This is a genomic window from Achromobacter sp. FW305-C-13, assembly GCF_058783475.1.
Genome location: NZ_JBYSYN010000002.1, coordinates 929709 through 987379, shown reverse-complemented (window position 1 = coordinate 987379; position 57671 = coordinate 929709). Strand labels below are relative to the sequence as shown.

The 57671-nt window shown below is 62.2% G+C and carries 50 protein-coding genes, 1 pseudogene and 1 other annotated feature (2 of these 52 cut by a window edge); of the genes and pseudogenes, 17 read left to right on the top strand and 34 right to left on the bottom strand.

The features are described 5' to 3' along the window. On the bottom strand, nt 1-451 hold the 5' end (the start) of the coding sequence (locus AC3WMU_RS15950) for a pyridoxal phosphate-dependent aminotransferase (protein ID WP_006227678.1). It extends 854 nt beyond the left edge of the window; 451 of the gene's 1305 nt are visible here — the first part of the coding sequence; the start codon lies at nt 449-451; the stop codon falls past the left edge of the window. A gap of 424 nt (nt 452-875) precedes the next feature. Between AC3WMU_RS15950 and AC3WMU_RS15945 the strand changes: the two genes are divergently transcribed. Next, nucleotides 876-1547, top strand: a complete 672-nt coding sequence (locus tag AC3WMU_RS15945) for a hypothetical protein (RefSeq protein WP_100220470.1) — start codon at nt 876-878, stop codon at nt 1545-1547. 4 nt (nt 1548-1551) lie between these two features. Continuing rightward, nucleotides 1552-2802, top strand: a complete 1251-nt coding sequence (locus AC3WMU_RS15940; protein ID WP_006227676.1) for a hypothetical protein — start codon at nt 1552-1554, stop codon at nt 2800-2802. Between the two features lie 12 nt (nt 2803-2814). Here the strand turns inward: AC3WMU_RS15940 and AC3WMU_RS15935 are convergent, their stop codons facing one another. After that, nucleotides 2815-3630, bottom strand: a complete 816-nt coding sequence (locus tag AC3WMU_RS15935) for an SDR family oxidoreductase (RefSeq protein ID WP_006227675.1) — start codon at nt 3628-3630, stop codon at nt 2815-2817. 74 nt (nt 3631-3704) lie between these two features. Between AC3WMU_RS15935 and AC3WMU_RS15930 the strand changes: the two genes are divergently transcribed. Next, entirely contained in the window at nt 3705-4655 is a 951-nt protein-coding gene (locus AC3WMU_RS15930; protein ID WP_492282642.1) for an AraC family transcriptional regulator, read from the top strand. On the opposite strand, the gene AC3WMU_RS15925 is transcribed toward AC3WMU_RS15930, so the two are convergent. Genes AC3WMU_RS15925 through AC3WMU_RS15905 form a run of 5 tightly spaced genes read right to left on the bottom strand, consistent with a single transcriptional unit; the run spans nt 4585 to nt 9378 of the window. Then, complete coding sequence (locus AC3WMU_RS15925; RefSeq protein ID WP_006227673.1) at nt 4585-5724, bottom strand: SDR family oxidoreductase; 1140 nt, start codon at nt 5722-5724, stop codon at nt 4585-4587. The genes AC3WMU_RS15930 and AC3WMU_RS15925 overlap by 71 nt on opposite strands. A gap of 7 nt (nt 5725-5731) precedes the next feature. Beyond that, nucleotides 5732-6703, bottom strand: a complete 972-nt coding sequence (locus AC3WMU_RS15920) for a Bug family tripartite tricarboxylate transporter substrate binding protein (protein ID WP_454677797.1) — start codon at nt 6701-6703, stop codon at nt 5732-5734. Between the two features lie 58 nt (nt 6704-6761). Then, the gene (locus tag AC3WMU_RS15915; protein WP_088589355.1) at nt 6762-7679 is read right to left on the bottom strand and encodes an SMP-30/gluconolactonase/LRE family protein; all 918 of its coding nucleotides are present in this window, start codon (nt 7677-7679) and stop codon (nt 6762-6764) included. 11 nt (nt 7680-7690) lie between these two features. After that, a complete protein-coding gene (locus tag AC3WMU_RS15910) occupies nt 7691-8017 on the bottom strand; it encodes an AtuA-related protein (RefSeq protein WP_006227670.1) in 327 nt (108 codons plus the stop codon). Between the two features lie 2 nt (nt 8018-8019). Next, entirely contained in the window at nt 8020-9378 is a 1359-nt protein-coding gene (locus AC3WMU_RS15905) for an acyclic terpene utilization AtuA family protein (RefSeq protein WP_006227669.1), read from the bottom strand. 108 nt (nt 9379-9486) lie between these two features. Here AC3WMU_RS15905 and AC3WMU_RS15900 point away from each other — a divergent pair, with 108 nt between their 5' ends. After that, a complete protein-coding gene (locus tag AC3WMU_RS15900) occupies nt 9487-10380 on the top strand; it encodes a LysR family transcriptional regulator (protein WP_492282641.1) in 894 nt (297 codons plus the stop codon). A 62-nt stretch (nt 10381-10442) separates the two neighbouring features. Here AC3WMU_RS15900 and AC3WMU_RS15895 read toward each other — a convergent pair whose 3' ends face one another. Further along, entirely contained in the window at nt 10443-11330 is an 888-nt protein-coding gene (locus AC3WMU_RS15895; protein WP_492282640.1) for a LysR family transcriptional regulator, read from the bottom strand. Nucleotides 11331-11604: 274 nt separating this feature from the next. Between AC3WMU_RS15895 and AC3WMU_RS15890 the strand changes: the two genes are divergently transcribed. Continuing rightward, entirely contained in the window at nt 11605-12258 is a 654-nt protein-coding gene (locus tag AC3WMU_RS15890; protein WP_280029759.1) for a hydrolase, read from the top strand. A gap of 85 nt (nt 12259-12343) precedes the next feature. On the opposite strand, the gene AC3WMU_RS15885 is transcribed toward AC3WMU_RS15890, so the two are convergent. Continuing rightward, on the bottom strand, nt 12344-13684 hold the full coding sequence (locus AC3WMU_RS15885; protein ID WP_280029707.1) for a carotenoid oxygenase family protein: 1341 nt from the start codon (nt 13682-13684) through the stop codon (nt 12344-12346). Nucleotides 13685-13890: 206 nt separating this feature from the next. Here AC3WMU_RS15885 and AC3WMU_RS15880 point away from each other — a divergent pair, with 206 nt between their 5' ends. Together AC3WMU_RS15880 and AC3WMU_RS15875 are read left to right on the top strand one after the other, a co-directional pair. Beyond that, entirely contained in the window at nt 13891-14337 is a 447-nt protein-coding gene (locus AC3WMU_RS15880; RefSeq protein ID WP_035214183.1) for a hypothetical protein, read from the top strand. Nucleotides 14338-14442: 105 nt separating this feature from the next. Then, nucleotides 14443-15042, top strand: coding sequence for a DUF8467 domain-containing protein (locus tag AC3WMU_RS15875; protein WP_006227663.1), 600 nt, complete (start codon nt 14443-14445; stop codon nt 15040-15042). Nucleotides 15043-15071: 29 nt separating this feature from the next. Here AC3WMU_RS15875 and argE read toward each other — a convergent pair whose 3' ends face one another. From argE to AC3WMU_RS15855, 4 genes are all read right to left on the bottom strand, one after another. After that, on the bottom strand, nt 15072-16247 hold the full coding sequence (gene argE / locus AC3WMU_RS15870) for an acetylornithine deacetylase (protein ID WP_035214182.1): 1176 nt from the start codon (nt 16245-16247) through the stop codon (nt 15072-15074). A gap of 47 nt (nt 16248-16294) precedes the next feature. Next, nucleotides 16295-17260 (bottom strand): LysR substrate-binding domain-containing protein, encoded by a 966-nt coding sequence (locus AC3WMU_RS15865; RefSeq protein ID WP_006227661.1) that lies wholly within the window; start codon nt 17258-17260, stop codon nt 16295-16297. Nucleotides 17261-17434: 174 nt separating this feature from the next. Next, entirely contained in the window at nt 17435-18106 is a 672-nt protein-coding gene (locus AC3WMU_RS15860) for a DUF1028 domain-containing protein (RefSeq protein WP_006227660.1), read from the bottom strand. A 20-nt stretch (nt 18107-18126) separates the two neighbouring features. Beyond that, complete coding sequence (locus AC3WMU_RS15855; RefSeq protein ID WP_006227659.1) at nt 18127-18540, bottom strand: RidA family protein; 414 nt, start codon at nt 18538-18540, stop codon at nt 18127-18129. A gap of 317 nt (nt 18541-18857) precedes the next feature. On the opposite strand from AC3WMU_RS15855, the gene AC3WMU_RS15850 reads away from it, so the two are divergent. The 8 genes from AC3WMU_RS15850 to AC3WMU_RS15815 all read left to right on the top strand — a co-directional run bounded on the left by AC3WMU_RS15850 (nt 18858) and on the right by AC3WMU_RS15815 (nt 25637). Further along, nucleotides 18858-19655 carry a maleate cis-trans isomerase family protein gene (locus tag AC3WMU_RS15850; protein WP_006227658.1) on the top strand — a complete coding sequence of 266 codons (798 nt, stop codon included), beginning with the start codon at nt 18858-18860 and terminating at the stop codon, nt 19653-19655. A gap of 43 nt (nt 19656-19698) precedes the next feature. Further along, entirely contained in the window at nt 19699-20490 is a 792-nt protein-coding gene (locus AC3WMU_RS15845; RefSeq protein WP_006227657.1) for a transporter substrate-binding domain-containing protein, read from the top strand. Between the two features lie 124 nt (nt 20491-20614). After that, nucleotides 20615-21328, top strand: a complete 714-nt coding sequence (locus AC3WMU_RS15840) for an ABC transporter permease (RefSeq protein ID WP_006227656.1) — start codon at nt 20615-20617, stop codon at nt 21326-21328. Next, a complete protein-coding gene (locus AC3WMU_RS15835) occupies nt 21318-22007 on the top strand; it encodes an ABC transporter permease (protein ID WP_492282639.1) in 690 nt (229 codons plus the stop codon). The genes AC3WMU_RS15840 and AC3WMU_RS15835 overlap by 11 nt, the downstream gene beginning before the upstream one ends. A 37-nt stretch (nt 22008-22044) precedes the next feature. Further along, on the top strand, nt 22045-22830 hold the full coding sequence (locus tag AC3WMU_RS15830; protein WP_006227654.1) for an amino acid ABC transporter ATP-binding protein: 786 nt from the start codon (nt 22045-22047) through the stop codon (nt 22828-22830). 25 nt (nt 22831-22855) lie between these two features. Continuing rightward, nucleotides 22856-23881 (top strand): ABC transporter substrate-binding protein, encoded by a 1026-nt coding sequence (locus AC3WMU_RS15825; RefSeq protein ID WP_006227653.1) that lies wholly within the window; start codon nt 22856-22858, stop codon nt 23879-23881. A gap of 78 nt (nt 23882-23959) precedes the next feature. Further along, a complete protein-coding gene (locus AC3WMU_RS15820; protein WP_006227652.1) occupies nt 23960-24814 on the top strand; it encodes an ABC transporter permease in 855 nt (284 codons plus the stop codon). Between the two features lies 1 nt (nt 24815). Beyond that, complete coding sequence (locus AC3WMU_RS15815; protein ID WP_006227651.1) at nt 24816-25637, top strand: ABC transporter permease; 822 nt, start codon at nt 24816-24818, stop codon at nt 25635-25637. Nucleotides 25638-25938: 301 nt separating this feature from the next. On the opposite strand, the gene AC3WMU_RS15810 is transcribed toward AC3WMU_RS15815, so the two are convergent. The 5 genes from AC3WMU_RS15810 to AC3WMU_RS15790 all read right to left on the bottom strand — a co-directional run bounded on the left by AC3WMU_RS15810 (nt 25939) and on the right by AC3WMU_RS15790 (nt 30225). Next, complete coding sequence (locus AC3WMU_RS15810; protein ID WP_052017952.1) at nt 25939-26898, bottom strand: 2-hydroxyacid dehydrogenase; 960 nt, start codon at nt 26896-26898, stop codon at nt 25939-25941. Nucleotides 26899-26910: 12 nt separating this feature from the next. After that, on the bottom strand, nt 26911-27381 hold the full coding sequence (locus AC3WMU_RS15805; protein WP_035214171.1) for a type II 3-dehydroquinate dehydratase: 471 nt from the start codon (nt 27379-27381) through the stop codon (nt 26911-26913). A 10-nt stretch (nt 27382-27391) separates the two neighbouring features. Beyond that, a complete protein-coding gene (locus AC3WMU_RS15800) occupies nt 27392-28006 on the bottom strand; it encodes a glutathione S-transferase (protein WP_006227648.1) in 615 nt (204 codons plus the stop codon). 15 nt (nt 28007-28021) lie between these two features. Next, nucleotides 28022-29020, bottom strand: a complete 999-nt coding sequence (locus AC3WMU_RS15795) for an NAD(P)H-quinone oxidoreductase (protein WP_006227647.1) — start codon at nt 29018-29020, stop codon at nt 28022-28024. A gap of 83 nt (nt 29021-29103) precedes the next feature. After that, entirely contained in the window at nt 29104-30225 is a 1122-nt protein-coding gene (locus AC3WMU_RS15790) for an ABC transporter ATP-binding protein (protein WP_006227646.1), read from the bottom strand. A 359-nt stretch (nt 30226-30584) separates the two neighbouring features. Between AC3WMU_RS15790 and AC3WMU_RS15785 the strand changes: the two genes are divergently transcribed. Further along, a complete protein-coding gene (locus tag AC3WMU_RS15785; RefSeq protein ID WP_006227645.1) occupies nt 30585-31835 on the top strand; it encodes a flavin-containing monooxygenase in 1251 nt (416 codons plus the stop codon). A 238-nt stretch (nt 31836-32073) separates the two neighbouring features. Here AC3WMU_RS15785 and AC3WMU_RS15780 read toward each other — a convergent pair whose 3' ends face one another. The 16 genes from AC3WMU_RS15780 to AC3WMU_RS15705 all read right to left on the bottom strand — a co-directional run bounded on the left by AC3WMU_RS15780 (nt 32074) and on the right by AC3WMU_RS15705 (nt 56388). Then, nucleotides 32074-32352 carry a hypothetical protein gene (locus AC3WMU_RS15780; RefSeq protein ID WP_492282638.1) on the bottom strand — a complete coding sequence of 93 codons (279 nt, stop codon included), beginning with the start codon at nt 32350-32352 and terminating at the stop codon, nt 32074-32076. A 109-nt stretch (nt 32353-32461) separates the two neighbouring features. Then, entirely contained in the window at nt 32462-32584 is a 123-nt protein-coding gene (locus tag AC3WMU_RS15775; RefSeq protein ID WP_488703626.1) for a hypothetical protein, read from the bottom strand. 136 nt (nt 32585-32720) lie between these two features. Further along, on the bottom strand, nt 32721-34571 hold the full coding sequence (locus tag AC3WMU_RS15770; RefSeq protein WP_492282637.1) for a LeoA/HP0731 family dynamin-like GTPase: 1851 nt from the start codon (nt 34569-34571) through the stop codon (nt 32721-32723). Between the two features lie 19 nt (nt 34572-34590). Then, nucleotides 34591-36846, bottom strand: coding sequence for a hypothetical protein (locus AC3WMU_RS15765; RefSeq protein WP_492282636.1), 2256 nt, complete (start codon nt 36844-36846; stop codon nt 34591-34593). A gap of 498 nt (nt 36847-37344) precedes the next feature. Then, nucleotides 37345-37881, bottom strand: coding sequence for a hypothetical protein (locus AC3WMU_RS15760; protein ID WP_492282635.1), 537 nt, complete (start codon nt 37879-37881; stop codon nt 37345-37347). An 85-nt stretch (nt 37882-37966) separates the two neighbouring features. Next, a complete protein-coding gene (locus AC3WMU_RS15755; protein ID WP_492282634.1) occupies nt 37967-40558 on the bottom strand; it encodes a helicase-related protein in 2592 nt (863 codons plus the stop codon). Beyond that, on the bottom strand, nt 40558-42540 hold the full coding sequence (locus AC3WMU_RS15750) for a phospholipase D-like domain-containing protein (RefSeq protein WP_492282633.1): 1983 nt from the start codon (nt 42538-42540) through the stop codon (nt 40558-40560). The genes AC3WMU_RS15755 and AC3WMU_RS15750 overlap by 1 nt, the downstream gene beginning before the upstream one ends. Beyond that, nucleotides 42537-43847, bottom strand: coding sequence for a hypothetical protein (locus tag AC3WMU_RS15745; protein WP_492282632.1), 1311 nt, complete (start codon nt 43845-43847; stop codon nt 42537-42539). Before AC3WMU_RS15745 ends, AC3WMU_RS15750 begins: the two co-directional genes overlap by 4 nt. A 334-nt stretch (nt 43848-44181) precedes the next feature. Continuing rightward, entirely contained in the window at nt 44182-45132 is a 951-nt protein-coding gene (locus AC3WMU_RS15740; RefSeq protein ID WP_492282631.1) for a hypothetical protein, read from the bottom strand. A gap of 430 nt (nt 45133-45562) precedes the next feature. Further along, on the bottom strand, nt 45563-46174 hold the full coding sequence (locus AC3WMU_RS15735; RefSeq protein WP_492282630.1) for a hypothetical protein: 612 nt from the start codon (nt 46172-46174) through the stop codon (nt 45563-45565). Next, nucleotides 46167-49370 carry a UvrD-helicase domain-containing protein gene (locus AC3WMU_RS15730; protein ID WP_492282629.1) on the bottom strand — a complete coding sequence of 1068 codons (3204 nt, stop codon included), beginning with the start codon at nt 49368-49370 and terminating at the stop codon, nt 46167-46169. The genes AC3WMU_RS15735 and AC3WMU_RS15730 overlap by 8 nt, the downstream gene beginning before the upstream one ends. Nucleotides 49371-49372: 2 nt before the next feature. Beyond that, nucleotides 49373-52066 carry a PD-(D/E)XK nuclease family protein gene (locus tag AC3WMU_RS15725; RefSeq protein ID WP_492282628.1) on the bottom strand — a complete coding sequence of 898 codons (2694 nt, stop codon included), beginning with the start codon at nt 52064-52066 and terminating at the stop codon, nt 49373-49375. A gap of 72 nt (nt 52067-52138) precedes the next feature. Then, complete coding sequence (locus AC3WMU_RS15720) at nt 52139-53794, bottom strand: ATP-binding domain-containing protein (RefSeq protein WP_492282627.1); 1656 nt, start codon at nt 53792-53794, stop codon at nt 52139-52141. Between the two features lie 506 nt (nt 53795-54300). Beyond that, on the bottom strand, nt 54301-54450 hold the full coding sequence (locus AC3WMU_RS15715) for a hypothetical protein (protein WP_492282626.1): 150 nt from the start codon (nt 54448-54450) through the stop codon (nt 54301-54303). A 100-nt stretch (nt 54451-54550) separates the two neighbouring features. Further along, nucleotides 54551-55576: a helix-turn-helix transcriptional regulator gene (locus tag AC3WMU_RS15710; RefSeq protein WP_492282625.1), complete on the bottom strand. Its 1026-nt coding sequence runs from the start codon at nt 55574-55576 to the stop codon at nt 54551-54553. 134 nt (nt 55577-55710) lie between these two features. Next, complete coding sequence (locus AC3WMU_RS15705) at nt 55711-56388, bottom strand: hypothetical protein (protein WP_492282624.1); 678 nt, start codon at nt 56386-56388, stop codon at nt 55711-55713. A gap of 392 nt (nt 56389-56780) precedes the next feature. Here AC3WMU_RS15705 and AC3WMU_RS15700 point away from each other — a divergent pair. After that, nucleotides 56781-57671: pseudogene (locus AC3WMU_RS15700) on the top strand (IS3 family transposase); it runs 417 nt beyond the window's last position. After that, nucleotides 57075-57191, top strand: a sequence feature (AL1L pseudoknot). (Overlaps the previous pseudogene by 117 nt.)

Below are 57671 nucleotides of genomic sequence, written 5' to 3'. Positions count from 1 at the left end.
CTTCGTCGCACAGGTAATGCACGGGCGTCCCGCCCGATAGGCTCGTCACCGCCGTCCACAGCGGGTAATCGGGCGTGGGCAGCAGCAATTCGTCGCCATCGTCCAGCAGCGCGTTGGTCGCCATCGCAATCAGGTCGGACGCGCCGTTGCCCAGATAGACGTCTTCCAGCGTCACACCCTGCACGCCCTGCTGCTGGGTGTAGTGCATGACCGCCTTGCGCGCCGCAAAGATGCCCTTGCTGTCCGAATAACCCGCCGAATTGGGCAGGTTGCGGATCATGTCCTGTTGGACTTCTTCGGGGGCATCGAAGCCGAACACGGCCAGATTGCCGATATTGAGCTTGATGAGCTGCTGGCCTTCGTCTTCCATCTGCTTGGCGCGATCCATGATGGGACCACGGATGTCGTACAGGACGTGCGCCAGTTTGCTGGATTTTTTAATGGGTTTCATAGACGGTGATTCGTGCAGTGCACGCCTCCCAGGGCGTTCATCGATGATCCCCCGCGCGCCAGGCGGCGGCCAGTCATGGCCGTCAAGCGGGAGGCGCGCGCCGATGTCCAATGGGATGCTTGCGTTCCTTGGCAAAATTCAAGAGGGATAGTCGGGGAAACATGTTACACGGCGGCGCAGCAAAACCCCAACCGGCAATACTGACGCAAACCTGAACAATAACGAGACTACATGGCACCACGCGCCAATGCCCCTTTCCCGCGCCGATGCCCAAGCCCGCAGCATGGCCGCTGATCGCACCCCAATGCCAGACATTGATTGAATTTTCGTGACATGAATTAACGCATTTTGTATAAACCTCGGTTTGGCTAAACAGAGACAAACCGTGTTGTTACTGCAGAACTCGCGTGGGTGGATTGGCGCCGTGTCGGCTGCCGCAGTGTTAACGCTGGCAGGTTGCGCCACGCCGGTGCTGCCTTATACCTATACGCCCGCATCGGCCCTGACGGCCACGGGCGACGTGGGTGTCGGCCAGTTCAGCTACGAACCCAACAAGTATCTGCAGAGCCTCTCAGACGACCCATCCAACGCTCGCGACACGCGCTACCGCAATGCGGGCCTGTCCACCTCGCAGCAACACACCGGCGGCCCTCCCGGGGCATACCGCTCGACCTACTCGCACGTGCTGCCCAATCAGGCGCGCAACACCGCGGTCGGGACGGTGCTGTTCGAACGCAATGTGGCCGACATCATCCGCGACGCCTCCCTCACGGAGCTGCGCGCGATCGGGATCACCGTCTCGGGCCCCACCATCAGCCGCGAGCTGACGGGCGAGGTGCAGAACCTCATGGTGGACGAGCTGGGCATGAACATCGACTGGACGCTGCGCGTGGTGTACACCGTAACCGAAAAGTCCAATGGCGACGTGGTCTACAGCGCCGTCAAGGAAATCAAGCGGACCACGCCGAAGTTCCTCAATGTGCTGGGGGCCCTGAACGACCTCATTCGTTTGAATATCGAAGCGCTGGCGACCGATCCACAATTTCTTGCCGCGATCCAGCACCCGTCGCAACCCACGGCATCCTCCCGGAAGTAAAACCATGAAATTGCGTTGCCTGCTCGCCTCGGCGATGCTCTGCCAGGCCGCCACCGCCGTGGCGACGCCGGCCTCGGCGCTGTCCCGTACCCCGACGCCCGCGCCTGCGGCGCCCCCCGCCGTCGCAATCCCGGCGCCCGTCAATGTCATCAGTGTGCAATCCATGGGCATCGCCTTCACGGCGCCACAAAACTGGTCGCACAAGATCAGACGCTCAGGACGGTTTGGCGAGATCGTCGTCGACCCCGTTGAAGTCGACCCCAACCGGATGCTGCGATGCCACCTCAAACCCACGGTGGAGCCGCGCTCGCGGGGCATGTCGCAACAGCAGATCAACGCCCGCATGCTGGCCAATCCCGCCACGCCCGAACAATTTTCGGAAATACTGGATAGCCATGTGACAGACCCGAACCTGACGACGAACGTCAGCGACGGTGGCGAGATGTTGGTGGGAGAACGGCTGGTGTACTGGTTTACCGCCAAGATGACTTTCAGGGAGAAGGGCAAGGAAGGCTTTGCCTTCATGAAGCTCTACGTCATCAACGTGCCGGGCTTCACGTGGGCCATTGTGTGCGGCGCAGGCGCGCCGGGCGAAGCCGCCACCGCTTCGACCAGATTCAATGAATGGTTGCCCGCCTTCGACCGATTGGTGTTGTCGCTGCAGTTCACGGACCTAGTCCAGCCGCCAGCACCAGCGCCGGTTCCGGCCGCCACGCCTCCCGCCAGCCGCACGCTTCCCCCCGCGCGCCTGCCCACGGCGAATCCCCCTCCGGCCGCGACGCCGTCATTGTCCGCCGTCGGCGCCTCCAACAGCGGCCGACAAGCGGCAAGCCGGCCGTCGATGGCTGAACGCCAGGCAAGCGCTGGCGTGGCTCCGCCCGCATCCGCCGCCCGCACTACGGAACCCGCCGTCGCCAACCGCGACGTGCAACCGTATTCGGGCTATGGATTCGCGGTGCGCGTGCCTGAGGCCGCCGACCGCTCGATCATGGACAGCACGATCGTGCAGGAAGCGCTGGCCCAGGGCTGCAAGGTGCGCAAGCCGCAACGGCAAATCGTCATCAGCCGCAATGCCGGCCCCTTGAACGTGGACGAAGTCGTGTTCCCGCAGGGCTGCTTCGGCACACGCGGCACGCCGCCGCTGTACGGCGTGGGCACCATCCAGTCACCAGCGCGCAATGCCAGCCAATACCTGGTGTTCGACTACGACGACCAGGCGCGCGAACGTCTGATCGACTACCTGAGCAGGCAGTAAGGCGGGGCCCCTTTATCGCTTCATCCGCATCACCGACCGCATCCCCGTAAGGAACTGCTCATCCGTGCTGTTCCACCGCGCGTTCGCCAGGGCTTCGCTATCCGGCCCGGCGGGAAAGCGCAGGCGGTCACTCACGTCGTTGGCCGCGGCGAAGATGGCGCTGGCAACTTGCTCGGGCAGCGTCACGCTGCCCGCCTCAGCAAAAGACTGGATGAACTGGTGGGCGTAGGCCTGGTAGGCGGGAGGGATAAGGCCTGCTCCCCGGTCCTGGACGTTCGCGGTGAAACGCGTGCTGGGGGCATAACCCGGTTCGACCAGCTTGACGCGTACGCCCACGGCATCGAGCTCGTAGAACAGGGCTTCGGTGAACCCTTCGACTGCCCATTTGCTGGCGGCGTACGGCGCCACCAGCGGCATGCCGGCAAAGCAGACGCTGGAGGTGACGTTGATAATGACGCCATCCCCCCGTTCGCGCAGATGGGGGATGAGGGCCTGGCTCACGGCCATGACGCCAAAGGTGTTGGTGTCGAACACGGCGCGGAATGTGGCGGCAGGCGTGGCCTCCACCGCCGAGAACAGGCCGATGCCGGCGTTGTTGACCAGCGCGTCGATCCCGCCAAAGGCCTGGATGCCTCCACGAATGGCGCGCGCGATGCTGGCGTCATCGGTGACATCCAGTTCCACCACGCGCAAGCGTTCGGACGGCGCAAACAGGGCCGGGTCGGGCCGGCGCATGGTGGCAATGACGTTCCACCCCTGCTGCAGGAAATGGTTGGCGGTGGCGTGGCCGTAGCCGGACGAGGCGCCGGTGATAAGGACGGTTTGCATAGAGGCTCCAGTTGATCCAGACCTCATGCTAGGCGCGCCAAACAAGACGACCAATAGCGTATAGTCTTTGAATTATGCGAGATCGTCTAAATAATGACCCCCTGGCATCCATTGTGGCGCTGCTGCGCCCCCGGACCGTGCTGTCGAAATTCGTCAGCGGGGCGGGCCGCTGGGCCGTCCAATACCCCACGTTCGGCCATCCCAGCTTCGGCCTGATGACGGCCGGCGCAAGCTGGCTGGCGCGTGAAGGCGCGGAGCCCTTCCTGATGCAGACGGGGGACTACGTACTGCTGCCCGCGACCCCGGGTTTCCGGATGGGCAGCGACCTGGACGCCCTGCAATACCCGATCTCACGCGTGGCCGAAGTCTGCGAGATCAACGAGGTCCGTCACGGGGCCGTCGACGGGAAACCCGCGGTACGGATGCTGGGCGGCCACTTCCTGTTCGACCCGGTGAACGCGCCGCTATTGGTGGGGCTGTTGCCCCCTGTCGTGCACATCAAGGCGTCAGACCCTGGCAGCGCCCGGCTGGGCTGGATCGCCCGCGCGATTGGCGAAGAGACCGCCCAGCCGCGACCGGGCGCCGACGCCATCCTGGTGAGGCTGGTCGAAGTGATGCTGATCGAGGCGTTGCGATGGACACCCACGCAAGAAGCCACGCCCCTTGCAGGATTGCTGGCGGGTCTGGCGGATGCGCGCCTATCGCAGGCATTGCGGCATATTCACGACGACGTGGCCCGGCGCTGGACGATTGCGGACTTGGCCGCCAAGGTCAGCATGTCGCGCGCGGCCTTCGCGGCGCGGTTCACGCAGGTACTGGGCGTTGCGCCGATGGAATATGTGCTGCGGTGGCGGATGGCGTTGGCCAAGGACCTGCTGTGGCATGACGGCCTGTCGCTGGGCGAGGTGGCGCACGCCATCGGGTATCAGTCCGCCAGCGCATTCAGTGCGGCGTTCAGTCGGTCGATCGGGATGTCGCCGAGTTCGTTTGCGCGCAAGCGCCATGCGATGGGCGGGGCGGAATGATCTTGCGCTCCATCAGCACCTCCAGCCAGTGCTTGACGCACGCCTCGGTGTCGTAGGCCTGCGTGAAACCCGCCTGCTTGATCTTCACCGTGCTGACAAAGGCCGGGGGTGGTGGCGTTTTCAGGCCGTAGCCGAACCGGGCATCGGCGGAATAATGGGATTCACCCAGGATTTGGGCCATGGTCAGAGGGCGCAAGCCATGCCGCTTGACGATCTCGTCCCACAGCCTCGCGCGGCTGGGCAGATAATCGGCCAGACGGACGGGGTGATCCGGACCAGGTTCGACGCCCAGGAACTCCGCCAGCGACGGCCACAGGTCGCGCCAACTGAAGACCTCGCCGTTAGTCAGGTTGAAGTGTTCGTTCCAGGACTGTGGGTTCTCCGCGGTCCAGACGCCCGCATCGCCGATGAGACGCACATCCACGGCTTCGCGCGGATAGGAAATATGCCCGGGATACCCGAACGGCTTGCCTTCGGCGCGGCACACCGCCGCATAGACACCGATGACTGGCACGGTATTCATGGCCACGCCCACGTTGGGGCCGACCACGATAGTGGGACGGAATATCGTCCAGCCGAAGCCGCACCGCGCGGCGGTTTCGCGAATGTAGTCTTCCTGGAACCAGTAAGAGTTCGGATGGTCGTCCCGGGGCTGGCGCTCGCGCGCGGGAATGCGGATGGGGTGCAGGTGCACGCCATAGGCCTTGGTGCCCTGCAGCACCGTGACATGGCGCAGCCCACCGCTGCGGGCCAGCGGCTCGATCACGTTCCTGATCATGGTCAGGTTGGTGGTCATCTGCTCCGGATCCTGCCAGCCCGCAATGAGGCCCGGCTTTTCATAGACGGCCGCATAGAAGACATGGGTGACTTGCGGCAAGGACTCGAAGGCGCGACGGCAGGCCTCGGCGTCCTGCAGGTCTATCTGCAGATGGGTGAACGGCCGTTGGCTGATGATCTCCGGACGCCGCCGGGAGACGGCGATGACTTCCCAGCCGGCGTTCAGGAAGGAGTCGATGGCCGCGGAGCCCACCAACCCGCTGGCCCCAGTGACGATAACGGTACGCGACATGATTGCCTCAGTCCATTACAAGGTTGATCTGCTTGAAGAGCTCCTTGAAGCGCACGTACTCATCCGCCATGCGCTTGCCGAAGACCGCGCGGCTGTCCGTGGACGGAACCACGCCCAGGCTGGCGAACTTTTCCTGCGTTTCCGGGGTATTCACCGCCTTGACGATTTCGTCGTGCAGACGGTCCAGGATGGCCTGCGGCGTACCGGCGGGCGCCACGATTCCGTACCAGGCGACGCTTTCCGCGCCCGGCAGGCCGGCTTCGGCAACGGTGGGAACGTCCGGCAGCAGGGGCGAGCGTTTGGTGTCCGCCACGGCCAAGGCGCGTAGCTGGCCGGACTTCACGAACGACAGGATGGGCGGAACGCCGCTGATGACCATCTGGGTGCGACCGCCCAGGGTGTCGGTGATGGCATCGCTATTGCCCTTGTAGGGCACGTGCAGGATTTCGGTCTTGGACAGGTGCTGGAACAACTCACCGGCGATATGGCCGCTGGTGCCGACGCCTGCCGAGGCGTAATTGACCTTGTTCGGATTAGCCTTGATGTAGGCGATCAATTCTTTCAGGTTCGTCACCGGAATCGAGGCGTTGACCAGGATGACGTTCGGGCCCGTCGCCACCAGGGCGACGGGCGTCAGGTCTTTGAGCGGGTCATAGGGCATCCTGCTGCGCGCATTGGGATTGACCGTGATCGGCCCGGCGGAGGCGAAGCCGATGGTGTAGCCATCCTTGGCGGACTTGGCGACGAGGTCGGTGCCCAGGTCTCCGCCGGCCCCGGACTTGTTCTCGACGATCACGGGCTGGCCGAGTTGCTCGCCCAAAGGCTTGGCGACCAGGCGAGCAATGATGTCGATGGAGCTGCCCGGGCCAAAGGTGGCGATCAGGCGGATGGGACGCGCGGGATAAGAATCGGCAGCCTGTGCGCTCGTGAAGGCCGCCAGGCTCAACGCCAGCCCGGCAATCAATCGGAAAGAAATCATGATCTTGTCTCCGGTGTACGGTGATTTTTATGCGTGAATGGTGTGCGCGGTACGCAGGTCAATCTCTGTGCGAGTACATCGGCTTGCCGGGATGCGGCAGGCGGGCCCGCAGAATGACGCCCTGCTCCGCTTCGGTGATATACAAGCTGCGCATGTCCTCGCCGCCGAATGCGACATTGGTGGTGCGCATGCCTGCGCAGGACCGGATGCGGTAGAGGGGTTCGCCCAACGGGCTGAATAGCCATACGGTGCCGGCCTGCGCGTGGACCACCGCCAGATTGCCGGCGTCGTCGATGGCCATGCCGTCCGGCCCGGCGGTGCTGCCGGACAGCTGGATGAAGCGGCTGGCTTTCTTCATCTGGCCACCGGGTTCCAGCCGCAACGCATAGATCGCGTTGTCGTGCGTGATGGCTACATAAAGCACCGTCTCGGCTTTGTTCATGACCAGGCCGTTCGGCCCAGCCAGGCCATCCATCAGAAGATCCACGGTCTTGCCGTCGGCGCGCAGGCGGAAGACGCGGCCAGTGGGGTTCTCCAGAGCGCTTTCACCCTGATCGGTGAAGTACAGGTCGCCGTTGGATGCGAAGAACAGATCGTTCAAGCCCTTCAGCCCTTCACGCTGCACGTGCTGCAGGTACGGCCGGATGGTGCGGGCTTCGGGATCCAGCAGCATCAGCCCGTGCAGGTGATCGGCAACGAAGATGCGTCCGTCGCGATGGATTTTCAGGCCGTTGGGCTCGCCTTCGTAGCTGACGATGACCTCGAAGTTGCCTGCGGGATCCACGCGCAGGATGCGCCCATGCGCCAGATCGACGCACCACAGATTGCCGGCGCGATCGAACGAAGGCCCCTCCAGAAAAGAGTGCATCTTCACGTGGCGCGCGGCCAGCCAGCTTGAAGCCTGCTCGGTCAGGTACAGGGATTCGGGCAGCCGGGCGAATACCTCGGTGCCCATGGGTTCGGCGGGTGGATACATGGGTGATCCTTTCAGGATTGCGGTTGATTGGCCGGCAGCTCGATTCCCAGCATCAGCGAACTGAGCGACTTGCCGTGCGGATCCAGCCGCAGCGAGCGCGTGACGCCGCCGGAAAGCACGTTCGGGATGACGAAATTCAGCGCCCTCAGGCTTTCCACCTCGTAACGACGCACCTTTCCTGCTCCCAGATGCGCAAAGGCCCGCTCGACGCGTTCGTCGGTAAGCGCCTGGCGCAGCACCCGCCAACCGTCGTCGTCGTAAGCAATGACGGCGATGCTCGAGGTATTGCCCTTGTCACCGGCGCGCGCATGCGCCAGGTCATAAACCAGAATGCTCATGGTCAAGCTCCCAAGGTAATCACTTCCGGGGTGACCCAATCGCGCGGAATCAGCAAGGAATCCACAGCGATGACCTCCTTGGCGCCCAGGTTCACCGGGCCGCCTGCGCCGTAAGGCCCCTGCATATTCAGCTGCCGAACGTGGTCGCCAAGCAGGTGGGCGCTCTTTCTGTCCGGGCAGCGCGCGGCGACCCGCAGCCGAACCTCGTAGGGATGGCCGGCCAGCGCTTGCGCATGGTCGCCATGCAGGCTGGTGATGCCGATCAGGTCGACCTGGATTTCGCTGGCCTCGCCGCCATCGAGACGAAACCGTTCCTTCACCGTGTCGGCTGCCAGCCGGGCCCGCGCGATGGCATTCACGCCTGCGTAGGCCACTTCTCCCGTGCCGATCCAACCGTCGAAGTATCCGACCACGACCTTATAGCTGTCGGTGCGCGGCGCGGCGTGAATACCGCGCACCGCCACCCGGTCAGCGTTCTGTTCTTCGAAATGCAGGCCATCCAGGTTCAGTACGCAATCGGGCGTGACATAGGCCCTTGGGTCGTGAATTTCATAGAGGGCCTGCTCGGCGCACGTCATGCGGTCCAGGCGCCCGCCCGAACCTGCGGGCTTACCGATATAAAGCTCCCCGTCGCTGTATAGATCGGCATAGGGATACGCCAGCTCGGCCAATCGCGGAACGTCTTTCTTGCCGGGGTCGGCGAAGTAGCCGCCGGTGATCTGGGCAGAGCATTCCAACAGGTGGCCCATGATGGTGCCGGCCGCCAGTCTGGGCAGGTCGTCGTAGCCCCAACCGTGGTGATGCAGGGCCACCCCGAGAAACAGCGAGGGATCAGCAACTCGGCCAGTCATGACGACGTGCGCACCGGTGGCCAGCGCATCGCGGACGACATCGGCGCCCAGATACGCATTCGCGGAAGCCAGCTGTGGCAGGATCGATTCCAGCGGCAGGTCGCGGTCCATCAATCGAAGTCCTGGATGCTGGCGCACTCGGTCGGCGACGTCATCGCCGACGATGGCGGCGCATTTCAGGTCGTCCCACCCCAACTCGTGGCCGATCTCCAGCGCGGCCTGGGCGGCGCCCGCCGGATTAGCCGCGCCCATGTTGGACACCAGCCGAACGCCCTTGTCCCGGCAGGCGGGCAGAAAGGCGCGCATGCGCTCCTGCAGCATCGGGTTATAGCCGTGAGCCCCATCGTGCCTGCGCGAAAGTGTTTCGCGCGCGATGGTTCGCTCGGCCAGGCACTCGCACACCAGATAGTCGATATCGCAGCTTTCCAGCAATGGCATGGCGGGGCCGATGCGGTCATCGGCCATGCCGGCGCCAACGCCGATGCGTAGCCGCTTGCGCGGTTCATTCATGTCTGTCTCCGTCCGTACTTGCGTTTCACCCCAGTATGGTTCGACTTTCCTGATATGGAAATTGCTATATTTACATCTTGGTGATAACTCAAACGCATCACGCAAGCGATGACCCTGACCATTTCCGAATTGGAAGCCGTGCTGTTGGTGGCTGAGACGCTGAACTTCCGCATGGCTGCGGAACGCGCGCATATCTCGCAGCCGGCCCTGAGCCGCCGGGTGCAGGCCGCGGAACAAAAGCTTGATGCCAGGCTCTTTGATCGTGACAAGCACGGCGTCGCGCTTACCGCCGCCGGCGCGGAACTGGTGCCCATCGCGACGCGCATGCTGTCGGAATTCCGCGATTCCCTCAGCGATCTGTCGGAGTTCATCGCGGGCCGTCGCGGCAGCATCAACGTGTGGGCGCTGCCCTCGGTAGCTTCCGCCTTGTTGCCAACGGCGGCACGGGCCTTCCAGAAGTCGCACCCCCAGGTGCGGCTGAATATCCACGCCGTCTCTGCGCGCCAGATCACGCAGGCCGTGTCGGAAGGCAATGCGGACATTGGCATCTCCATCGAAGTTCCCGACCAGCCGGCCAGCGTGACCTTCTCTCCGCTGCTGCAAGAAAAGTTCGTGCTGATCTGCCCCATCGACGATCCGCTGACGCGGAAAAAACGCGTGGACTGGAGTGTTTTCGCCGACCGTCCCTATATCGCGAGCGGTCCGGCCAGCAGCATTCGCCAGGTAACCGACCGGATCCTTGCCGCCTCGGGGCGGATGCCGGAAATGAACTATGTGTCCGACAATATTTCGGTGGTGGGCGCGATGGTGGCCGCCGGCGTAGGCATCGCAGCGGTACCGCAGTTGGCCCTGCGCCTGATGGATGCCACGCGCCTGTGCAGCTTGGCCCTGCATTCGCCCATCGCTTCGCGCGAAATTGGCATATTGCTCAAGAAGCAGCGCTCCTTGTCGGCGGCAGCCCTGCATTTCCTGGATACGTTGCGGCGTACGGACCCAGCCTAGGAACGCGCAGCACGGGCCGGGCGTTCAGGACAGCAAGGTCCGAAGCCCCCCTTCGCCCTACCTCAGCTCCCCGCAAAATGCGGCGACGGCCCGAAATGTTCGATCAACAGCTCCGTCAAGACGCGTATCTTTCGTGCGGGATGCTGGCCCGGCGGGCGGATCACGTAGGCGCCGGCAGGCGGCGGGGGATAACGGGTCATGATGGGCACCAGCGCACCGGCGGCCACGTAGCCATGGGTAAGGCAATCGGGCAGATAAGCGACCCCGAGCCCGGCCGTCGCGGCGGCGACCAAGGCCGCGCCGTTGTCGGCCTTGAAGCGCCCTTGCGGGCGGACCGTGATGGTCTTGTCGCCATCCATGAACTGCCAGGTCTCGGTGCCCTGCATAAGGGCCTCATGCGCGGCGAGTTCGTCTGGTGCCTCGGGCGCCCCATGCGCCTGGATGTAGCCGGGGCTGGCGAGCAGCTTGCCGTGAATGGGACCGACGCGCCGTGCGATCAGGTTGGAGTCCTGCAGATAGCCCACTCGTATCGCACAGTCGTAGCCTTCAGCGATGAGATCGACGAAGCGATCGCTGTAGCAGGTCTGGACATGAAGCTTGGGGTGGCGTCGCGCCAACTCCACGACCACCGGCGCAAAATGCGTCAGGCCGAACGACACCGGCACGGCGACTCGCAAGCGGCCATGCAGCTCGCCGGCGGGCACGATCGTTTCCCGGGCGATGTCGATCTCAGCGCAGGCCCTGGCCGCATGGTCTCTGAAAATCGCCCCGGCCTCGGTAAGCGCCGCCCCGCGTGTGGTTCGCGCAAGCAACTGGACGCCAAGCTCCGTTTCCAAGCGCAGCAACCGACGGCTGACGATCGATTTGGAAACGCCTAGTCTAAGTGCAGCGGGCGATACGCCGCCCGCATCGGCGACTTCGATGAAGGTCTGAAGTTCTTCGATATCCAATTTGCGTGGCTCCCCGTTTTGCGACGCAGTTCGCCGCAGGATAGCACTACGTGACCCGCGTCGAATCAGCCTGCTCCGCGTTGCGGCAGCCTACTGTGGTGGTGTTCCCGTTTGTGCGACACAGCTTGCCTTGGAACGGAACTACCGCATCAAGATGCGCGAAAACATAATGCGGGATCCGGGCAACGTCGCCACAAGCGCACGCTTTCCGGAAGGCACTTGCAGCGCGACTCGCAATGCAATCTTCGCAACCACAACAAACCAGGGATCACTAATGACTTTTCGTAACGGCCTCGATTCGCTTCTCCGTCCTGAGGATTCGGTACTCGTCCTGATCGACCACCAGCCTTATCAACTTACCAACCTGAACAGCCACGACCCGCATGCCGTGGTCAACAATTCGACGGCGTTGGCAAAGGCCGCCAAGGTCTTCGGCGTGCCCACGATTCTGACGAGCGTGATCGCGGCGCGGGGCGGCGTCATCTTTCCCCAGATCACCGATGTCTTTCCCGGCCAGGAAGTCATAGATCGCACGTTCATCAACACGTGGGAAGACAAAAAAGTGGTCGACGCGGCCAAGGCCACAGGCCGCAAGCAGTTGATCATCGCCGGGCTGTGGACGGAGGTCTGCGTCGCAATGCCGGCGATCCAGGCGGCGGGCGAAGGTTGGGATGTGACGGTCGTCACCGATGCCTCCGGCGGCGTGTCGGTCGAAGCGCACGAAGTCGCCCTTCAGCGCATGGCGGCGGCCGGCGTGAATCTGATGACGTGGATGGCGGTGGCCGCCGAGTGGCAACGCGACTGGGCGCGCGTCGACACCGCCGCCGGGCTGACCGACATCCTCGTTCAGCATGCCGCCGGTAGCGGCATTGCCTATCTGTGGGAACAGCAGTTGCTGAACACGCCGGTACCCGCCACGGCAGGCTGATCGTGCTGGGGATGACCCGTCCGCCAGCACCGCGTTTCAAGGTGCGGCTTGGTCATCCCTTGCACGCGCGCGCTGACCCAGTGCCTTAACCCGTTTCATCCCCCCGTGGCAGCCACGCCCCGTGGAACCCCGCCGGAATCCGGTGCGGCAACCGCACTGTCGCCAACGGCCCCGCATCCAGATCACGCCCATCCAGTACCACCACGTCACTGGTGTCGCTGGCCTGGCGATACACGCACGCGAGCACCCAGCCATCGTCCTCATCCCGCGCGCCGGGACGCGGCACGAACACCGGCTCGCTGTTCTGGTCGCCGGGCGGCACGCGATACTGCTGGGTCGGGCCGTTTTCCAGGTCGTAGCGCACCACGCCGCGCATTTCCACATTGCTAGGCTGCTGCACCGCGTAGGCATAACGGTAAGAGCGCCCGGTGCGGCCCTCGTTGATGCGCGGCAATTCGATGCCGGCCTCGTCCCATTGCCGCTCGCTGACCTCGCCGCGCGCCAGATCGATCACATAACGCCACAGCGCGCCCAAGGGGTTCTCTTCGAAGCCCGCGCCGCTGCGCGACACACGCAGGTATTCCGGGTAGCGCACCACATCCAGCACCAGCGTCGTGGCATCCAGATCGTACGCGTTCACCACGTGCAGGATGAAGCATGGCGCCACCTCGAACCAGCGTATCGGCCCGCCAAGGCGCGCAATCACGCCCAGTCGCGACTGCCGTTCGTCGTGCCAGCGCAGCGGCATGCGGTAGCCGCGCGACAGCATGGAAAAGTCGTACGCGACGTTCAGGTCCAACAGGATGCTGTAGCGGCCCGTGATCGCCATGTCGTGCATCATCGACGGCGCAGGCATGTCGATCAGTTGGTCCAGCACCGGCTGGCCGTCGGCGTCCGCCACGCCATAGCGCAACCAGGGCTGTTCCCAGTGGGAACGGAAGCTCATCAACTCGCCGGTCACGGGGTCCACTTTCGGATGCGCGGTCATGCCGCCCGCCAGGCCTGGATGACGCCGGCTGGTTCCCAGAAAGTCCAATCCCGGCGTCATCGCCAGCGGCGCGCCGCCCTCGGCCAGCGCCAGCGTTTCACCGGCGTGGCGCAGCACGTTGACGTTGGGGTTGGTGTCAGGCAGGTCGGCCGCCAGATGCGGCGCATGTTCGCTTGCCCAGATCCGGGTGCGAGCCCAGCGGTTGCGGTAGCTTGCCGCCCGGCCCTCCCGGAATTCAATGGCGTGCAGCATCGCCGGCTGGGGCCACCACGACAGCACGTCATTGCCCTCGAAGCGCCCGCGCAGCGGATTGGGGCCGTTGCGCACCAGTATCCCGTCCAGCTCGGGCGGCAGCGCGCCCTCCACGGGCAGGTCCATCAGGTCGATTTCATTGGACAGCGGCGCGGTGGCGCCAGCGTTCAAATCGAATGAGCTCATCGTTGCATCCTTGATCGCGATAATCGCTGGACGCATTTTTACCCGGATTAAATTAATCCGTCAATATTACCCGGATATAAATTAGTAAAAAACAGGCCAGGCAAAGGCCCATACCCCATCTTGGGTATGGATGAGCGGGACTCGGTACCCGTAGGCCAAGCTAGACTGAAAGCGTCAGGGTCCCCATCACCTGAATGGAGTTTTTCATGAAAAAGTCCATCTTCCCCGGGGCGGCTCCCCTAGTTCTTTACTGCCTTTGCGCGACCGCACAGACCGTGACGCCGATGAACGGCCAGTCTGCCGAATTGACTCAGCAAGACGTCGCCGCATGCCAATCGCAAGCTGGCGGCACAGGCAACGCCGCGCCGCCGCCATCCGGCGGCCGTGCCCGAGGCGCGGCGACCGGAGCGGTTGCCGGCGCGGCGGTCGCGGGCGTACGTAGCAATCAACACGAAGCGCTCTCTGACCGCGTCGACGACGACGTCAAGCAAGACTATCGACAAGAAAAGGCGAAAAACGCTGCGGTGGCCGGCGCAGTGGTAGGCGGTTCCCGCCAGCGCCAGGATCGGCGCGAAACGGCGCAAACCAACGCCGCCGCGTCTTCGGCCTACACGAATTGCATGCAACAACGCGGGTATCAGGTCACGCCTTGAGTCATCATCAATCCTTTCCCTGAACGGAAGCCGTTCGCAAAAAGGACAGGACCCGCATCCATAAAGCGATACCATCTCGAACACCGCCAGGAGCCGGAGCCCGGGATGGGAACCAACAAAACGCGCCAGTTGGGCGTATTCATGACCGCTGACGACGAAGTGGCGTTCTTCAAGGCGCTTCACACTCGATTGCCGGCGATTCGCTGCATCGATGTGTCCCAACAAACTCATACCGCCACGCCCGTCTATGGGACTGATATTTCCGCTTGCGCGGGCCGCCTCGTCACGCTGGTCGATTCAGACCTCGTTCCGGAAAACGACTTTCACGCGCGGTACGTGGTTCGCCATCCCGGTGGCGATCACTGGATATACGCCATCGTTGGGCGCGGGCTGATCAACCTGCTGCGCGCCGCGCCGGCGAACTATGCACCCGACTGCCTGCTGAACGGCGAACTTCGCGCCGCCATCCCGGCGTCTGACACCGAGACCGCTGCGCTTGCTGACATCGCCTTCGATACTGCGGCGCAGGCGCACAAGGTCTACGGCTTGGACCTTGCCAATGGCGAGGCCGCGCGCCGCGCCGAGCGCAAGCTGATAGCCTGGCCGGACGCCGCCGCGCGATTCAACGGCAGCGATGGCCGCTATCTGACTAACCACACCGAAGCGTGGTTCGTGGCGCGTGCGGCAGGCAACAGGCGCCACTGAATCCTCTAGTGAAGATCCGGATCCCGGCTTTACGCCATCAGATACTGCGTCAGCTTCTCCATCATGGCGTCGCACGCTTCCAGCTGCGATAGCTCGACGTACTCGTCGGCCTTGTGCGCCACTTCGATGCTGCCCGGTCCACAGATCAGCACCGACGTCTGCGCCCACAGCTGCTGGAACAACCCGCCCTCGGTGCCGAAAGCGGCTTTGACGAGCGGCGTGTCCGGCGGCAGCCACGAGGCCAGCAGCGTGACGGCTTCCGAGGCGTCCGCCGTGGCAAGGCCGGGATAGGTATTGACGGTCGTGACCTGGGGCGGCTCGGCATCGGGCCGGGCGCCCGCGGCGCGCATTTTCGTTCTGGTAAGCGCCAACACCCGCTCCAGGATCTGGTTCGGGTCATCCTGCGCGACGTTGCGGATCTCGAAATTGACTTCACATTCCGCAGGCACGATGTTCAGCGCCGTGCCGCCCTTGATGGTGCCCGCATGCACTGTCGTGTACGGCACGTCATAGCCGGATTCGCGCGGCCCGTGTTCGGCAAGGTCGTGCTGCACGTCGCGCAAGGCGCTGATCAGATCGCTGGCCGTGTGGATGGCATTGACAAAATGAGGCGCCAGCCCCGAGTGGCCTGCCTGGCCGCAGCACAAGGCGCGGTAGGCCGCTTTGCCCTTGTTGCCGGTGCCGATCTTCATCAACGTGGGCTCTCCCACGACGCAGAGCAGCGGAGCCGGTTCCATGTGTTCCAGCGCCCGCAGCATATGGCGCACACCCACGCAGCCGATTTCCTCATCGAACGACAGCGCCAGATGCAAGGGACGCGCAAGCGGCTGGCGGGCGGCGCGGATCATGGCCATCACGGCGCAGGCGACGAAGCCCTTCATGTCTGCGCTGCCCCGCCCATAAATGCGCCCATCGCGCAGGGTTGCCTCGAAGGGCGGCGAGGTCCAGGGCTGGCCCGTCACGGGGACCACATCGGTGTGGCCCGAGAGCAGGATGCCGGGCACATCCAGTGGGCCCACGGACGCGTACAGATTGCTGCGCCCGGCGTCCTGCGGGTCCGCCACCAGCGTGGACGCGATGCCGGCCTGCGCCAGCAATTCCCGCACACGCTCGATGAGTTCGATGTTCGGCGTCAGCGTGACGGATTGGAACGCGAGCAATTCGCGCAATAGGTCTGGACTGTTGTCCGGAGTCGGTTTGTTCATGGCATCGGCCTGCAAGACTATGGAAGGCGCTAGCGCGCGCCGTCCGTTCATTTGTTTTCGGGAAGCACGTAAGGATCGAAGAAACTGCCTTCGCTCATGCCGGGAATGTATTGATCAGAGATATAGGAGCGGCAGCGCTGCATGAACACCTCGGTCAGGCGCGACGGCTTCATCGGCTTGTAGGTCGTCAGGCCTAGCAGCATGGGGCGGTGTTCACCCACCAGGCGCAGCCGTACCAGCCGCTTGCCATCCAGCGCTTGCGTGGACTTTGGCCGCACGTTGAACAAGGCATAGCCGATCCCGTTGGCCACCATGGACCGCACCACTTCCTCCGAACGCGAACGCGCCACGATGTTCGGCTCCAGTCCGACCTTCGCGAACAGGGACATGAAGTAGTCACGGCTCAAAGGCAGGTCCAGCAACACCATGGGCAGGCGGGCCAGGTCCTCCAGCGTCACCGCGATCTGCTGCGAAAGCGGATGCAGTTCGCTGACCACCACATGGGGCGGCAGACGCGCCAGTGCCTCGAACGATATCTCGTCGCCCAGCCTCAGGTCGTAGCTGAGCGCGACGTCGATCTCCAGCGTATGCAGCTTGTCGATCAGCAACTGCTGGTCGCCTTCGACCATGTGCAGCTCGACCTTGTCGAATGCGCGCGCGAAGCCGAAGATCACCTCGGGCGCGATCATGGCCGTGAGCGACTGAAAGCAGCCCACGCGCAAAGCGCCCTGGATCGCATTGCTGGAGACGGACGCGATCTTGTAGAGGCGCGACGCGCGGTCGAGCAGGTCTTCGCATTCGCTCATGACCTGTTGGCCTAGCACCGTCAGGGCCAGGCCCTTGGACGGATGCCGGACGAACAACTGCACGTCCAACTCGGTTTCGACATGTGCGATGGCGGCCGAAATCGAAGGCGCCGAAATGTGGATCTGGCTGGATGCCGCGGCGATACTGCCATGCTTGGCCGTGGCGACGAAGTACTCCATCTGGCGCAGCGAAATGCGATTGAGCATAGTCCGAAGTGAGAAAACTGGAGCAGGCTGGAGGGAGATGGCGTTCCGGCTGGCGGACCGTCACCGTGGCCCGGCGCCGGCATGCGCCGCACCGAGGAAAAGTGTCCCACTATGCCCGGACAGCGGCCAGGACGCTCCTCGGGTTTTCTCGCACTCGCCAACTTCCACAGCCTGTCACAGATTGCCGGGCACGCCGAAGCTTGGCGCGGCGCGCGGATCCCGGGCGCGGGTAACGTAGTCCTGGATCTGGGGCTCATAGACCTTCCAGGCCTCGTAAAGCGTCTCGACGGGGCATTGCTCCACCCAGTCCATGCGCAGGTCGACGATAGGCCAATCCAGCTCCGCCACCACCAGCAGCCCGGCCGAATGCACCGGCCCCTCTTCGCCGCCCGCCGCCTGCCCCGCCAGCATGGCCTGCATCAGGCGTTCAGCCAGCGAACCCGGCGTCTTCTCGAACGCCGACAGCATGGCGGCGGGCACATCCAGCGACGCCAGCATATTGCCCGCGCACGCGGCGTGCTCGCCCTTCGCGCTGGCCAGGCGGCCCAGCGCGTTCGACCCGGTGAAGATGGCCGGCGCCTGCGTGGCGTCGATGGCCATCAGTTGCCGGTAGCTGATGAAAGGACGTTCAGCCAGGGACTGCAGCGCGCGTTCGGGCGAGTGGCCCTGGCTCATCGCGTCAAGGATCAGCGGCCCAAGGGCGGGGTCGGTGATGTTCTGGCTGACCGCCGCGCCGACGCCTGCGCGCGCGCGGACGCAACGCGCCGCGACCGCGGGTGACGACGATGAGACGGCCGCGCCGAATTGGCCTGTGGCCGGACAACGGGCAATGATCGAAAAAGTCATGACCTGGGCCTCCTGAGGCGTCAATCCGGAATAACAGCAGTCGCGTCGATTTCCACCAGCCATTCGGGGCGCGCCAATGCCGACACCACGATGCCGGTGGATACGGGGAACACGCCCTTGAGCCACTTGCCGACCACAAGATAGACCGCCTCGCGATAACGGGGATCGATGATGTAGATCGTGATCTTGCAGATGTCCTGCAGTTCGCCGCCCGCTTCTTTGAGCAGCATGTCGATGTTCTTCATCGCCTGCTCCGCCTGGCCGGTGGCATCGCCGATGCAGACGCTCTCGGACGTGTCCAGGTTCTGGCCGATCTGCCCGCGCAGGAAGACGGTGCTGCCGCGCGCGACGACGGCCTGGCACAGATCGTTGTCGAGTTTCTGTTCCGGGTAGGTTGCCTTGGTATTGAAGGTGCGTATGCGCTTGTGCTTCATGGCTCGACTCATTATTAGGGTTTATCCGGGGACCCTGCGTCTGCCTGGCAAGCGGCATCGCATAAGGCCGTGACCTGCCCGCTGATGGTCGGCTCAAGCGGGGCGGCAGCCTATTTGTTTTTTCCGGCGTCCCGTCTCGGAAATCCTGACGCGGGCGGCGCCCCCGGCAATTGGCCCTCACCATGGCTTGGGACGCCTCGTCCGGCCATCAGGAAAATCGATCCATGCCAACGGAAAAGGCGACTTGGTCGCTCGGACCTCGTCTCTCATCATTGGTTTTCGCTGGCCGAAGCAACCTCTTTTTGCAGGGAAACCGGATGAACACCGCCTCAACGCCCCTACCCACCGCCTACCCCCGATTCCGCTACGACGGCTCTGGCGATCTTGCCCGCATCGGGCTGATCTACATCGCCTCCAGCGTCGTGATGGAAGAAGAAATGTGGGCCATGTCCGGTCCGGGGGTTTCCACCCATACCGCGCGCATCAAGCTGCCCAAGGTCACCGTGCAGGGCATCGAGGAAATGATGAACGCGCCGGAACTCGAACAGGCCGCGCGCCTGGCTGGCGCGGCACCCATCGACGTGTTGCTGTTCGGCGGAACCAGCGCCTCATTTCTGCATGGCACCGCCTACGATCAGGCGCTGATCCAGAAGCTGCGGCAATGGGTGCCAGGGCCGCAGATCACCACGGCGTCCACCGCCACGCTCGCGGCCTTGAAGCAGGTGAAGGCGGGCAAGGTTGCGCTGGCCACGCCGTATCTGCCGGAAATCCATGAGCGCGCCATCCGCTTTCTGCAGGAAAACGGCCACGAGGTCGTCAAGAGCGCCTGCCTGGGCATTTCGGATGACCATGCGCTGGCCGAGGTGTCGCTAGAGAAGGTCTATGACCATGTGATCTCGGTCGACCACCCCGATGCCACCGCCATCTTCGTTTCGTGCACCAACTTCCGGACCGTCGGGGCCATCGAGGCGCTGGAACAGAAACTGGGCAAGCCGGTGATCTCGGCCATCCAGGCCTCGTTCTGGCACTGCCTGGAACTTACCGGCGCGGCAGGCGCCAAGCCCGGTTACGGGTCGCTGTTCAACGCCCACCTGACCAAGGCCAACACGATGTAAGCACTTCGCCACGGCGGATAACCAATAAACAAGGGGAAAAAAGATGCATCTGCACAAAACCATCACGGCGCTGACACTCGCAAGCGCCTCGTTATTCGTCCTGGCGCCGGCCCACGCCGAGAAGCTGGTGCTTGGCAACGAGGGAAGTTATCCCCCGTTCAGCATGGTCGATCCCTCGGGTCGCCTGACGGGCTTCGAACCCGACCTGGCGCGCGAAATGTGCAAGCGGATGAAAGTCGATTGCGAAATCGTCGTCATGGACTTCAAGGCCCTGATTCCAGCACTGCTGCAGAAGAAGCTGGACGCCGTGGTCAGCCAGACCAAGCCGCTGCCGGAACGCAAGGAAAAGGTGCTGTTTGGCCGCCCGGTGCTGTTCAATCCGGATTCCTACGTGGTGCCGGAAGCGAAGAACTACACCTTTACGCCCGAAGGGCTCAAGGGCGTGCGCATCGGCCTGCAACGCGGGTCGGCGCAAGCCAAATACGTGTCCGAGACGTTCGGCAGCGGGGTGCAGATCGTGTTCTACGACAACCCCGACCAGATCCGGCTAGACCTGGCCAACGGGCGGCTGGACATGAGCCTGGGTCCCAAGATCAGCTGGACCAACGAGTTCCTGTCCAAGCCCCAGGGCAAGGGCTGGAAATTCGCCGGTGGCGACTTGTGGACCGGTGGCGGCGAAGCCGGCTCAAGCTGGATTGCCCGCAAGGACGGCGGCGAACTGCTCAACCGCATGAACGCCACGCTGGAAACCATCATCAAGGACTGCACCTTCACCAAGCTGCGCAAACCCTATATGGAAGTGGAGCTCCTGCCCGAGGAAGCGGCCTGCCGCTAGCCGCATACCCGCACCCCGCCTGGGCCGCCCGCCATTAGGGCGGTGGATCAGGCGGCGTGTTTCATACGCTTGCCAGGGCCTGCGCAAGGCGCCTTTCAATGTGAACAGGCTATAGGAATACCTCATGCCTTCGATGGGTTTCGTGCAGCAACTCGCGACCGGCGCGATGATGACGATCCAGGTCGCCGTCTGTGCCTATCTGCTGGCGCTGGCGATCGGGACGTTCTTCGCCCTGATCACGCTACGGCCGACATGGCTGGCCAGGATCATCTGGATCCCGTATGCCTCCATCTTCACCGGCGTGCCTTCGCTGCTGGTGGGATTCCTGTTCTATTACGGCGGCTCGCAGATCGTCGCCGGCCTGCTCTCGCCGTTTGGCATCGGTCAGCGTATCGAGATCACGCCTTTCATGGCGGCAGTGGCGGCGCTGGGCATGGTGTATGGCGCCTACCTGGCCGACTTGATACGCAGCGCCATCCAGAACGTGCCCCACGGCCAGTTCGAAGCCGCGCGCGTGCTGCTGGTGCCGCGCAGCGCCATCTGGTTGAAGGTGATCCTGCCCCAGATGCTGCGCCTGGCCTTGCCCGGCATGACCAATATGTGGATCGTCGTGCTCAAGGACACCGCTCTCATTTCGTTGATCGGCCTGAAGGAAATCATGGCCTACGCCAAGCTCGCTTCCGGCGTAACCAAGGAACCTTTCGTCTATTACATGTTGGCGGCGTTCTTCTTCCTCTTGATGACCTGGCTGACCTACTACGTGGCCCGTCGCGTTGAAACGTGGGCCGCGCGCGGCTTCCATCCCGTCGTGACCCAGGGAGCGTCTCATGCACTTTGATTTCCAGGTGGCCTGGGAGAGTCTGCCCAAACTGCTGGCCGGCTCCGGCACGACATTCGCCGTGCTGCTGCCGGTGCTTGTCATCGGCCTGCTGCTGGCGCTGCCGGTTGCCCTGGCAAGCTTCCGCCCGGGTCCGCGCGCCCTCTTCGCCAGCAGCTACATCGGTTTTTTCCGCGGAGTGCCCAGCCTGGTGTTGCTGTATCTGATCTATAGCGGACTGCCGCAGTTCTCTTTCGTACGCGATACCTTTCTGTGGAACGTCTTTTCCAGCGCGTATGTCTGCGCCTGGCTGGGCTTGGCGCTGACGCACTCCGGCTTCATGGCGGAGATCATCCGCGGCGGGCTGGCGGCAATTCCGAAGGGCACCATCGAAGCCGCGCAGACCCTGGGCCTGAAGCCCGCGCAAATCCTGTTCCGACTGCGGCTCCCGCTGGTCGCGCGTTATGTACTGCGCGCCTATCAGAACGAGTTGCTGATCATGGTGAAAAGCACGGCGGCCGTCAGCGCCATCACCCTGGTCGACCTGACGGCCGCCGCCAATACCGTGTTCGACTACACCTATGACCCGTTCACGCCCCTGATCACGGCGGCGGCCATCTACTGGTGCATTACCAACAGCATACGTCTTGGATTCTCGATCGCGGATCGGAAGTTGAACCGCTATCTCGCCAGAGTCTGAGCCGCCCGGCCGACCGTCCTTCAGAGCGCGAACCATCATGACTGCCATCCTGTCCAGCATCACGCCGCCGTTGTCCTCCGTCCGTTCTGAATGCGCGCCCGCGGTATCCATCTCGGGATTGAACAAGTTCTACGGGTCGTTCCACGCGCTGCGAGATATCCACCTTGAGGTATCCAGCGGCGAAATCGTCATCCTGTGCGGCCCTTCGGGATCCGGCAAGTCGTCGCTCATCCGGTGCATCAACCATCTGGAACAGCACGACTCGGGCGATATCCACGTCAATGGCACGGCGCTCACCCGGCGCCCGGAAAGCGTGGAGCAAGTCCGGCGCCAGCTGGGCATGGTGTTCCAGAGCTTCAATCTCTTTCCGCACATGACGGTGCTGGAGAACTGCACCTTCGCGCTGAAGATCGCCTTGAAGACGCCGGCCAGCGAGGCCGAGCAGACGGCACGGGAGTACCTCGCCAAGGTCAATGTGATCGAACAGGCCGGCAAGTATCCGATCCAGCTTTCCGGCGGGCAGCAGCAGCGCGTGGCCATCGCGCGCGCGCTCTGCCTGCGGCCGCGCATCATGCTTTTCGACGAACCGACGTCCGCGCTGGATCCGGAATCGGTCGGTTCCGTGCTGCGCATCATGGAAGACCTGGCCCAGACCGGCATCACCATGATCTGCGTCACCCACGAGATCGGCTTCGCCCGCAGGGTGGCCGACCGCTGTGTGTTCATGGAGGGCGGCGAAATCATCGAGACCGCGCCCGCTGAACAGTTCTTTGCCTCGCCGAGGAGCGAGCGCCTGAAGCATTTCCTCGAACAGGTTCTGTAGCCAACAACATAGAAAAGGGGTTGTCATGATCAAGAAACTTATTTGCGCGGGCATGCTTGCCGGCGCTGCCCTCGCCGGCACGGCGCATGCGCAGGATGCCCTGGTGGTAAGCACCTGGGGCGGCAGCTTCCGGGACCTTATCGATGAGACCATCTCCAAGGAGTTCACGCGGCAGACCGGAGTGCCGGTGAAGTACATCACGGGTGGCACCATCGACCGCCTGAACAAGGCCAAGCTCGCCACCAAGCCGGAAAGCGACATCACGTTCACCACATCGCACATCGGCTGGCTCTACGTCAATGCCGGTCTGTACGAGAAGCTGGACCTGAGCAAAATCCCCAATTATTCGCACCTGGTCGATCGCGCCAAGATCAGCCCGTACCACATTGGCAGCTGGGCGTATGTGTACACCATCGGCTATCGCCCCGACCTGGTTCCCGCCGGCATCACCTTCAACAGCTGGAACGATCTCTGGAACCCGGCGCTGAAAGGCAAGCTGTCCGCGCCCGATTTCGACCCCAGCCATATCATCGACATTTCGGCCCTGCTCTCGGGCGGCGACGCAAGCAGCTGGGAAAAGGGCCAGGACAAACTCAAGGCGCTGAAGCCCAACTTCAAGGCCTTCTACACCAACGATGCCAACAGCCAGCAACTGATCGCCGCCGGCGAGACACCCGTGCAGATCGTGTTGTCCATGAACGCCTATTACATGATCGGCCAGGGGGTGCCTATCAAGGTCGCGATGCCTAAGGAAGGCGCAGTCCTGGGGGTGGACACCATGGCCATCATGAAAGGCAGCACCAAAGCCGACCTGGCGCACAAGTTCATGAACATTGCGCTGTCGCCGGAGGTGCAGGCCAAGATCGTGGCCGCGAAGAAGGCCAGCCCCGTCATCGACGACGCCAAGGTCTCGCCCGAAGACGCCGCGCTGCCGGGCGTCTTCACGACCAAGCAGCAATGGGATACCCAGGCCATCGTCATCGACGACAAGCTGCGCGCCGAAAAGACCGCTGAGTGGCGCAAGTGGTTTACCGAAAACATCATGAACTGATTGCCGATACCGCGGCCTCGCGGCCTTGCGGGCCGCGGCGCCGCCGTGCTTTCACCGTACACGAAGGATGGGTCCACCATGGATGCGCGTTCCACCCTGCGGGGATGGCTGATATCCCCGGCCAGCTTCATCGCGCTGTGCATCTGCGTCGCCATGGCGGCCGTGCTGCAGTACAGCTTGCGCACTTTCATTCCCGGTTCGCTGGATGTCGGCGGCCTGACGCTCTCGAACTTCTCGGGCATGGGCAAGCAGATCTACGTCGATGCCTTTGTCAACACCTTGCGCCTGAGCGTGGAAACGACGGTCTTCTCCCTGCTCGTCGCGTACCCCTTGGCGTATGCCCTGGTCAGGGTGCGAAACCGCTACATCAAGTCTTTCATCCTGATCGTATCCATCACGCCGCTGTTCCTGGGCGAAATCGTGCGTACCTATTCCTGGATCATCGTGCTGGGCAGCACGGGCTTCATCAATTCGATGCTGCTAAAGCTGGGATTGATCGATACGCCGCTGGCGCTGATGTTCAGCCATCTTGGCGTACTGGTGGCGCTGGTGCACGTTACCGTTCCGGTGGTCGTGCTGATGTTGGCTACCGCCATCTCGCACATCGACCGCGATTACGAGAAAGCCGCCGAAAGCCTGGGCGCCGGGCCGGTCCGCACTTTCCTGACCATCACGCTTCCCCTGTCGATGCCGGGCATCCTGGCCAGCATCACGACCTCGTTCGCCTGGACGTTCAGCGCCTTCGCCACACCGCAAATGATCGGCGGAGGCCGCGTTCCGACGGTTTCCACATTGGTCTACCAGCTGGGGTTCTCGTCCATGAATTTTCCCCTGGCGGCCAGCCTGAGCGTTATGGGCCTGGGCCTGACGGCGATCGCGCTGATGCTGCTTGGCCGCGTCACGCGCCGTCTCAAGGTCATTGGAGGACACTGACATGGGTCTCCGTAAATCCCTGCCCCTGTGGCTGCGTATCGGCGCGCCGGTGCTGATCACACTGATTCTGGCCTTTGTGCTGCTGCCCGTCGTGGTGGTGGTGCTGGCTTCCTTCAATGAGAAAGCCTTGCTCACGTTTCCGCCGCAGGCCTGGTCCTGGCGCTGGTTCGAGCGTGTTTTCACCTACTCCGACTTTCGCGACGGCTTTCACGCCAGCATGGTGGTGACGTTCTGGTCGTCGTTGCTGGCGCTGGTCATCGGCACCGGCCTGGCGATTGCCGTCAAGCGCATGGCGTTTCCCGGCAAGAACATCCTGCAGGCGATTCTGCTCTCGCCGCTGGTGATCCCTCACTTCACGGTGGGATTGGGCCTGTTGATCCTGGTGGCGCAGCTGAACATCGATCGTGGCTACGGCATCGTGATTCTGTGCCACGTCATCCTCGTCCTGCCTTTCGTGCTGCGCAGCGTCTACGTCTCGATGGAGAACCTGGACGAGCGCCTGGAGCAAAGCGCCGCCAGCCTGGGAGCGTCGCCGGTGCGGGTCCTGTTCACAATCACCGTGCCCTTGCTGGCACCCGGATTGTTCGGCGGCTGGCTGTTCGCGGCCATCATGTCGTTCAGCGAATTCACGGCGTCGCTGTTCGTGACCACCCAGAACACGCAGACCCTGCCGGTGACCATGTACAACTATGTGCGCGAGTTCGCCGACCCCACCCTGGCCGCGCTGTCGGTGGTGTATATCGTGGTGACGGCCAGCCTGCTGATCTTCGCCAACCGCTTCCTCGGGCTGGGCAGGATCCTCAATATCGAGGACAACCACTAGAGAATTTTTGGGTCGAATGTGGAAGTTTGATTTTGTGACGCCAGGTTCGTTCTTGAGCCGCCGGAGTCCGGACTGCGGGATTCCGATGCTCGGCCCGGTGGTCCTGCGCTTCGGATCCCTCCGCCCGGCCCCCGGCTCACGGCATCTGCCCATGAGCGAGTTCAAGGCCACCGGCATCTACCTATGAACGGGTTTCAAAACCCTCGCATTGGGCGGCTTTAAGGCGAGGCCCCCGGAGCCATCCGAAGCGCAGCCCCCAGTGGGGCGAGCATCGGAATGGCGCAGGGCAGCCCTGAGCCCTTCAATAGCCGCGCGCCGGATCGACGCGGTTGGCGGGCTCCAGGCCCTGGCTGACTCGCAGTACGTTGTCGGCGATCTGTCCGGCGGCCGATGCCGGAATGGCCACCGAAGCCAGGTGCGGTGTAATGAGCACGTTGTCCATTCCCCAGAGCGGGTCTCCAGGCGGCAAGGGCTCGCGCTCGAAGACGTCCAGCGTCGCGCCGCCCAGATGACCGCTGCGCAGCAGGTCGGTCAGGGCCGCCTGGTCCACCAGCGCGCCCCGCGCCACATTGATCAGGGCCGCGCCGCGCGGCAGGCGCTGCAGACGCTCACGGTCCAACAGACCACGCGTCTGCAGCGTAAGCGGAAGCATCACCACCAGGATGTCGGCGCGCGACAGTACGGTATCCAGCGCCGCCATGCCGGCGTGGCACTCGATGCCTTCGATGTCGCGCGGGCTGCGCGACCAACCCAACACGGTCAGCCCCTGGCGGGACAGTTCCCGCGCCGCACAGGCGCCCAGTTCGCCCAAGCCCAACACCGCCACGCGCACCGTCTCCGGCGAGCGGGGGTGACGATAGGCCCACTCGCCCCGCCGCTGCGCCGCTTCGAAATAGGGAATGTCACGCGCATACCGCAGGGCGGCAAACAGCACATAGCCCGCCATCATGCGCGCCATATTGGGATCGGTGAGGCGGGTGATGGGTACCTCGGCGGGCAGGTCTTCGCGGCCGACGAGTGAATCCACCCCGGCGCCCAGATTCACGATAAGGCGCAGGTTCTTCATGCGGTCGAAGAAGCCCTGCGGCGCCTTCCAGACCAACGCGTAATGGATGTCGGCCGGATCGTACGCGTCGTTGCCGTGCACCACACGCAAACCGGGCAGGCAGGCCTGCATGGCATCGCGCCAGGCCGTGTAGTCGTCGAAATCGCTATAGAAGATCATTGCGCCCGACACGGCGGGACGGGGGGATGCGTGCATGGCCGGTCTACCTCAGGTGTCGCGGTTGATCAGGCGGGACATGGCCTCGATGGCAAGTTCGTAGCCATCGCCGCCCAGCCCCGCGATGACACCATCCGCGGCCTTGGAAATATAGGAATGATGGCGGAAGGCTTCCCGCCGCCAGATGTTGCTCATATGAACTTCTATGATCCTGCCCGGAAAGGATAACAAGGCATCCAGGATGGGCACCGACGAATAGGTCAGGCCAGCCGCGTTGATGATGACGCCCTGCGCAGCGCCGCGCGCTTCCTGGATCCAGTCGACCAACTGGCCTTCGTGGTTGGACTGGACGAAGTGCAACTGGATGCCCAGCGAGGCGGCCTTGCTTTCGCAACGCTGCTGCAGCACGGGAAAACTGTCGGAGCCATAGGTCTTGTTGGCATCCAGCCCGTAGAGATTGGCGTTCGGCCCGTTCAGAAACCAGACCGTGGAAGAGGTAGTGGTGGCGCTTCGCGTCGTCATGGAGGCAGTCTCAGGCGTCATGGGGAAGGGTCGCCTGCATGGCAGGCAATTCGTTGAACACGGAGAACCACGCTGCGGCGCGCGGATGCGCCGTGCGCCAGTCCAGTTCAGGAAAGCGGAAATCCAGATACCCCAGGGCGCAGGCGAGGGTCAAGTCGCCGATGCTCGGATGCGTTCGCGGCAGCTCGTCTGCCTGCGACTCGATATCCGCCAGGCAGGCCTGGACTTTGACAAGCTGCGCCTCGCGCCACTGGGGCCACTGGATCTCGGCCGGCCGGGCCGTGTGCTCGTAGCGCGCCAGCAGCGCGGCATCCAGCAGGCCGTCGCCCAGGGCTTGGCGCGTCAATGCGACCCAGCGGGCCGGCCCCGCCGGAAACAACTGCGTATCGCCGGCAGCCTCGGCCAGGTACTCGCAGATCACGCGGCTGTCGTAGAGCGCTCTGCCGTCCGGCAGGATAAGGGTGGGCACCTTGGCCAGCGGATTGTGGGCGGCGATGCGCGTATCGCGGTTGACCGGATGCGCGGCGCTGGCCAGCCATTCGATCTGTCCGGCCTGGCCGGTCAAGTGCGCGCACACCATCACCTTGCGCACGAAGGGGGACGTCGGGGCATAGAGCAGTTTCAATCCATTCTCCGTTTGTCAGGGTTTGAGGACCAGCTTGCCAAACACCTTGCCGCTTTCCAGCAACTGATGCGCACGCACGGCCTCGGCCAGGGGCAGGCTTTGCGCCATCCTCGGCCGGATACGGCCCGCGGCCACCAACGGCAGCACATGGCGCCTGAGCCCGACCGCCATCCGGGCCTTCTCGGCATCGGTCTGCGGACGCATGGTCGAAGAATGCAGGCTCAACTGCTTTTGCATCAGGGTCAGCAGTTCGATGGTGACGGCCGATCCCTGCAGGAAGGAAAGGCTCACGTGACGCCCGCCGAAGGCCAGCGCCTGCAGATTGCGCCGCACATAATCGCCGCCGACGATATCCAGCACGACATCCACGCCACGGCCCTGCGTGAACGCCGCGCAGGCTTCGACGAAATCCGTGTCATGAAAGCAGATCACCTCGTCGGCGCCGAGTTCGCGCAAGGCGTCCAGGCGGTCGCGTTCGCCGTCCGTGGCGATGACCCGCGCGCCGGCGGCATGCGCCATCTGGATGGCCAGCGTGCCGATACCGCCACCCCCACCATGGATCAGCACGGTCTCCCCCATGCGCAGGCGGCCCAGTTCGAACAGGTTGTGCCAGACGGTAAACAGGCCTTCCGGCAGGGCGCTTGCCTGCGCGTCGTCCAGCGCGTCGGGCACAGTCAGGGAATGATCCACGCGCGCCACGCACCACGGCGCATAGCCGCCGCCCGCAAGCAGGCTCATGAGGCGCTGCCCGCGCAAGGCATCCGGCACGCCTGGCCCGCATGCTGCTACCTCGCCGCAAGCCTCCAGCCCCAGCACGTCGGTCATGCCCGGCGCCGGCTTGCTCACGCCCTGGCGCTGCATGATGTCGGGCCGGTTGATGCCGGCCGAATGCACGCGCAACAACACTTCGCCCGGGCCGGGCGCCGGGACGGGCCTGCCGGCCAGCGTCAATACCGTGGCATCGCCGGGCTCGCGGGCGATGATGGCTTGCATTTCAGCGGGAATTTGATTCATGGCACTGTGCCTCGCGGACGAATGGAAACTCGGCGGCTGCGCAGGCGCCACCGCCAGGAAAGGGCATGCGCGTGAAGCCGTCCTCAGGACGGCGCGTTGAAGACACTGACCCCGTGGCCGGGCAGAGCAAGGCCCGCCACGGCGCCCACGGGCCATTCATGCAGGCAATTCAGGTCGAAGGTGCGCACCATGACGTGCTGGCGCCCTTCCACGGGAATGTGCACATCCAGGTACAGATCCACGTGATCGCCCTGGAACACGTGGTTGACGACCGTGCCGCTCAGGACTGATCCGCTATGCAGGGCTTCCAGCTTGATATGTTCTGGCCGTACGTAAAGATCAAGCCGGTGGCCCTCGTGCGACCCGCCCACCAGGCGCTGGCGGGGAATATGCGTCAGTCCCGCGCCCAGGCGCAGCTGGATGGTTTCCGCGCTGGTGCCGTGATAGTGCGCGGGCAGGATGTTGACGTCGCCCAGGAACGATGCCACGAACGGATCCTGCGGATTACGGTAGAGCTCGTCGGGCGTGGCGACTTGCCGGATCACGCCCTGATTCATCACGGCGATGCGATCCGACATGCTGAGGGCCTCGCCCTGGTCATGCGTGACGAAGATCGTCGTCACGCCCAGCCTGCGCTGAATATCGCGGATTTCCACCTGCATGGCGCCGCGCAGGCTTTTGTCCAGCGCGGAAAATGGCTCGTCCAGCAACAGGACCTTGGGACGTATCACCAACGCCCGCGCCAGCGCCACGCGCTGCTGCTGGCCCCCGGACAGCTCGCGCGGCTTGCGCTCGCCCAATCCATCCAGCTTTACCAGGGCCATGGCTTCCCGCACCCGCCTCTCGATCTCGGCGGCCGGCACGCGCCGCATCCGCAGGCCGTACGCAATATTGCGCTCCACGGTCATGTGCGGAAACAACGCGTAGTTCTGGAACACGATGCCGATCTGCCGCTGATACGGCGGCAGCGCCGTGACGGGCGTGTCGTCGATGAAGATTTCGCCCTCGTCGGCGTCGGCGAAGCCCGCGATCAGGTTCAGCAAGGTGGTCTTGCCGCAGCCCGACGGGCCCAGCAGCGTCAGGAATTCCCCGCGCTCGATCTTCAGGGACACCTGTTGGAGCACCGCGTGATCGCGATATTTCTTGACCACTCCCTCCAGGCGGACGGCGCTGGAGCTATCGGAGGCATAGGGACTATTCGGCATGGCTGCTGCACTCACGGAGTTCAGTTTCCCGGCGCGAAGATTCCGGGAAAAACAGGCGGTGGCCGCATGGCACGCAAGGCTGCGGCGCCAGCGTTTCTGGTGCAGTCAAGAATACGGTAAAGCCCTGTTTCCAGTGCGTTGCCGATGCTGATGGGGGCCATCGGAAAAAAGAAATCACGACGGCGCAAGCGCGTCGGTGCTTGCCGCCCGGCTAAACAGACACCTTTGCTTTTTCCTAAGTCAGCCGTCTGAAAAACGAAGTTATCAACTTAGGGCTTCGGGGTCACACTGCGTGCCAATCGGATCGTCGTGTCAGCCTCGAGACGCACCAGGGTCTCGGTATTTCTTAGGATCTTCACATGTCAATTGAAAAAACCAATACGCTGGTGATCGGCGCCGGCCAGGCCGGCATCGCAATGAGCGAGCACCTCGGCGCCATGGGGATTGCGCATATCGTGCTCGAACGCAAGCGGATCGCCGAACGCTGGCGCTCCGAACGCTGGGACTCGTTGGTGGCCAACGGCCCCGCCTGGCACGACCGCTTTCCCGGCTTGAAGTTCGATGACGTCGGACCCGATGTCTTCCCGCCCAAAGAGCGCATGGCCCAGTACTTTGAAGACTACGCCAAGATGCTCAATGCGCCCGTGCGCACCGGCGTCGAAGTCCTGCGCGTCCAGCGCAACGAGAAGCGTCCGGGCTTCACCGTCACCACCTCCGCAGGCACCATCGAAGCCCAGCACGTGGTCGCCGCGACTGGCCCCTTCCAGGTCCCCACCTATCCGAAAATCGTGCCGGAAAGCGCCGGCATCCAGCAGCTTCATTCCTCGGCCTACAAGAACCCGGGGCAATTGGCCGACGGCGCCGTGCTCGTCGTCGGCGCGGGCGCCTCCGGTTCGCAGATTGCCGAAGAGCTCCGCCAGGCCGGCCGCACCGTCTACCTGTCCGTGGGCGAACACTACCGCCCCCCCCGCTCCTACCGCGAACGCGATTACTGCTGGTGGCTGGGCGCGTTGGGCATGTGGGACGAAGTCAAGAAAAAGCCCAAGCGCGAACACGTCGCCTTCGCCGTAAGCGGCTACGAGAACGGCAAGACCGTCGACTTCCGGCGCCTTGCCCGCGACGGCATCCAATTGGTAGGCATCACGACCTCCTACGAAAACGGGGTGCTGCACTTCGCCGACAACCTCGGCCGCGATGTAGCCCAGGGCGATGCCGACTACTTCGAAGTCCTGCGCGAAGCCGACGCCTACATCGAGCAGAATGGCCTGGACCTTCCGCCCGAGCCCGACGCCTGGAAACTGCTGCCCGACCCGGAGTGCCTCACCTACCCCATCCTCAGCCTCAACCTGGCCGAGGCCGGCATCAAGACCATCCTGTGGGCAACCGGCTTCAAGGTCGACTTCAGCTGGATCGATGTCGACACCTTCGACGAAAAGGGCTACCCCATCCACAAGCGCGGCATCTCCGCCGAAAAAGGCATCTACTTCTTAGGCCTGCCCAACCTCACCAACCGCAGTTCCTCATTCATATGGGGGGTTTGGCACGACGCCCGCTACATCGCCGACCATATCGGGATCCATCAGGACTACCTGGCATACAAGAAGGAATGACGGAGTCCGCGGCGGGCTTGCTTCGGGCCTGACGCAAAAAACCCGCACCCCTGATCGGGGGTGCGGGCTTTTTTGCAGATGCCCTGGCTACAACGAAATCCCGGTGCCGGCGGCACGCGCAACCGTCCACCGTCGACGGTGCACAATCCAGCCGCGTTTCCTAGGCAAGGCTATCGTCGTGGGCATATGCGTTCAGATTGGGCGGCATGTGGGGTTGCCTAGGGCGTCGCATACGACGTTACGCCAGTAGCGCTGCCGTGGCGCGGCCGGCAATCATGTCTTCGAACAGGGCCGCGAGACTCGGGGCGACCTCGCGGGTGTCCTCGAATTCCGGCTCGATGCCGTGCACGATGCGGCCCGAGTCGCGTTCTATTGCCAGAAATTCGTAATCGCCGGCAACGCTCATGTAGATGGGCGTGTGCTGTTGCCAGAAGTCCAGGACCACCTGCCGGCCGGCGTCGTCCAGCGCGGCATCCAGGCTGATATCGCGCAGGGTGTGCCAAGTGTCGGAGTTCATTGAAGCCGGGAATATCATTCGTTAAAAATCAATGAGTTAGGTATTTTTGGTTCACTGAGTTTGGAATATTTGGTTCACTCGAGATGAGAAATTAACCTCAATGGTTCATTTAACTTGGGAACACGTCATTCCAGGGACATTTCGATTGGTACTCGCTGCGCGACTCCTGCACCAGGCGCACCGCGCGCTCGCGCACTTCAGGGGAAAACTTGTTCGCGTTGTTTTTGCTCATGGCTCGCATTCTCTCAAGAGAAGGAGCCTCCGCAAAACCCGGGGCGATTCACCAGGGTGGCTGGAGCCCAGGGCGAAATCGGCGGGCACATCCAACTCACCCCATAGCGTTGGGCTTCGGCGGCAAGACGCTCTTGTCAAGAAAACAACCGAGACCAGAGCGAGACCTTTGCAGCCGGTGAGGTAGCAGGCTCAACGGGCGCGGGAACCGGCGCCATCGATGAGATGACGGGAGCCGTATCAAGCACGATATCTGGCACCTGCTCCCAGTTGACCCGATCGCTTTCGTTGATTTCACGAAACTGTGCATCGATGACCGTGCCGTAGTCGTACCACTTCTTGAAGCGGGAATGGCGCTCCTGCAGTGTATGCATTTCGGCATCGATGGCCCCGAGTTGCTGCTTGAGATCCGCAAAGACAGGAAAGAATTTCTCGGAAAAGTCAGGAGAGTCGATCAACCGTACGACGTCCTTGGACTGTTCCTGCAGATTCTTGAGCATGGTTTCAATGGCCTGCGCGAAAGCCTGCTGGCGCTCTTGCGCCTTATAGCTATCCCATGCTTCCAGGGCAATCCCGACTACGGCCAACGCACTGCCCAGGCCATTGGCCAATTTCGTCGCCCCCCAGGGTTTGAACTTCAGATACTTGCCAATGTCGAGGCCAACCATCTTGGTTGCCGTGCTGATGCCGTCGCGCACCGCCAGGATGCTGCCGTTGGTGATGACGCCAGGCTGTGAAAGGAACTTCACTCCCTTTTTCCCCAGCGTGGTAACCACGTCGTTGTAATGCTCGATTTCGTTATTGACGTTGACTGCAATCCGGTTCAGGTCGCGTGCGATCCCGCCAACTTCGTCACTGAATATCTCCTGGATTCGTTGCTCGACCAGACATCCTTCATTGCCAATTTCGCGGTGCATGAAATCATCGAACGTCTCCAGCGTGACATTTTTGGCCTGCAATTGCACGTCTTCGAAATAGCGCAACAGACGGCCTCGCAGACGCACCTGAGCCTGCACGATATTCCCGTAAACCCGCTGCAACTCGATGGCTTGACTCTGCTTGATTTCGGTTACGCGCCGAGCTTCGTCAGCCAGCATGGCATAAGCCTCTTTTGCCGCAGGCAACTGCTTGGCGATGATGTCCGAGATGATGCTTTTCTTGGTTTCACTTACCAGGGCCAACACACCACCATTGCCCTCTATCTTCTTCTGTGTTGCCGCCTGCAGTTCGGCTATACGTGAAAGGCGACGGAACTCTCCGAGGTTCTGCAGCCAATGCTCGACGCCCAAATCGAAAGGGTTGGCGGCAACGGCCACGACGCTGACATCCGTCTGCTCCTGCGCCGTCAGATTCAGCACGTCGTCCAATCGCTTGAGGACCGATTCCTTCTTGATCAAAAACCGTTCCTGGAACTCGGCCGGATCAGACATGTCTGCCACCTCGTCGAACCGGCTCAGCACGAATACTGTGCGGGGCAATAAGTTCAACGTGCGAAACAGCCATTTCAAATCTTCGGTATGGCTCTCCTTGATCGGATTGGTCGGGTTCATCACATAGAGCACCAGATGAGCCTCGCTCACATAACGCTTCGTGATGTCCTTGTATTTCTCTATCTGAGCGGTTGTTGCATTGGTCTTTTCCTTGAAGCCAAACAGCCCAGGCGTATCGATGATCTGCAGCTGATCCTTGAAGTTGTAGATCGCGACCTCGTTCGATGACTCCTGCTGGCTGATATTCATGCTTTTGCGATCAAGCTCCTCCAGCCAAGCCGCAGCAATCGACGTCTTGCCCTCAGAGAATCCGCCGATCAACGCAACCTTGAGCTTCTGGTCAGTAGTACTTTCCACCGACGCCTTTAGCTTTTCCACCAACTCGGCGTGCAGTTGGACCCCGAGATCCAGGCCCTCGTCGACGAAAGCGGTCAAGCTGGACAGGATGCGCAAGGCCTTCTGCCTCTGCTGCTCGAACGAATGAATTGTGCTGGTCATTTTGCAAAGACTCCTGTACTCACGCTGCGTTTTCAACAACGGCAGCCGTATCAAAGGCGGACGCCTTGCCGACTTTATCGCGCAAGGCCTTCATGTCGGCGGCAATCCTCTCCAAGGCTTTCCGGGTGCCGTCACTCTGTTCGTAGGGAATGTTCATCTGCTTCTTGGCTTCATCCAGTGCGCTACCTATCTGGATCTTGGCAGAATCGATGTTCTGCTTCAGCATTTCAGCCAATTTCTCGAACACTTTGTCGAGATTTTCATCCGCAGACTTGCGCTGCTGCGCCATCTTGTAGTCGGAGCTGAAGAAACTCCGCACTGCCTTGTAGAAGCTGAAGACCAAACCCACGGCGCCAAGCACCGCAGCGACCGTCCAACCTGCAGGATTCGAGGCAAGGAACGACGCCCAGACTAACGCAACGGCGCCACCGAAAGTCGAGAGAAGCCCCAACATGTTGATGCCGTTGTCCATTTCGAACTTGGTATCGAAGCTCATATCCAGAGCCGAAAACGGGTCGTTGATGGTGTATAGAAGAATCTCGTCCACGTTCTTCTGATTCTTTCTGACTATATCTTCCGCATCGTTCTTGAACGACTCGAACACTTTCTGGAAACGGCGCTCCAAGTCGGGGCCGACTGTCACCTTGAGCTCTTGCAGCGTCGCTGTCAGGTGCGCCTTAAAATCTTCATTGCTTTTATCCGTGGCGATATAGTTGTATATCGCCATGCGCATGGAGGATTTCTTCTCAGCCAACGCGTCATTGCATTCGCTATCGAGCCGCCTTTTGGTTCCGGAAAGCAGATCGTCGACCTGGGTTGCAGAGGATTTGTACTGAACCTTCAATTTCTTCGCAGCCTGCGCGAAACTGTCGCGCGCCTGAAGCAGGCGATCTATGCCTTCCTGCAGGCAGCTGGCGATCTTCTTCGTGTTGGCTTCAACGATCTTCCTGCGAAAATCCCGGCATATGTCGCCACGGATGAATTGCAGAAATGCACGCATACCGCTGCGGTCTAGGATGTCGCCGGCACTCATTTCCGATAGAAACTTCTGCCGACTTTTCGTATGAGGGTTGTTGGGAAGCAGGCAAGTTGCCGATGCCAGGAAAGCCGGCATGCCGCTGACGCAGAAATGGCCCTTGTAGACGTCACCAAGCGCGGCACCCAACGATTTGTCCAGATCGCCCAAGCCGATCAAATCATTCTTGTTGGCGAGCGTTTTCCCTTGCAGGATCTGCGGGGCTGTCGCACTCTTGTTGAATATTGCCCAGACCTCCGTCTGCTTGCCAAGCTGGCGCTTGATCTTGTCGATCGTTCCCTCCTGGCCTTCGCTACCCGAACCCGGAGGCGTGGCAGCGCGCGTCACGTAAAAAATCGCGTGGGCTTTTTTTACCGAAGAATCGATCGCGCTCAGCACCTGGGCTTCGTCGCCTTCGATGCCCGGAACGTCGATCAACTGAAATTGCTGTCCATCAATCACGAAGCGGTAGGCATGGGACTGCAATGTGAAATCGGAGCGGCCATTACCTATGATGCGGCCGTCCTGCAATGGCTCCAGGCGCTCAAGCGCCTTTTCGATTTCGGCCAGATCGGCACGCAATCGGTCAAGCTCATCGCTGACCTTCTGCACGTTATCGGCCACTACCTTCCGTCGTGCATCGTTGCTGGCTTGCATCTGGCCTAGCTGTGCGCGGAGCACCAGCAGCATCTTCTCCTCTTCCAGCTTCTTGAACAGGAAGATCAACCGTTTCCATACCGTAAATCCCTGCCGCTTCTGTTTGGCGAGCGCTCCCAGGGTTTCCATTTTTTCTTTGAACGTCGCCTCTTCGTCCTGCCATCCTTTTTCCATTACTTGGGCTTGGATCTGCCCGTCGGCCAGCTTCGCCTCGAGTGTCTGGATGGCAGAGCCCAAAGCCACCAGATCGTTCGGGTCGATGTGCAGATCCTTGATCAAGTCATTGAATTTCTCTTGCGTGGCCAGCTTTTCACTGTGGCCCAACTGAATACGCATAGTCTCGATCAGGGTCGACTTTCCCGCATTAGTCTCTCCGTAGAGCGCGATGGTAAATGTGTTCCACTCGGATAGCTCTCTGAGTTCACTGACATCTTCCACCGTCTTGTCGCGGAACGTCTCCAGCAATGCCTTGGAATGGTCAATCGCAGTTGTCAGATCGAGGTTGCCATTGACTGTGGCCTTTCCGGAAATTTCGGCAAGGGACCGATCGACCATAGCGATGACTTGATCGTAAGGCTGGTCCATCTTGTTGAGCATATTCATGTCTATCGGAGATTGCAGAGTTGAGTAACCCGTGCCCAGGACGTATCCATAGCCCAGCCACGTGTAGAGAGTGACCAAGACCGAGCAAGTCTTTCTTCGTCGAGCCAGGAGCAAGCCGCCGGCCTGTCATTGGCGGCATGCCGAGACGCTTTACCTGGCTCAGGCGCAACCGTTCGCCGAGGCGCATCCCAAATTAAAGCAAACCAAATAAATCAAAAGGTAACTATATACTTTATTTTTGAGGAAATCCCCACCAATAAGTTATTCGTAAAACCCGGTCTGTTATTGGAGATCGAAAGATCGGCCTTTCAGATCGCCCCTGGAACAACGATCTCATCAAGGCGAAGGGGTGAAGCACCTTCAAAAGCATGGTCGAGTGTCATCTGTGGGACTCTTCCAACAGAATCGGCCTGCGGCAGTAGCCGACAGCATAAAGAAGCAGGCACTCAACGACTGCATTCAGCCGCGCCATTAGGCACCGGAACTACGGGTTAGGAATCATGCCTGCGCCCGGCGACGAAACTCCTGCAGTTCCCAAGTGGTCAACGTTCGAGCCTGCGCGTGCGGCCTAAGTGCTGCGATAGCGGCCTCATACTCCGCGACAGAGTCGCTTACGGTCCAGTCGTAGTTCAGGCCCGCGCGATCTCGGATGATGCCGTCGATTGGGCAGTGCGGAGGCTCTGGGATCACTCCAGCAGCCCAGAAGTATTTGAGGTGAATGTTTACTAGTTTTTGGGCGACCCCGTACCGAAATCTACCTTTGTAAAGTGAGGACTCGTGCTGGCAGGAAAGTCGATCTGCAAGCACGGAGATCAGCGCCACATGATCATCCTCGCTTACCGGCCCGTTGGCATATGGGGTAGCAAGGCTATCCAGTTCTTTACGAACGGCCGTTTTGACGTCGTTTCGTTGGTGTCCCTTGCGACTCGCCGAATATATCGGCCAGTCCTTTGCTCGCGTGGAAAGTGCTGCTTTGAGGCTGAGCAGTCCCAATTCATAAGCGAGGAATGAATTTTTATCGCTTTGTATATGCATATGACGTACGTGGTGAGTTCCGACGGAAAGGCTAGCGGCTGGCCATAGCTGTGGTGTAGGATCAGTTCGCCCGGACTCCCGCGTCTCAATCTGGGGCCGTTCCGGGAGAAAAGTCCGGGGCTGCATCATTGATTTCATCCGCAATCCTGCGCAGTAGCGGATCGTCATAGCCATCTGGCACGTGAATGACCGAGCCGTGAAGTTGCGCCCGCAGCGAATCCCAGCGTGCTTTTAAGACCATCCAGTTATGCTCGTCGTAAGTGCCCTGGAACACAATCGGCAGGATGTCGATGCGGGGAAGATCGCTCCCCCGGACACCGTTCGCCACCGCTTCCTCGAGCAGCTGCTCCCAACGGCTGCCAAGCCGGTCCACGCGCCCGATCTGTTGTTCGACCACGGCGGGATTCCATTCTGGGTGCAAGAGCAGCACGGTCCGGCAGGCCTTGTGTAGATTTAGCCCTTCGCGGCCGACCACTGACTGCGCAACGAGCACTCGGGGATAGCTGTCCCGACGGTTGAAGGACATTTGCAGCAGCCGCCGCGTAACGTGCTTGGTTTCGCCGTACATCAGCCGCGCGAAGCCGCCCTGCGGATGGCGGTATTCATCATCAAAGCTCTCAGCCAGCTTCAGCCACAACGCGGACGCTCCAGCATCGTTCAAGCCCGCTTCGCCGCGTTCGTCGACATCCTCGCGCTCCCTTGCCGCATCGACAAGATGCACGAACGCGTCGGCCCAATCCTGGGGACTCGCTTCGTCATGCGGCAGCAGTTCCATCACGGCTCGGGTGACGGATGCCTGGCCGACCGGATTGCGTTCAAACGCGTGGAACAGGCGCTTGGCAGCACTGTGGTCGGGATACGTTGCCAAACCGGCGCGCAGTGTATGGAACAACTGCTCACGTGCCGCCTGGCGACGATTTTCAAGATCCTCATATTGACGCTTTAACTGCGCATTGATGCTGTCGATCGATTCATCCCGCAGGATGCCGAGCTGCCGTTGCGCGGCCCTGACCGCGTCGTGTTCGCTTTCGCGCACGCCGCTCTGTGGCCAGGGCGTGTTGTCGCGCAAGGCCCGGAGCATCTGGCGCGCATTCAGCAACTCGACCAGCTTTTTCATCGGCGCGGTATAGCGGCCAAAAACCAGGACTTTCTCGCCTTTTTCGTGGGCGATTTCGATTTCCCGGACCGCCCTGTCTATGGCCGGATGGTCGAGCAGCACATTCTCATTCCTGAGCGCATGCCGCATCACATCCAGCCACCAATCCACTCGTCGGGACCCGGCTGAGTCCGAATGAGGATCGTCCTCCAGCCGACGGTCCAGCCCCAATTGCTCACGATCCTCGGTTTCATCTTGCTGAAGCTGATCGATGATCTTAGCGATGCCGTGGCCGTTGCCCATGGTCAAGCGCAGTCGTTGCGCCTGGGGCGCGGTGCCCTGGGCGGCGGCGAGGGACAGGGCCTCCCCCGCGCAAACCACCTGCCGCCAGGCTGGCGACAGCTCCGCCGGATCGATGATCAGTGGGCGTTCCCGCCGATAGGCGTGAGGCGGCAGCCCGGCGTGACGGGCGAACGCTTGTACCGATTGCGCTTCGCGTTTGTCGCGCCGCAAGAGATATGGCGACAAGGTCTGCTCGAACGCTCGGGCCGTTGTCCGATAATTTTGTCTTTTCCCCGCGTCGGTCGGTTGTATCTTGACCTCATTGACCGCCCTTACGTAATCGCCTATCGCGCGAGTCGTTTGCTCATGGTCAGGCAAACTCCGCCCGTCGGCCGTCTTGACGGCGATACGGTCCAGCACGTCCTGCCATTGTTCGGCGTCCAGTTCCACCGGGGTGGCCGTCATGGCCAGCCTGCGTCCGTCGGCGGGGGCCAAGGCGACGTTGTTCAACAGGCGGGACAATCCCGTCGTGTCTCCGCGGCTCTTGTGCGCTTCGTCGATGATGATGAGATCGAAGAAGCCCAAGCCGATACCCACGGCGCGTTCCAGCGCAACGCGCAACTCGGTGCCAGAACTGTACTGGCCAGGTTGCGTCGCCGCCGGCCAGGGAGCCTCTTTGACCAATGTGTTCAAAAAATCGACGGGGGTGCCCCCGGTGCGTTTTGCCCATGCCGCGATATCGTCGGCCGCAGCCCGAATTCGCGGGTCCGACAGTTCTCGCGTCTCGTGGAAGTTTCTTGGATATCGGCCATCGCGGGCCTTGCGCCACGTGGCGTAAAGCACGGGCAGCAAAGACCAGTAAGGCGCGCGCGTGCCTTCGCCGATGCGCCAGTTGGCGATCTGATGCGACAGCAATACCACGCTTTGGGTCGACCAGAGCGGCGCGCCGCCCTCCTTGGAATCCCAAGGCTTGAAATACTGTTCCAGGCTTCTGAGCAAGGGCGGGCACTCCACACCGCCGTCCTGCATTTCCTGCGCCCATTGAAAACCCAGACCAGGTGGCACCAGCACGGCGACGCGGCCGCCTTGGCGCACGACCGCACTGGCCAATGCGACGGCAATGCGGGTCTTGCCCATGCCGACTTCGTCGGCGATCACGACGCCGTTTTGCGGGATGCGCTGGGCCAGCGCCATCAGGCTGCAGCGCTGGCCTTCGTTCAACGACCACACGTCTTTCTGGAATCCGTCAGTTGCATCGAGCGATGCGATCAGTGTCTTCGCGACTGCGTTCCAATCCATTATGTCTCTTCTCCAAAAGCCAGATACCCTTCCTGCACGTCCCACGATTCGGCCACGCGTTGCAGCGCTTCCTCGTAGCGTCGGCCATGCGGATCGCGGGCGTCGCAGGCATAGTCGGGACGGAAGGCCGGCTGCCGCAGGCAACTGAGTGGATCGATCTTCAACTGCCTGAAATCGGCCAGCACGGCGCTGCCGCGCGCCTGGCACAGCGTCTGCTCGAGGCGATGGCACCAGGCCGTCCAGTCGGCGTCCGCGACTTGAACCTGTTTCTGGGCGATCAATTCCAGCTGCGTCATCATCGTCCGGATCGCGGCCGTCTGCGACGAGCTGCCACCGCCACGCGCCTGGTTTTTCTTGTCGGATGCATCCATTTCATCGTCGTCGCCGCCATTGTGGTCGCCGACGTCGATCGCAGGAAAGCCCAGCAGTTGTGCCGCCAGGTCCTGGAGTTCCAGTTCAGGCAGCTCGGTAGCGGCGATCCGGCCGTACTCATCGATCACGGGAACCAGCTGCTCCTGGTGAGCCGGCGCGCCCCAGCGCAGCCGGGCTTGGCGCGGCGCCTCACCCGGCCACACCCAGTCCAGCCCCGTCCGGACGCAGGCTGCTCCGTCCGGACCCAGCACCTCGACATCCTCGGTATTCTGGCCGGGCGCTCGCAGCAATCCGCCGTCCGGCGTCGGCATCCATTGCAGATAGGCCACCGGCGCGGCAAGGAAGGCATCGTTGTGTTCCGGCATCGGATCGCCGGCCTTGAGCCGTTCATTGATGGTCAGCGGAATACCATTGGCCTGAATTGGCAACAGGACCGTCAAGGCCGGCACAGTGGGATCCCGGGATGCCAACCACGGTGTCCTCGGCAAGGAGAAGACCACCCCTGCCTCAAGATTGCCGCTAGTCCGTGCCGCGCGTTGGATAAAGCCCGGGTCGGTCAGGTTCCCCGAGCCGAGGTAGAGCCAGCCGCTGGAGCAGGCATCGCCGACGTCATTGCCACCGAGCAGGAATTTGGCGTGCAGGGTGCGGTGTGCGTCCGGGCCAAAGACACGTTCGGGCACGCCGGGCGCCAACACGGCCCAAGAGCGCTCTGCCATCGCTTCCAGGCACACGGCCACAGCCTGGCAGCTTTCCGGGTTGACGTAGACCTCCACCAGGGCATTGCGTGTCAGCATGTCATGGGAGCGCAGCGTGTCTTCTATCCGGGCGAGCACGGTGGGCACCTGACCCGGCGCGCTATCCGTCTCGGCCTGCGGCAAATCCTCGAAAAAGCCTGATGCCATGGCCAGATAGTTGCGGCGAACCTTGCCGGCGTGTTGCGTTATCCGGTCTGGCAATTGCTCGAGCAAACCGCGCGAGCGGTTGTCGAAGAATCGAGGCTCCTGCCCGTCCGCGCGCGAGGCGCATTGACCGACCCAGTCGTTGAACCGAGCGACACGGTCCGCCGCGCAGGGATTTTCCGACATGGCATCGAGGATGCGCAGATCGAAATGGGACACCAGCCAGCCCACCATTTCCGATGCTGCCTTGATGTCCGCGCAGCGCAGTGGCAGATCGCGCGCGTCCGCATCCAGCTCCTCGGAAGACAGCTCAATCGACCATGCCAGATCAAGGCTTTCCTCGACCGTCTGCTGAGTCCAGTTTCCGGTCGAGACGATCAGGCGCAGCAGCCACGCATCGGCGCTTGCCTTGCGAAAACCCAGCAGGGCGACCTTGGCGTGCATCAGCTTGAATGGCTGCTCGCTGGCTCGGCGCAAGGGAAGGTGGGCCACCCCTGGCACATCCAGCAGCGACAGTGCCTCATGCTGAGGATCCAGGATCAGGCCCAGGGAAATCTCGCCCGCCTTTGCGCGCTGGGCTTGGGTGCGGCGGGTGAATCGCTCGGCAGCCTCGCCGAGGAACAAGGCATCGGCAGAATAGCCGCATACCCAGCCGAATAGACCGTCATAGTCGTCGGGCGCGTCGAAAAGATGCAATAGGGACGGCGTCATGCTGCGACATCCTCCAGATCCTGGTTCAGGATGTCGTTGCGCATAGCATCCGGTTCTTCCCGCAAGTCGCGATTCAGGGCATAGAGGTTGCGCACGCGGAAGGACAGGCCGGCGGGCCACGCGATCACGCCGTCGACCTGCGCCGCATCGTCCGGATCCGGCGCAGACGAAAGTTCCGGTGTGTCCGCGTTCTGCATGGCGCGGCGAAACGCGGAACCGGGCTTGACCTTGCGGCCGACCAGGCGCAGCACACGGCCGTCGCGGCGCAGCAAGTGCTTGAGTTGCTCGGCGGTCGACGCAAGGGCGCATTCGCGGCAGAACGCCATGGCATCGGGGTCGGTATGCGAAAACGCCAGATACCGTTCAGCGGATCGGCGCAGATCTGTCAGTTCGTTCGTCAGCGTTTCGGCAGCATCTTCGATGCCCATTGCCTCCTTGGGCGCCAACGCGAGCGCCCGTTCCAATTCGTCGAGCACGAGCAGGGCTTGATCGCGGCAGGCCATGAGTTGCGCGCCCGCCTGCAGGTCCAGCCAATGCGCATCGTCGGCAATCGCGGTCGGCCGGTATTCCCAGCGCATCGGCATCGCAGGCGGGTTGTTGCGTACGTCCTCGACCCACTGCAGAGCAGCACGGCGCCGTGTCTTGTGGGTGATGCTTTCGTTCCCGGCGCCGAGCATTAACTGCGCATGGAGGAGCCCGCGGGCCGCGGCCGACAGCGGTACGCAAGGAGACAGCAACGCGACGAAGCGCGGGGGCCAACTGACCGGCTTTCCCTGCACCCAGTTCAAGATGTGCGTCACGACATCGTAGCGGCCACCCTCACCGCATGCCAGGGCAATCAGCTTCTGGCCGACCTCGTTGGTCGACAGGGCATTGAACCGCCGGCTTTGCCCGTCCGCCAGTCCCAGCGGCATCAGGCTTTGCCCGACCGCCATGCGCATGGGCTGCGAAACATAAAAGCCGGGGCGACGCAGGGTACGGAAATCCAGGGCATGCTGCCGGGGAAACTTGTTGATGCCCCGCAAGCGTGGGTGCTGCGCCCATTTGTTGTCGTTGTAGCCGAGCCAGCAGGCCAGCGCCTCAATCGCGTTGGCGCATTCGATATTGCCTACCGCCATTTTCTCGTGGCGCGCCAGTTCGGCGACGCGAATGCCGAGGATGGCAAGAAATACCTGCTTGCCAAACCAGACGCCGCCAGTGCCGGGTACGGCCAGCTCATTGAAATGCCGTACGGCCCGTCCTATTTCCAAGGTTCGCGTACGTCTCTCACTGGTCAGTACTGCCGGTCCCAACAAGCCCCATTTCATAGACATCTGCCTTATTTGTGGATTCAACACGCCGTGCGCGCGGGTGCCCGGCACAATTCTGATCAAGCCCGCTGCCGCGCGGGCGTGCCCACTCCTACGCCGGTGCGACCCGCGCGGTGTGACGGACACTCAAGCGCCGCTGCGCCATGTCACACAACGAGGAAAGCGAATCGGCCACCAGCGATGTAACTTGCCGCAACGAAGATCGCTTTTGGTTTTGGAGCGCGAAGGCCTCCGCATGCCCCATGAGCCTACTTCTCCCCGCAGCTTCAAGGATGGCGCGGGAATGCCGCTTTGTGTTTTTTTTTCCGCGACTCCAGATACTGCGAGACTGTCAAGCCGCCTGCGGAACGGCGGCGATCCCTGGCGGCTGACCCAATCTCTCCAGCATTGCCGACATGAACTCTTGTGCAATTTCAGCGATCGAGATTTTGAACAGCAGCATCTCCGTATGCACCAGGGGACGATCATCCTGCCAGAGCTGCCGGTGGGCTTCGGCCATGACATCGAGATAATAGGCATAGGCATCCTGTTCGGGCACCGCCGCCTTGTTGAGCCAAGCCCTAAGGGGATCATCCTTGCTTGTCTTTCCTACGCTCACGGCCACCATCTCCTCAAGTGCAGGGCACGCGCTTCCGTAACTTCCCAACCAGGCAAAGGCGGCCGCGCTCTCAGCGTCGAGACTCGCAAGCAACCCGTTTCTACCCGGCGGCACGGGCAGCACCGGCGCATTCACGGCTCGTATAAAGTGGATCGCGTCCAGCGCAAAAGCGATGCGCGCGTCGTAAATCAATGCCCAGTCGTTCCACACGAATGAAAGCCATTTTGACCAACTAGCGATTCCACCGAATTTGTACAACCCGCGCCTGATTCGCGGACGAACCGCCGAACGAAGGCTTTCGTGATCAACAACCGCATCGAATCCGGTATCGATATCGGTGAACCGAGAGGCGTACTCTTCAATCGTTTCCTCATGATTTCCATTCAACCCGCCCCAGTCGGAGATCACGAATTTGGCAAGATCGGCCAGTTCCTGAACACGGGTTGCCCCTTTCTTCCCGACCTGGATCTCGCGCGATCGCTGAGCAACCGCCTGCCGCAACTCCAAGGTTTCAGCGAAACCTCCGCCAAATTCACGGTCGGAGAGCAAGCCGCGGCCCCGTGCCGCGGCTATGCAGCTCTCCGTCATACCCCAGTTATAGTCATCCAGCCGGTGCCGGTAACTCGATAAGTACGTAGCCACTTCACGGCCAAATGCGACTGCTTGCGAGGTTGTAGGCTTCATTTCCCTTTTCATCCGTTCATCACTATCTCAATCCCGAAACAAGTCGGCGATTGTCCCTTGCTTCCGCTTGCAACCCGACAAGTCGGGTGCCGGCCTAACCCGGCATGATGCTGAACACCGGCACCAGGCTGCTCACCTCATGGGGCGCGCTTGCCTTGCATACGGACATGTGGTGATTCTTGTCATGCAGCTTGATACTTGCGCTTATGGTGTCTCGACCGACCGCGTCTATGAGCGTGTTGTGTACGAGCATATCGAGCTGCCGCGACGCCAAATCCACCCGAGCGCCGCGACCCAATCCGGGGAGCACCCAGATAAGTCGGTTTTTGCTAACTTCAACGCTCCCACCGCGTATCTCCACCTCCGCAGCGAGTAGCTCCTCTAACAGCAATGCGGTGCTCGTACCGTGCTTCGCATACTTCAAGGCGGCTCACGCCGCTTCGCCTAAGGTGTCGAAGTGCAGTTTCTCTGCAAACTCCCGGGAGCCTGTTGCCTTGTTCATGTACCAGATCTTAGGGCTCTCCACCGCAGCGATTCCGATCCAGTCCTCACGCCAACCGTCCTCCAGACCGAAGGCCTCGTCTTCGCTGATGCAAGCCAGCATCCGCGTGACGAGGGCACGGACCGCAGCATCAACTTGACCGTCAGGCAGCACCATCGGTCCATACACGACGTGCTTACCGCGCACGAGAAAGATCCAATGGTTGCCGTTAGTGACGACACCCATCATCCCGGGCTTGAGATAACAATCGATAAGGTCCGGGTGCAATTTCCTGGCGAACTTCTTTGCCTCAATCAACCAGACAGGCCGGGATCCCTGCACGATGGCGATGTCCGCCGACAACCGCTTATTCGGGCCGTTCGGCTGGGAGTATTCATAGAATGCTTCTAAGCCACTGATTTCCAATGCGGCATCCGTCACAGGACAGATCAACCGATACATCGCCCACCGTTCGGATGGCTGCGGTCGAATCGGCTTCTCGCCGAACGACGTATCGAGTTCTTGCTGGCCCGAGGCACTGCTTTTTATGAACTTATTCATGAGCTGCAGCAATCTGCACAGCGCGAGCGGCAACGGGCAGAAATAGCCAGCGCTCACGCACGGTCTCTCCCGACGCGGCCTCGACAGCGCGAGCGTAGGTCTCCAATTGTCCGCCGTGCGTCGCGGCCAAGCGCTCGCCATCCGCGACGGCGCGCGGGTCGGCCTTATGATCGATGAGAATGCGGCCGGTCGCGACACGGATCAGCAGATCGATCTGGCCGCGGATGACGGTGCCGTCGGCACGTGGCACCTGAATCGGCAGTTCCGCCTGGGCAGTGCCGTCGGGCCACTTCGACTGCCACCAGTCATGAAAGGCTTCCACCTGGAAGCGGACTGCCTCCGGCGTCACGGCGCCATGGACGCCCCAGCGTATCAGGACCTCCCTGATCTGCTCATCGTTGATGGGACGCGACGGATCCGCCACCGAGCAGGCGATGCAACCATGCAGCGCCGAACCCAGCGCAGCCATGTCGGTGTCGGACTGCACAACGATCCGCTTGCCTACGTCCTCCACCGTCACCGCCCGATGCTGTCCGGTCTGGGCGGCGCTCGGCGCAAACCAGAGCCGTTCAAAAGATTGGGGCTGGCGCGCGTCGAAGTAATGCATGGCTCGTGCAACCGGCGGGGGCGGTGCGTCGAGCGATTCATCGAACTCCCAGGCTTTCGTTTCGCGGACGACAGTCTGGCCGTCCATCACGGATGCGCCCGCCGGTCCCCAGAGCTTGGTGGCAGCGCCGATCTCGTCGAGCCAATCGCAGGGCGGGGCTGAATCCACCGTCTTGGTACCGCCCACCAGGGCGAGCACATCGCGCGCACGGGTGAGGGCGACATACAGCAAGCGTGTGTTCTCCGTGCGCGCCTGCTCGGCCATGAGCTTGCCGGTTTCTGAGGCCTCCGCATCGGCGATGACCTGCACGGCAGACCTAAAGGGATTGACCCAATGATGGATGTAGCGGTTGGCCAGAGGGGCTGTCGCGTCAAAAGCACCGATCGTCCGGGAACGCACGCTCCACAGATCCGTGCGATAGCCGTGATCCAGGCCGATCACAATCACCATCGGCCATTCCAGTCCCTTGGCCGCATGGAAGGTCATGACTTCAACCGCGCCATGGGCCGCGGCCGCCCGTCCGTCCGCGCCATCGGCCACCAGCTCCTGGAACCAAAGCAACATCCCGTTGATCGTCGCCGGCTGCCGCGAGCCCAGACAAGCCTCCTCGTACTGGTGCGCCAATGCCAACAGCGCTTCAATGTTGGCGATACGAACCTGCGCTTCGCGCTCCGTAGCCGACCACTGGTGTGCCAAGCGTGCAACGCCGGACTCGGCTTTTGCCAGCCGCAGCGCTTCACGCGGCGTGAGCGACACCAGGGACGGCCGCAAGCTGGCCAGCCTGGCGATAAGCGGATGAGCGTCCGCTCCCTCAGCCTTCCATGCCGACACCGAGGGGGAAGTCTCGTCGTCTCCGCCCGCAGCTATCCCGGCAAGGAATTGCAAGCGGTCTTGCAGCCAGTCTTCCGGCCTGACCGAACCCGTCAGCCCGACAATCATGGCCGTGGCCACCGTATCCGAGGCGTCCTGCAAACGGCGCAAGCAGGCCAGCACCAACTGAACCTCTGGCGTCGAAATCAAGCCGGGCCGGGCCGCCGCCGCGGCAATGCCCCAGCGGCTCAGTGCATCGACCGCGGACTTGATATGGTCATTCTTGCGGCACAGTACGGCGATGTCGCTGGCTTGCAACGGACGCTCCTGGCCCGTGGCCTTGTCGGCGATCAGGATGCCCCGTCCCAGCAGCTCCGACACCGCGGGTCCCAAGGCTTTCAGCGAAATTGAGCGCTTCCCGGCTTCCGTCACGAATGACCAGTTCAAGAGTTGAGGCTGCTCGGCAAGCGGCTTGCGCACCGGCCTGAGCGCGGTTTCGGAGGCTGGTGCGGGGTGGAAGGCCGGCACGAACACCTCGTTAGCCAAGCCCACAAGCCCCGGCGTGGATCGGTACGAATCGGACAACGGCGTACCCATCGTGCCGCCCCAGCCTTCCACGGAATCGAGGATCTGCTGAATGAGTGTCGAATCCGTGCCGCGAAAGCCATAGATGGCTTGCTTGGGGTCGCCTACCCAGATCGAGCTTTTGGCCAGCTTCGCTAACTCTACGAAGATGGCCAACTGAAGCGGATTCGTGTCCTGAAACTCGTCGACTAGAACGAGATCGAGCTCACCTGCGAGCGCTTCACGCACCAGGGTGCTGTTTTGCAAGGCTCGCAGCAGCAAGACCTCTTGATCCGTGAAGTCGACCACGCCAAGTTCCCGCTTGGCATCGGCAAAGGCTTGCAAGGCACGTCCCGCTAGGTCGAACACCGTACAAAGATAGTTCCGCACATCATCGTGAAACCGGTCATGGGTAGGATGGCGTGCCGCTATATCTTGAAGGTCCTCCACGATGCTGGCCTGCTTGGCGCCAGCTTTCAGTTTCGTCAGTTGCTGCCAGGCGTTCCAGGAAAGCTGCCCGCGAGCGAGCGCGCTGCGGGCAGTCGTGATGCTCTCGATCGCGTCGTTCAGAACCTTGGTATTCACGCCGGCGGCCTGGACCCGCTTGAGTTCGTGCTCTGTCCGTTCAAGCGCCGCCGCCAGGACTGCATCGTGATCGCCCTGCGGGCGCGGCCAGCACGCCAGCATGGCGTCCGCATTGCGCGGTCCCATCGCGGCAAGTTCTTCTGGACTTAGGTTGTTGGAACGCGCCGAGTTCATGACCGCGTGCAGCGTGGCGGTCACCGCATCGTCGTCCAGGCCCAACCGCGCGGTCAGTTGCGCCAGATTCTCCACGGCACTCGCATCCTGAACGCCTTCGACAGCAACGCGCACAAGGCGGCGGCCTTCGTCTTCGGTCAGGATTGTCTGATCCGGCGAGATACCGAGCTCAAAACAGAATCGCTGAATCAAGCGCCCGCAGACGCTGTTGACCGTACCGATGCTCGCTTGCCCCAGTGCGGCGGCCAGATCGAGCCGCCGCTGGCTTAACAACGTCGACCTCGCCCGCTCGCGCAACTCCGAAGCAGCCTTGACCGTGAATGTGGTGGCCAGGATCGCTGCTGGCCGCGCAGCGCCGCTTTGCAGACGGTCCGCCAGCAAGTGGGTCAGGTAATAGGTCTTTCCGCTGCCCGCTCCGGCGCGGACGAATTCCACATTCATATTCTTCTGATCCATGGTTATTCCCTGCTGCCGAACAGCGCCGTGTAATCGCCGTGCCACGGCGCGGTTTCGCCCAGCGGCAGGCAGTCTTCCGGAGATGGCCCCGGTTCCGGATCGAGTCCCTCTCCGATCACGTCAACATGGCCTTCCTGCCACTGCCGCACCCGCCAGGCCCACGTGGCTCTGGCCTTCATGACGAGTTCCGATGCGTTGACGCCGTTCTTTGCACTGATGACACGGGCTTGTGGGCCGAAGACGTCTGGCGTAGCGGTCAACAGCAGAGCCTCACGGAATGTGAAATAGCCCACTGCGGCAGGCGGAGCTCCGAGTTCCTGCCGAATCATTTCGCCATACAACGCCAGTTGCAGGTATGTGCCGTCGGACAGCGCTTGCCGATACCGCTTCGCGCCCGTCCATTTGAGATCGAGCGCGGCGGTCCTGCCATCTGCCATACGCAATAACAGGTCCGTGGCGCCGTTGAGACGCAACGCGCCGAGCATGCCAGCCAGCGGCCGCTCGGCCTCGACGCGGACGACGCCGGCATGCGCCATATGCTGCAGCAACACCCACAGGCCGTGACGCATAGTGTTCTTGAACTGAAAGAGCGCGGCGCTGTTGCCCGGCGCAAGCAACGGCATGCCTTCCTGTTCAAGCAATCTTGCCAACTCTGGCTCCAGCCACGCTTCCAATTTGGCCTGGCTCCACGATGGCGCACCATCGTTGACGAATAGGGTCTCCACCAGGCGGTGCGCGAGGTTGCCGAGCAAGCGGCCATCCTTCGTGACCACCGTAGCCCGCCCAATACGCAAACCGGCCGCATACTTCAACACGGCGATCGCGGGGTTGTTGAAATGAAGATCCAATGACGTGTAAGACTGCGAGGGCAGGCGTGTCGGAAGTGGATAGATGGCCCGCCAGGGCGCTTCCGTATCCAACTCCCAGACGCCTTGCGCGCGTTGCAAGGGCAGAGGTGCGACCTGCCTCAACTGGTCGCGCACCATTGGATGCTCTTCGAGCTGCGATGCGACCATCGCAGGCGCGAGCAAGGCGATAAGCTGCCATGCCGGATGGTCTTCCGCCGGTGCCGGCGGCAAGACCAGAATCAGGCGATCAACAGCAGTCAGCAGCGGCCGCATCCACAACGCGGCCAGGCTGCCCATGGCGAAAGCCTGGTCCACAAGCTCGACCCCGCCCGCTGCCAGTGCCTCGATTTCAGGACGGCTCCACGGGTGTCCCGCAGGCAGCTTCGGAGCGGAAGGCATCCACCAGATGACTTCAGCGACCGGTCCCAGGGCGCAGGCTTCGGGCGCCTTGGCGCTGAGCATGCAAGCCGCCTCGGCCACGGCCAGGCTATTGCCGCAGGCCGTGGTCGCCTGAGCGCATAGCTGTTCGAGCAACCGGGGCTTGACGTGCTTCACCCCGTCCCGTTGCAGCGACTGGAGGCCGCTCAGTGTCCCCGCGCATTGGCTCAGGGCCGCGCCAAGATCGCGCGCCCCCGCGTCGGTAGGCATGAGGTGCAGCAAACGGCCGCGCAGCGCCTGCGCCAGCAGTTTGACCCGCTCGATTGCATAGTCAATGGGCGCACCGAGGGCTCGCGGATGGCGGGGCGATTCAAGCCAGACCCGGATGTGTTGCTCCAGTTCCGCGCGAAGTTCGGGCGGAGTCTCGGCCAGCAGGCGCTCGCGCGCGTTGACCCACTCGGCCCCGCCGATACCCGGATGCTCTGAAAAGACCGTGCCGAACGCGCGACGCGCCGAAGCCCGGAACGGGCCGATCGGATGCATGAGGAAATCGAGCAGGCGCGCAGGTTCCAGAGGATCCCAGAAGGTCTCGAAGATCAGCGGCAACGCCAGCAAAGCTGGGCGCAAGGCACTGGACTCGTCAAAACCGCAGGCCGGTGCGCCGTTGACACGCAAGGTATCGTCGACCGAAGCGCCGTGCTGCTCGCTGACCAGGAGCATCTGGGCCTGCCCGGCATGATAGTGATGAGCCAGCCATTGCTCCGCGGTTTCGCACGTGTGGGGACGAAGTACGACAATCGAGCCATCGCTACCGTCGATATCCGGCTGAGCCGTGAACGATTGGTCAAGCGACACCGCATCTGACACGGCACGTTGCAGACGCCCCAGTTGCGTATGCGGCTCGGCCGCGGGAACCTGGACGCTTCCATCGACAACTGGAAATCGGGCCAGCAGCCTACGCCACAAGGACGGAAAGAGCTTGCAGTCCTCCAGCAGTACGATCTCGCCGACCGGTACGCTGCGCTCATCGAGGCAGCGCAGGACAGCAATCAGGCGATCGCCTTCGCCGGGGGGCAACAAGCCGGCCGCCGCGGCTTCGACGACGGCCATGTCCGACAAGCGAGGCGGCCATCCCACTCCCACGGCGCCAGTCCATCCGCCAAGAATCCATTCGTCGCGCCACTGCAGGAGCCGGGCTGCGGTGCCAATTTCATCAGCCGCCAAACTGTCGTGAAAAAACCTGTCCGGTCCATCGGATTGACGCAATGCCAGCAGGAAGGCCGCGGTCCGCTCAGCCACACTGACTGGCAACGACGAGAGGCCGAGCCAAGTTTCCAACATCGCGAGAAAGGCCTGACGTCCCACGGTCGCGCGTTCGAGCGACGACCCGGGGTGAGGCCCTTGCCACTGCTCGATATGCAGGCCCAGGGTAATTCTCAGCGCTGTCGTGGTGCCTTGTTGCTCTTGCATTTCGCTCGCTCTTTGGTCATAGGTGCGGATTGGGGTGACCGGCCACCTCCACGGGAGCGGCCACGGGATTGATCACGCCGGTGTCGGACAGACTTCGAGACGTTCGAGCAATCGTGCCGCCGCCCGCTCGGACATGACCAAGACCAGCTTCATCGAGGCGCGCGTCGCGCCTACGAACAAGCGGCGAACCTCGTCGTCGCCCAGCATTTCGAAGTCGATCTCCGCCATCACGACTGCCGGCGCGGACTGCCCCTTGAAGCGGTGCACGGTATCCGTCACCAGCGTGCCGTCGGAATACTGCGGCCTGCCCTCACCGTCGTAGGTGCCAAGAAATTTTCTCAGCACATATGAACCCAATTGATCGTAGGACAGGATGCGAGAGCTATCCCTTCCTCGATAACTGAGAAGCGCGATGTCCGTCGTCGCGAACCCGGCCAATTGGCACAGGCGCACACCTTCTTTAACTTGGTCGAGCAATTGCGCGCCAGTCTCGTAGGTAAGGAATTCCACGTCGTGGCCCGCGACGGGCGATGCCGGCACGACAGCCACTCCCTCCGGGACCAATGCTTGCAGCAATTGGACGACAGGGCGCGGACTGCGGAAATTCATGTCTGCTCGCAGGCGTATCCAACCCGGCAGTTCTACGGCGGCATGGCGATACAGCTTCTGCATCGGATCTTCGAGCCACAGCATGCGGGCATCATCGCGGGCATGGCGCAGAATCAGCTCAAACCATTCGGCCTTGATGTCCTGCCCCTCATCGATGATGACCGTGTCGAAGATCAGATCCGGCGGGACCGCCAGTTCCCGGCAGGAGTTGACCAGTTGCTCGAAGGCCATGGCCGAATTGAAGTCAGGCACCGATCCCGACTGTCTTACCATGCGTACGCACAGCATGTGGAACGTGCACACCACGCCGCCAGCCGGCACGATCTCGGCAATGTGATCTGCCAGTGGCCGGTTGAAGCAGAGATATAGCGGCCTGCGTCCGGCTTCAATTGCCGCGCGGTATTCGGCTAGGGCCAACTGCGTCTTTCCAGAGCCAGCCGTACCGCTCACGTGCAGTCGAAAGGGCGTCATGTCGATTTGCCGGGCCCAGTACGCCAAGCCGCTGGACACGCGGGTGACCAGGGCCTTGGCCTGCCCCACCAAGGCGCTGGCATCCGCCTCCAGTTGAATGACGTCGCAGAGAAACCGATGCACCTGCGCGTACAACGGACCCGCGATGCCTGCAGGGAGAATCTGCTGGATCACCGTACACAATGCGTCGCGTCGGCCGGCGTCCACGATACGCTCGGACATCACGCCCACCGTTTGCGGCGTCTTGCACAAATAGTCGGGGCAATAGAGCAGATGCTCAATCTCGATGTAAGCACCATTCAAGACCCGTGCCAGCTTGCCTCGCAGGCTGTTCACCGTGCGGCCCATCTGTGCGGATACCGATTTCAGTTTGCCGCCGCCGTAGTTCTTGGCCAGCCCATCAGGCGTATCTTCCAATGGTCCGCATTTCTGCTCGATAAGCATCATGTGTCCGGCCTGGTTGACGATTACGAAATCGACTTCGCCGTGGATGGCGTGGGATCGTTCGATATTGGTCCAATGCACGGCGTGATACACCGTATATTCATCCGGCAACCCCTGCGCCAACAACTCCAGCGTCTCGAATTCCCGACGCATTGCGCCAATGGCATCCATGGTCTGCCAACCATCCGGCACGATACGCGCCATGTTGCGAAGCTCCTTTGCAGGCGAAATTGGCGGGCGGTGCCGGGGAAAAGTACAGGGCTTCAGCCTGAAGAACGGACCACCTCATTGCCAGAAGGGTCTGCCCAACCAAGATCAACATTTTGATTTAATTGTACGCATCTGAATACATATGCGTCAGCATACCCTATCCAGCAGTTTTTTTGATTGCTACCTGATTGCCGCCTTAACGGATAGTGGGCCACGCCCCGGCCCCGAGTCGAGAAGCGTGGCGAAATCCTTCCGCTTTATCCTGAACTAAGAAGGCGTTTCAGCCGGCTCGCAATCAGCGCTGGCGTCGAAGGCGCGATGCATCGCAATTGCCTTGATTGGCATTTTGGACAGTGGGCCGCAATATCCCGCCCAACGACAAGCGCGTCACTGATGGGCGCAAATGTCTGTGCCCAATTGCATTCGGTGCAGATCTGGGTGAACGGCCAGGGACGGATAGACATGCTGCGATTCCAGGAAAATGCGAGCTTACGCCTGGCTCAATTATTTCTCGCGCAGGCGTCTTCTGCCGCATCTCGCCTGACCGCCTCAATGTATCTGCCCAGGATTGCTGTACTTAATACACCCGTCACGAAAACGATAGCGAATGCAGCCAAGTGTTCCAGGGGCGTGGCGTTGTTGCTGATCATGTGAATTCCAGGATAGGAAGAATTGGCAGCCCGATGGCTGCCGCACCGCAACCAGAATAAGAGGCGATCGGGACATTACGTGTATCGATCACCCACTCGTTCACGCACGCGTTGCATAAAGCGCCGCAAGCGTTTCCGCTTCGTTGGCCATTTCCTCGCGTAGACTTGCCGGCCCCAAGACTTCGACATTCGGGCCAAACGCTCTCAGCCACCAACGCAGGCGCTTGCTGAGCAAGACCGTCCCCCTGACCCGCAGTTCTGATCCGACATACTCCGCCACTTGATCATCGGATAGTGGCGATTCGATCAGGTGACTGCCAGCGCCGCTGAGAAACCGCAGCTCCAGCTTGATGGCGCCCTCCACCATGAAATCGAACTGCCGCTGCTGTTTCACATACTCGGCCAAGCTGAATTCCCGGGGATAGGCGAATATCTCTGGCAGCATGGTTGCGCTGACCACCCTGTCAAGCCGATACATGGCAGGCTTGGGATAGCCGACCATGGCTGCGACAAGATAAATCACCCCGCCCACCTCGACCAATCCCAGCGGGTCGATAGTCTTCGTCGTTTCCTGATCCCCTTTGGAGCGAACGCGATACACCACTTCGAGTTTCTGCTCGAAAAATAGCGCACGGGAAACGGTAGAAAAGGTGTTTGAGTCTATGGCCGGATGCTGCAAGGCAAAGGCCCCGCTTTCTACTTCGACCTTGTCCACCCATTTCCGATAGCGGCGTTCGCTGTCGCTGTGCGAAACGTCCAGCCGTTTCTCTGCAGTGTCGAACAAGGAAGACAGCGACTCGGAAACCAGCGACGGAATCTGGCGGGATGAAAAGCGCTTCAAAGTTTGCAGCGCCAGCGCTTGTTCATGCGTCATCAAACCGGCCGACCTGGCGGCCACACCTCCAGCGCCGGCCCGCCTGCGCCAGACCAGCGCCGTGCCACGCTTTTCGGACTCCACCAACTGCTGGTCGAGCAACTTCTGCAATGTGCGCAAAACAGTCTTGACGACGGGAGGCTCGGGATATGACCGGCACAACTCCCGGTGTATTTCCGGCGTACTCATGAAGTGCCCGCCTTGCTCGGCGTCCTTCAAGACGTGAAATATATTGGCGATCAGCGGGGGCATGCAGCAACTCACTCACTTCGACATGAAGTTGCTACGATAACAAACTGGGATTTACCAGAAATGTCATCGCCCACGCAGGCCGGCCCGGGAAACTCCGGGATGCAGAAGTCGCGGTGAAAATAATCGGCCAAAATTTAATCGAGCGCGGGCCAGGAAAAACCAAGCAAGGCGTCCACGCGCATCGCACCATCCAGAGTCATGGGCACTGCGACCAAAGGCCGCAATTCGTGCAAACCCGCTTCAATTATCGTGCGCTGCAACTCATGCTCGGGAACGCCGGCAACGGCGAGCGCTGCAGGTTGCATCAGCAGTGCCGTCAGCGCCTCGCGCAACACCTCGGAAAAGCCCGCGGCGGTTTCCTCAAAACCAAGTACGGCAAGAAGATTGGCATCGGCGAACTTGCACGCCGCGCGCCATGCAGGCACGGCCTTATAGCCCTCCGCACGGGTCCACTCCAGAGCCGCCAGCGCCCGCACTGCCGTTTGTACGGCGCACGCCCACGGCTTGTCCGCCGCCATGACCCAGACACCCTTGCGAACAGCGGGCAACTGGCTGACCCGGCCACGGCACAACGCCAAGGCCGCCACGCCCTGCTCACGGGCCTGACGCATGGCCTCGAGCGGGCCATAGGCGTTCCATTCGGCGCGCCCTTTTCCCGTCAATGCGGCGAAGTCCACGAGATGCAACGACAGCGCGCCGTGCGGCGCGTCCGTATCCGCGTGCCAATCAAATACTGGCACTTCCTCCGCAAGCTGCCGCACAAGCAAAGCGACATCCTCCCCAGACATCCCCCAGCCGTGCAGGGCGACCACGGGGCGATTGGATGCAGTATGAGTTCCACGGGTTGCTATTGAGTCCGACACTGTGTCTCCACTTGAGTTGGGAGTACGCAGTTTCGATCGCGGTCAGGACATTAGCTGTCTCGAAGGGCGCATTGGTTGTATTTACTTGCTAGGCCGCTTGAGTCGCCCGGGATAATGCGGAGGAGTGGACTCACAACATCTGCTGCAGCACTATCCCGCGAGCAGGACGGTTATCAAGAGATCGACGTACACCAAGGAACGGCTATTCACTACGACGGCTCCCGGCCGAGGCTGTGTGAAAACTCTTCACGGCTCGCCTCTTACTAATTAAAATTGGCCAACCCGTTTGAGCAAGATGCTGAATCGCCCCGGGTTTTGCGGAGGCTCCTACTGTTGAGAGAATGCGAGCCATGAGCAGAAACAACGCGAACAAGTTTCCCCCTGAAGTGCGCGAGCGCGCGGTGCGCCTGGTGCAGGAGTCGCGCAGCGAGTACCCGTCGCTGTGGGTGGCGGTCGAGTCCATCGCGCCCAAGATCGGCTGCCCGGCGCAGACGCTGGTGACCTGGGTCAAGCGCCACGAAGTCGACAGCGGACAGCGCGAAGGCGGTCACCACCAGCTAGCGAGAACGCATCAAGGAGTTCGAGCGGGAGAACCGAGAGCTGCGCCGCGCCAACGACATCCTGCGCACCGCCAGCGCTTTTTTCGCGCAGGCGGAGCTCAACCGTAAACTGAAGTCGTAAACCCCTACATCGACCGGCACCGGGAGGTTTACGGGGTCGAGCCGATCTGCAAGGTATTGCAGGTTGCCTCGTCGGCCTATCGGCGCCATGCCGCGCGGCTGCGCGACTCGGCGCGGCGCAGCGACCGTGCGCGGCGTGACGAACAGCTCATGCCGCACGTCCAGCGAGTCTGGCAAGAGAACCATCGCGTCTACGACGCCGACAAGGTCTGGCGGCAGTTGAACCGCGAAGGCGTGGTGGAGGCCAGTTGTACGATCGAACGACTGATGCGCGCTCAGGGCCTGCAAGGCGTGCGGCGCGGCAAGCGGCTGCGAACGACCATCGCTGATGACGCGGCCAGCCATCCAATGGATCGGGTCAACCGGCAGCTCCGGGCCGAGCGGCCGAACCAGTTGTGGGTCTCGGGCTTCAGCTACGTCTCGACCTGGCAGGGCTGGCTGTACGTGGCCTTCGTCATCGACGTCTACACCCGGCGCATTGTCGGCTGGCGCGTGAGCAAATCCATGACGACGGACTTCGTGCTTGACGCACTGGAGCAGACCCTATACGCC

Excerpts from the sequence above, each read along its gene's own strand:
- AC3WMU_RS15940 (WP_006227676.1), top strand. The coding sequence starts at position 1,552 with ATGAAATTGCGTTGCCTGCTCGCCTCGGCGATGCTCTGCCAGGCCGCC.
- AC3WMU_RS15935 (WP_006227675.1), bottom strand. The coding sequence starts at position 3,630 with ATGCAAACCGTCCTTATCACCGGCGCCTCGTCCGGCTACGGCCACGCC.
- AC3WMU_RS15930 (WP_492282642.1), top strand. The coding sequence starts at position 3,705 with ATGCGAGATCGTCTAAATAATGACCCCCTGGCATCCATTGTGGCGCTG.
- AC3WMU_RS15925 (WP_006227673.1), bottom strand. The coding sequence starts at position 5,724 with ATGTCGCGTACCGTTATCGTCACTGGGGCCAGCGGGTTGGTGGGCTCC.
- AC3WMU_RS15920 (WP_454677797.1), bottom strand. The coding sequence starts at position 6,703 with ATGATTTCTTTCCGATTGATTGCCGGGCTGGCGTTGAGCCTGGCGGCC.
- AC3WMU_RS15915 (WP_088589355.1), bottom strand. The coding sequence starts at position 7,679 with ATGTATCCACCCGCCGAACCCATGGGCACCGAGGTATTCGCCCGGCTG.
- AC3WMU_RS15910 (WP_006227670.1), bottom strand. The coding sequence starts at position 8,017 with ATGAGCATTCTGGTTTATGACCTGGCGCATGCGCGCGCCGGTGACAAG.
- AC3WMU_RS15905 (WP_006227669.1), bottom strand. The coding sequence starts at position 9,378 with ATGAATGAACCGCGCAAGCGGCTACGCATCGGCGTTGGCGCCGGCATG.
- AC3WMU_RS15900 (WP_492282641.1), top strand. The coding sequence starts at position 9,487 with ATGACCCTGACCATTTCCGAATTGGAAGCCGTGCTGTTGGTGGCTGAG.
- AC3WMU_RS15890 (WP_280029759.1), top strand. The coding sequence starts at position 11,605 with ATGACTTTTCGTAACGGCCTCGATTCGCTTCTCCGTCCTGAGGATTCG.
- AC3WMU_RS15885 (WP_280029707.1), bottom strand. The coding sequence starts at position 13,684 with ATGAGCTCATTCGATTTGAACGCTGGCGCCACCGCGCCGCTGTCCAAT.
- AC3WMU_RS15880 (WP_035214183.1), top strand. The coding sequence starts at position 13,891 with ATGAAAAAGTCCATCTTCCCCGGGGCGGCTCCCCTAGTTCTTTACTGC.
- AC3WMU_RS15875 (WP_006227663.1), top strand. The coding sequence starts at position 14,443 with ATGGGAACCAACAAAACGCGCCAGTTGGGCGTATTCATGACCGCTGAC.
- argE (WP_035214182.1), bottom strand. The coding sequence starts at position 16,247 with ATGAACAAACCGACTCCGGACAACAGTCCAGACCTATTGCGCGAATTG.
- AC3WMU_RS15865 (WP_006227661.1), bottom strand. The coding sequence starts at position 17,260 with ATGCTCAATCGCATTTCGCTGCGCCAGATGGAGTACTTCGTCGCCACG.
- AC3WMU_RS15860 (WP_006227660.1), bottom strand. The coding sequence starts at position 18,106 with ATGACTTTTTCGATCATTGCCCGTTGTCCGGCCACAGGCCAATTCGGC.
- AC3WMU_RS15855 (WP_006227659.1), bottom strand. The coding sequence starts at position 18,540 with ATGAAGCACAAGCGCATACGCACCTTCAATACCAAGGCAACCTACCCG.
- AC3WMU_RS15850 (WP_006227658.1), top strand. The coding sequence starts at position 18,858 with ATGAACACCGCCTCAACGCCCCTACCCACCGCCTACCCCCGATTCCGC.
- AC3WMU_RS15845 (WP_006227657.1), top strand. The coding sequence starts at position 19,699 with ATGCATCTGCACAAAACCATCACGGCGCTGACACTCGCAAGCGCCTCG.
- AC3WMU_RS15840 (WP_006227656.1), top strand. The coding sequence starts at position 20,615 with ATGCCTTCGATGGGTTTCGTGCAGCAACTCGCGACCGGCGCGATGATG.
- AC3WMU_RS15835 (WP_492282639.1), top strand. The coding sequence starts at position 21,318 with ATGCACTTTGATTTCCAGGTGGCCTGGGAGAGTCTGCCCAAACTGCTG.
- AC3WMU_RS15830 (WP_006227654.1), top strand. The coding sequence starts at position 22,045 with ATGACTGCCATCCTGTCCAGCATCACGCCGCCGTTGTCCTCCGTCCGT.
- AC3WMU_RS15825 (WP_006227653.1), top strand. The coding sequence starts at position 22,856 with ATGATCAAGAAACTTATTTGCGCGGGCATGCTTGCCGGCGCTGCCCTC.
- AC3WMU_RS15820 (WP_006227652.1), top strand. The coding sequence starts at position 23,960 with ATGGATGCGCGTTCCACCCTGCGGGGATGGCTGATATCCCCGGCCAGC.
- AC3WMU_RS15815 (WP_006227651.1), top strand. The coding sequence starts at position 24,816 with ATGGGTCTCCGTAAATCCCTGCCCCTGTGGCTGCGTATCGGCGCGCCG.
- AC3WMU_RS15810 (WP_052017952.1), bottom strand. The coding sequence starts at position 26,898 with ATGCACGCATCCCCCCGTCCCGCCGTGTCGGGCGCAATGATCTTCTAT.
- AC3WMU_RS15805 (WP_035214171.1), bottom strand. The coding sequence starts at position 27,381 with ATGACGACGCGAAGCGCCACCACTACCTCTTCCACGGTCTGGTTTCTG.
- AC3WMU_RS15795 (WP_006227647.1), bottom strand. The coding sequence starts at position 29,020 with ATGAATCAAATTCCCGCTGAAATGCAAGCCATCATCGCCCGCGAGCCC.
- AC3WMU_RS15790 (WP_006227646.1), bottom strand. The coding sequence starts at position 30,225 with ATGCCGAATAGTCCCTATGCCTCCGATAGCTCCAGCGCCGTCCGCCTG.
- AC3WMU_RS15785 (WP_006227645.1), top strand. The coding sequence starts at position 30,585 with ATGTCAATTGAAAAAACCAATACGCTGGTGATCGGCGCCGGCCAGGCC.
- AC3WMU_RS15780 (WP_492282638.1), bottom strand. The coding sequence starts at position 32,352 with ATGAACTCCGACACTTGGCACACCCTGCGCGATATCAGCCTGGATGCC.
- AC3WMU_RS15775 (WP_488703626.1), bottom strand. The coding sequence starts at position 32,584 with ATGAGCAAAAACAACGCGAACAAGTTTTCCCCTGAAGTGCGCGAGCGC.
- AC3WMU_RS15770 (WP_492282637.1), bottom strand. The coding sequence starts at position 34,571 with ATGACCAGCACAATTCATTCGTTCGAGCAGCAGAGGCAGAAGGCCTTG.
- AC3WMU_RS15765 (WP_492282636.1), bottom strand. The coding sequence starts at position 36,846 with ATGAATATGCTCAACAAGATGGACCAGCCTTACGATCAAGTCATCGCT.
- AC3WMU_RS15760 (WP_492282635.1), bottom strand. The coding sequence starts at position 37,881 with ATGCATATACAAAGCGATAAAAATTCATTCCTCGCTTATGAATTGGGA.
- AC3WMU_RS15755 (WP_492282634.1), bottom strand. The coding sequence starts at position 40,558 with ATGGATTGGAACGCAGTCGCGAAGACACTGATCGCATCGCTCGATGCA.
- AC3WMU_RS15750 (WP_492282633.1), bottom strand. The coding sequence starts at position 42,540 with ATGACGCCGTCCCTATTGCATCTTTTCGACGCGCCCGACGACTATGAC.
- AC3WMU_RS15745 (WP_492282632.1), bottom strand. The coding sequence starts at position 43,847 with ATGAAATGGGGCTTGTTGGGACCGGCAGTACTGACCAGTGAGAGACGT.
- AC3WMU_RS15740 (WP_492282631.1), bottom strand. The coding sequence starts at position 45,132 with ATGAAGCCTACAACCTCGCAAGCAGTCGCATTTGGCCGTGAAGTGGCT.
- AC3WMU_RS15735 (WP_492282630.1), bottom strand. The coding sequence starts at position 46,174 with ATGAATAAGTTCATAAAAAGCAGTGCCTCGGGCCAGCAAGAACTCGAT.
- AC3WMU_RS15730 (WP_492282629.1), bottom strand. The coding sequence starts at position 49,370 with ATGGATCAGAAGAATATGAATGTGGAATTCGTCCGCGCCGGAGCGGGC.
- AC3WMU_RS15725 (WP_492282628.1), bottom strand. The coding sequence starts at position 52,066 with ATGCAAGAGCAACAAGGCACCACGACAGCGCTGAGAATTACCCTGGGC.
- AC3WMU_RS15720 (WP_492282627.1), bottom strand. The coding sequence starts at position 53,794 with ATGGCGCGTATCGTGCCGGATGGTTGGCAGACCATGGATGCCATTGGC.
- AC3WMU_RS15715 (WP_492282626.1), bottom strand. The coding sequence starts at position 54,450 with ATGATCAGCAACAACGCCACGCCCCTGGAACACTTGGCTGCATTCGCT.
- AC3WMU_RS15710 (WP_492282625.1), bottom strand. The coding sequence starts at position 55,576 with ATGCCCCCGCTGATCGCCAATATATTTCACGTCTTGAAGGACGCCGAG.